General features: G+C 44.8%; 62 protein-coding genes, 2 tRNA genes and 2 pseudogenes. 24 read left to right on the top strand and 42 right to left on the bottom strand.

Annotated features, from left to right (window positions below; translation table 11 throughout):
• Positions 1–159: 159 nt before the first annotated feature.
• Both dgcJ and F4V72_RS04220 read left to right on the top strand, forming a co-directional pair.
• The gene (dgcJ, locus tag F4V72_RS04225; RefSeq protein ID WP_070802411.1) at positions 160–1650 is read left to right on the top strand and encodes a diguanylate cyclase DgcJ; all 1491 of its coding nucleotides are present in this window, start codon (positions 160–162) and stop codon (positions 1648–1650) included.
• Between the two features lie 52 nt (positions 1651–1702).
• On the top strand, positions 1703–2221 hold the full coding sequence (locus F4V72_RS04220; RefSeq protein ID WP_162786051.1) for a YbaK/prolyl-tRNA synthetase associated domain-containing protein: 519 nt from the start codon (positions 1703–1705) through the stop codon (positions 2219–2221).
• Here F4V72_RS04220 and yoaI read toward each other — a convergent pair.
• Complete coding sequence (gene yoaI, locus F4V72_RS04215; RefSeq protein ID WP_023247984.1) at positions 2218–2325, bottom strand: small membrane protein YoaI; 108 nt, start codon at positions 2323–2325, stop codon at positions 2218–2220. The two genes, F4V72_RS04220 and yoaI, sit on opposite strands and share 4 nt — an antisense overlap.
• A gap of 206 nt (positions 2326–2531) precedes the next feature.
• On the opposite strand from yoaI, the gene F4V72_RS04210 reads away from it, so the two are divergent.
• Complete coding sequence (locus F4V72_RS04210) at positions 2532–2978, top strand: DUF441 domain-containing protein (RefSeq protein WP_023247983.1); 447 nt, start codon at positions 2532–2534, stop codon at positions 2976–2978.
• On the opposite strand, the gene F4V72_RS04205 is transcribed toward F4V72_RS04210, so the two are convergent.
• A complete protein-coding gene (locus F4V72_RS04205; protein WP_053529815.1) occupies positions 2958–3752 on the bottom strand; it encodes an AraC family transcriptional regulator in 795 nt (264 codons plus the stop codon). The genes F4V72_RS04210 and F4V72_RS04205 overlap by 21 nt on opposite strands.
• 99 nt (positions 3753–3851) lie before the next feature.
• On the opposite strand from F4V72_RS04205, the gene F4V72_RS04200 reads away from it, so the two are divergent.
• Both F4V72_RS04200 and F4V72_RS04195 read left to right on the top strand, forming a co-directional pair.
• Positions 3852–5036: a CynX/NimT family MFS transporter gene (locus F4V72_RS04200; RefSeq protein WP_070802431.1), complete on the top strand. Its 1185-nt coding sequence runs from the start codon at positions 3852–3854 to the stop codon at positions 5034–5036.
• 156 nt (positions 5037–5192) lie between these two features.
• Positions 5193–5540 (top strand): DUF488 domain-containing protein, encoded by a 348-nt coding sequence (locus tag F4V72_RS04195; RefSeq protein WP_023247980.1) that lies wholly within the window; start codon positions 5193–5195, stop codon positions 5538–5540.
• Here F4V72_RS04195 and F4V72_RS04190 read toward each other — a convergent pair.
• Both F4V72_RS04190 and F4V72_RS04185 read right to left on the bottom strand, forming a co-directional pair.
• Positions 5526–5837: a hypothetical protein gene (locus F4V72_RS04190; RefSeq protein WP_053529816.1), complete on the bottom strand. Its 312-nt coding sequence runs from the start codon at positions 5835–5837 to the stop codon at positions 5526–5528. The genes F4V72_RS04195 and F4V72_RS04190 overlap by 15 nt on opposite strands.
• A 68-nt stretch (positions 5838–5905) precedes the next feature.
• Positions 5906–6157: a putative hemolysin gene (locus F4V72_RS04185; RefSeq protein ID WP_023247978.1), complete on the bottom strand. Its 252-nt coding sequence runs from the start codon at positions 6155–6157 to the stop codon at positions 5906–5908.
• Positions 6158–6352: 195 nt separating this feature from the next.
• Between F4V72_RS04185 and F4V72_RS04180 the strand changes: the two genes are divergently transcribed.
• Positions 6353–6451 (top strand): YoaK family small membrane protein, encoded by a 99-nt coding sequence (locus tag F4V72_RS04180; RefSeq protein WP_001589065.1) that lies wholly within the window; start codon positions 6353–6355, stop codon positions 6449–6451.
• 138 nt (positions 6452–6589) lie between these two features.
• On the opposite strand, the gene F4V72_RS04175 is transcribed toward F4V72_RS04180, so the two are convergent.
• The 7 genes from F4V72_RS04175 to F4V72_RS04140 all read right to left on the bottom strand — a co-directional run bounded on the left by F4V72_RS04175 (position 6590) and on the right by F4V72_RS04140 (position 10831).
• Positions 6590–6838 carry a GlsB/YeaQ/YmgE family stress response membrane protein gene (locus tag F4V72_RS04175; protein ID WP_000512151.1) on the bottom strand — a complete coding sequence of 83 codons (249 nt, stop codon included), beginning with the start codon at positions 6836–6838 and terminating at the stop codon, positions 6590–6592.
• 315 nt (positions 6839–7153) lie between these two features.
• Positions 7154–7795, bottom strand: coding sequence for a hypothetical protein (locus F4V72_RS04165; protein ID WP_053529830.1), 642 nt, complete (start codon positions 7793–7795; stop codon positions 7154–7156).
• Between the two features lie 229 nt (positions 7796–8024).
• A complete protein-coding gene (locus F4V72_RS04160; RefSeq protein ID WP_023247976.1) occupies positions 8025–8207 on the bottom strand; it encodes a DUF1869 domain-containing protein in 183 nt (60 codons plus the stop codon).
• A 2-nt stretch (positions 8208–8209) separates the two neighbouring features.
• On the bottom strand, positions 8210–8572 hold the full coding sequence (yeaR, locus tag F4V72_RS04155; protein WP_023247975.1) for a DUF1971 domain-containing protein YeaR: 363 nt from the start codon (positions 8570–8572) through the stop codon (positions 8210–8212).
• A 172-nt stretch (positions 8573–8744) separates the two neighbouring features.
• The gene (gene leuE / locus F4V72_RS04150) at positions 8745–9383 is read right to left on the bottom strand and encodes a leucine efflux protein LeuE (RefSeq protein ID WP_023247974.1); all 639 of its coding nucleotides are present in this window, start codon (positions 9381–9383) and stop codon (positions 8745–8747) included.
• 97 nt (positions 9384–9480) lie between these two features.
• Positions 9481–10263: a transporter substrate-binding domain-containing protein gene (locus F4V72_RS04145; protein ID WP_024149664.1), complete on the bottom strand. Its 783-nt coding sequence runs from the start codon at positions 10261–10263 to the stop codon at positions 9481–9483.
• Positions 10264–10285: 22 nt separating this feature from the next.
• Positions 10286–10831, bottom strand: a complete 546-nt coding sequence (locus F4V72_RS04140) for a chorismate mutase (protein WP_023247972.1) — start codon at positions 10829–10831, stop codon at positions 10286–10288.
• 315 nt (positions 10832–11146) lie between these two features.
• Here F4V72_RS04140 and F4V72_RS04135 point away from each other — a divergent pair, with 315 nt between their 5' ends.
• Positions 11147–11395: a biofilm/acid-resistance regulator YmgB/AriR gene (locus F4V72_RS04135; protein ID WP_000208086.1), complete on the top strand. Its 249-nt coding sequence runs from the start codon at positions 11147–11149 to the stop codon at positions 11393–11395.
• Positions 11396–11447: 52 nt separating this feature from the next.
• On the opposite strand, the gene F4V72_RS04130 is transcribed toward F4V72_RS04135, so the two are convergent.
• From F4V72_RS04130 to F4V72_RS04105, 6 genes are all read right to left on the bottom strand, one after another.
• On the bottom strand, positions 11448–12296 hold the full coding sequence (locus F4V72_RS04130) for a MerR family transcriptional regulator (RefSeq protein WP_053509455.1): 849 nt from the start codon (positions 12294–12296) through the stop codon (positions 11448–11450).
• A gap of 68 nt (positions 12297–12364) precedes the next feature.
• Positions 12365–12958, bottom strand: a complete 594-nt coding sequence (locus tag F4V72_RS04125; RefSeq protein ID WP_053509456.1) for a helix-turn-helix domain-containing protein — start codon at positions 12956–12958, stop codon at positions 12365–12367.
• Positions 12959–13102: 144 nt separating this feature from the next.
• Complete coding sequence (aadA, locus tag F4V72_RS04120) at positions 13103–13891, bottom strand: cryptic aminoglycoside nucleotidyltransferase ANT(3'')/ANT(9) (RefSeq protein WP_053529818.1); 789 nt, start codon at positions 13889–13891, stop codon at positions 13103–13105.
• Positions 13892–13999: 108 nt separating this feature from the next.
• Positions 14000–14647, bottom strand: coding sequence for a metal-binding protein ZinT (gene zinT / locus F4V72_RS04115; RefSeq protein WP_162786050.1), 648 nt, complete (start codon positions 14645–14647; stop codon positions 14000–14002).
• Between the two features lie 110 nt (positions 14648–14757).
• A tRNA-Arg gene (locus tag F4V72_RS04110) sits at positions 14758–14834 on the bottom strand.
• A gap of 8 nt (positions 14835–14842) precedes the next feature.
• Complete coding sequence (locus F4V72_RS04105) at positions 14843–15169, bottom strand: four-helix bundle copper-binding protein (protein ID WP_136058239.1); 327 nt, start codon at positions 15167–15169, stop codon at positions 14843–14845.
• Positions 15170–15362: 193 nt separating this feature from the next.
• Here F4V72_RS04105 and F4V72_RS04100 point away from each other — a divergent pair, with 193 nt between their 5' ends.
• The gene (locus F4V72_RS04100) at positions 15363–16496 is read left to right on the top strand and encodes a mechanosensitive ion channel family protein (protein WP_053529819.1); all 1134 of its coding nucleotides are present in this window, start codon (positions 15363–15365) and stop codon (positions 16494–16496) included.
• A gap of 81 nt (positions 16497–16577) precedes the next feature.
• Here the strand turns inward: F4V72_RS04100 and F4V72_RS04095 are convergent, their stop codons facing one another.
• Genes F4V72_RS04095 through F4V72_RS04075 form a run of 5 tightly spaced genes read right to left on the bottom strand, consistent with a single transcriptional unit; the run spans position 16578 to position 21369 of the window.
• Complete coding sequence (locus F4V72_RS04095) at positions 16578–17168, bottom strand: ATP-binding cassette domain-containing protein (protein ID WP_023247965.1); 591 nt, start codon at positions 17166–17168, stop codon at positions 16578–16580.
• A complete protein-coding gene (locus F4V72_RS04090) occupies positions 17162–17959 on the bottom strand; it encodes an ATP-binding cassette domain-containing protein (RefSeq protein ID WP_023247964.1) in 798 nt (265 codons plus the stop codon). The genes F4V72_RS04095 and F4V72_RS04090 overlap by 7 nt, the downstream gene beginning before the upstream one ends.
• A complete protein-coding gene (locus F4V72_RS04085) occupies positions 17953–18765 on the bottom strand; it encodes an ABC transporter permease (RefSeq protein ID WP_023247963.1) in 813 nt (270 codons plus the stop codon). Before F4V72_RS04085 ends, F4V72_RS04090 begins: the two co-directional genes overlap by 7 nt.
• Positions 18755–19729, bottom strand: coding sequence for an ABC transporter permease (locus tag F4V72_RS04080; RefSeq protein WP_063390369.1), 975 nt, complete (start codon positions 19727–19729; stop codon positions 18755–18757). Before F4V72_RS04080 ends, F4V72_RS04085 begins: the two co-directional genes overlap by 11 nt.
• Positions 19729–21369: an ABC transporter substrate-binding protein gene (locus F4V72_RS04075; RefSeq protein WP_072158718.1), complete on the bottom strand. Its 1641-nt coding sequence runs from the start codon at positions 21367–21369 to the stop codon at positions 19729–19731. Before F4V72_RS04075 ends, F4V72_RS04080 begins: the two co-directional genes overlap by 1 nt.
• 688 nt (positions 21370–22057) lie before the next feature.
• On the opposite strand from F4V72_RS04075, the gene F4V72_RS04065 reads away from it, so the two are divergent.
• Complete coding sequence (locus tag F4V72_RS04065) at positions 22058–22372, top strand: TRL-like family protein (RefSeq protein WP_023247960.1); 315 nt, start codon at positions 22058–22060, stop codon at positions 22370–22372.
• Positions 22373–22521: 149 nt separating this feature from the next.
• Positions 22522–23052 (top strand): cytochrome b, encoded by a 531-nt coding sequence (locus F4V72_RS04060; protein ID WP_023247959.1) that lies wholly within the window; start codon positions 22522–22524, stop codon positions 23050–23052.
• Between the two features lie 81 nt (positions 23053–23133).
• On the opposite strand, the gene F4V72_RS04055 is transcribed toward F4V72_RS04060, so the two are convergent.
• The 4 genes from F4V72_RS04055 to F4V72_RS04040 all read right to left on the bottom strand — a co-directional run bounded on the left by F4V72_RS04055 (position 23134) and on the right by F4V72_RS04040 (position 25728).
• Positions 23134–24177, bottom strand: a complete 1044-nt coding sequence (locus tag F4V72_RS04055) for a sialidase family protein (RefSeq protein ID WP_053509468.1) — start codon at positions 24175–24177, stop codon at positions 23134–23136.
• 339 nt (positions 24178–24516) lie between these two features.
• Positions 24517–24984, bottom strand: a complete 468-nt coding sequence (locus F4V72_RS04050) for an Hsp20 family protein (protein ID WP_044136293.1) — start codon at positions 24982–24984, stop codon at positions 24517–24519.
• A 195-nt stretch (positions 24985–25179) separates the two neighbouring features.
• Positions 25180–25410, bottom strand: coding sequence for a hypothetical protein (locus F4V72_RS24705; protein WP_044136291.1), 231 nt, complete (start codon positions 25408–25410; stop codon positions 25180–25182).
• Positions 25411–25602: 192 nt separating this feature from the next.
• Positions 25603–25728, bottom strand: coding sequence for a lipoprotein (locus tag F4V72_RS04040; protein ID WP_000758947.1), 126 nt, complete (start codon positions 25726–25728; stop codon positions 25603–25605).
• A gap of 378 nt (positions 25729–26106) precedes the next feature.
• On the opposite strand from F4V72_RS04040, the gene F4V72_RS04035 reads away from it, so the two are divergent.
• A complete protein-coding gene (locus F4V72_RS04035) occupies positions 26107–26451 on the top strand; it encodes a c-type lysozyme inhibitor (RefSeq protein ID WP_023247956.1) in 345 nt (114 codons plus the stop codon).
• Between the two features lie 749 nt (positions 26452–27200).
• Here the strand turns inward: F4V72_RS04035 and F4V72_RS04030 are convergent.
• Positions 27201–27277: transfer RNA gene (locus F4V72_RS04030), tRNA-Arg, on the bottom strand.
• A gap of 390 nt (positions 27278–27667) precedes the next feature.
• The gene (locus F4V72_RS04025; protein ID WP_023247955.1) at positions 27668–28225 is read right to left on the bottom strand and encodes an Ail/Lom family outer membrane beta-barrel protein; all 558 of its coding nucleotides are present in this window, start codon (positions 28223–28225) and stop codon (positions 27668–27670) included.
• Positions 28226–29063: 838 nt separating this feature from the next.
• Here F4V72_RS04025 and pagD point away from each other — a divergent pair.
• The 4 genes from pagD to msgA all read left to right on the top strand — a co-directional run bounded on the left by pagD (position 29064) and on the right by msgA (position 31191).
• Positions 29064–29327 (top strand): virulence protein PagD, encoded by a 264-nt coding sequence (gene pagD / locus F4V72_RS04015; protein WP_136058238.1) that lies wholly within the window; start codon positions 29064–29066, stop codon positions 29325–29327.
• A 130-nt stretch (positions 29328–29457) separates the two neighbouring features.
• A complete protein-coding gene (gene cspH, locus F4V72_RS04010) occupies positions 29458–29670 on the top strand; it encodes a cold shock-like protein CspH (protein ID WP_023247953.1) in 213 nt (70 codons plus the stop codon).
• Between the two features lie 548 nt (positions 29671–30218).
• Complete coding sequence (locus F4V72_RS04005; protein WP_023247952.1) at positions 30219–30740, top strand: ricin-type beta-trefoil lectin domain protein; 522 nt, start codon at positions 30219–30221, stop codon at positions 30738–30740.
• A gap of 211 nt (positions 30741–30951) precedes the next feature.
• Positions 30952–31191 (top strand): virulence protein MsgA, encoded by a 240-nt coding sequence (msgA, locus tag F4V72_RS04000; RefSeq protein ID WP_023247951.1) that lies wholly within the window; start codon positions 30952–30954, stop codon positions 31189–31191.
• Between the two features lie 92 nt (positions 31192–31283).
• Here the strand turns inward: msgA and F4V72_RS03995 are convergent, their stop codons facing one another.
• Both F4V72_RS03995 and F4V72_RS03990 read right to left on the bottom strand, forming a co-directional pair.
• A complete protein-coding gene (locus tag F4V72_RS03995; protein WP_136058237.1) occupies positions 31284–35438 on the bottom strand; it encodes a S6 family peptidase in 4155 nt (1384 codons plus the stop codon).
• Positions 35439–36057: 619 nt separating this feature from the next.
• On the bottom strand, positions 36058–36243 hold the full coding sequence (locus tag F4V72_RS03990; protein ID WP_136058236.1) for a hypothetical protein: 186 nt from the start codon (positions 36241–36243) through the stop codon (positions 36058–36060).
• 818 nt (positions 36244–37061) lie between these two features.
• Here F4V72_RS03990 and F4V72_RS03980 point away from each other — a divergent pair.
• The 7 genes from F4V72_RS03980 to F4V72_RS03945 all read left to right on the top strand — a co-directional run bounded on the left by F4V72_RS03980 (position 37062) and on the right by F4V72_RS03945 (position 45357).
• Positions 37062–37814 carry an SDR family NAD(P)-dependent oxidoreductase gene (locus tag F4V72_RS03980; RefSeq protein ID WP_023247949.1) on the top strand — a complete coding sequence of 251 codons (753 nt, stop codon included), beginning with the start codon at positions 37062–37064 and terminating at the stop codon, positions 37812–37814.
• 362 nt (positions 37815–38176) lie between these two features.
• On the top strand, positions 38177–38578 hold the full coding sequence (pliG, locus tag F4V72_RS03975; RefSeq protein ID WP_023247948.1) for a g-type lysoyme inhibitor PliG: 402 nt from the start codon (positions 38177–38179) through the stop codon (positions 38576–38578).
• 543 nt (positions 38579–39121) lie between these two features.
• Positions 39122–39412, top strand: a complete 291-nt coding sequence (locus F4V72_RS03965; RefSeq protein WP_023247946.1) for a Bor family protein — start codon at positions 39122–39124, stop codon at positions 39410–39412.
• A gap of 493 nt (positions 39413–39905) precedes the next feature.
• The gene (locus F4V72_RS03960) at positions 39906–40853 is read left to right on the top strand and encodes an omptin family outer membrane protease (RefSeq protein ID WP_023247945.1); all 948 of its coding nucleotides are present in this window, start codon (positions 39906–39908) and stop codon (positions 40851–40853) included.
• Between the two features lie 245 nt (positions 40854–41098).
• Positions 41099–44275, top strand: a complete 3177-nt coding sequence (locus F4V72_RS03955; protein WP_150342426.1) for an SET domain-containing protein-lysine N-methyltransferase — start codon at positions 41099–41101, stop codon at positions 44273–44275.
• A gap of 458 nt (positions 44276–44733) precedes the next feature.
• Positions 44734–45030 carry a hypothetical protein gene (locus F4V72_RS03950; RefSeq protein ID WP_023247943.1) on the top strand — a complete coding sequence of 99 codons (297 nt, stop codon included), beginning with the start codon at positions 44734–44736 and terminating at the stop codon, positions 45028–45030.
• A 15-nt stretch (positions 45031–45045) separates the two neighbouring features.
• Positions 45046–45357 carry an E3 ubiquitin--protein ligase gene (locus F4V72_RS03945; RefSeq protein WP_023247942.1) on the top strand — a complete coding sequence of 104 codons (312 nt, stop codon included), beginning with the start codon at positions 45046–45048 and terminating at the stop codon, positions 45355–45357.
• A gap of 78 nt (positions 45358–45435) precedes the next feature.
• On the opposite strand, the pseudogene F4V72_RS03940 reads toward F4V72_RS03945, so the two are convergent.
• Positions 45436–45510 (bottom strand): annotated as a pseudogene (locus F4V72_RS03940) (isocitrate dehydrogenase); the annotation flags it as partial.
• A 62-nt stretch (positions 45511–45572) separates the two neighbouring features.
• On the opposite strand from F4V72_RS03940, the gene F4V72_RS24310 reads away from it, so the two are divergent.
• Positions 45573–45671, top strand: coding sequence for a hypothetical protein (locus tag F4V72_RS24310; RefSeq protein ID WP_219914862.1), 99 nt, complete (start codon positions 45573–45575; stop codon positions 45669–45671).
• Positions 45672–45942: 271 nt separating this feature from the next.
• Here the strand turns inward: F4V72_RS24310 and F4V72_RS03930 are convergent, their stop codons facing one another.
• The 3 genes from F4V72_RS03930 to F4V72_RS03920 all read right to left on the bottom strand — a co-directional run bounded on the left by F4V72_RS03930 (position 45943) and on the right by F4V72_RS03920 (position 49467).
• Positions 45943–47064 carry an acyltransferase family protein gene (locus F4V72_RS03930; protein ID WP_170876552.1) on the bottom strand — a complete coding sequence of 374 codons (1122 nt, stop codon included), beginning with the start codon at positions 47062–47064 and terminating at the stop codon, positions 45943–45945.
• A gap of 293 nt (positions 47065–47357) precedes the next feature.
• Positions 47358–48476 carry a hypothetical protein gene (locus F4V72_RS03925; protein ID WP_053509480.1) on the bottom strand — a complete coding sequence of 373 codons (1119 nt, stop codon included), beginning with the start codon at positions 48474–48476 and terminating at the stop codon, positions 47358–47360.
• 19 nt (positions 48477–48495) lie between these two features.
• Positions 48496–49467, bottom strand: coding sequence for a hypothetical protein (locus tag F4V72_RS03920; RefSeq protein ID WP_136058233.1), 972 nt, complete (start codon positions 49465–49467; stop codon positions 48496–48498).
• Positions 49468–49610: 143 nt separating this feature from the next.
• Here F4V72_RS03920 and F4V72_RS03915 point away from each other — a divergent pair, with 143 nt between their 5' ends.
• Entirely contained in the window at positions 49611–50639 is a 1029-nt protein-coding gene (locus F4V72_RS03915) for a WavE lipopolysaccharide synthesis family protein (protein WP_023247937.1), read from the top strand.
• A gap of 32 nt (positions 50640–50671) precedes the next feature.
• Here the strand turns inward: F4V72_RS03915 and F4V72_RS03910 are convergent, their stop codons facing one another.
• The 8 genes and pseudogenes from F4V72_RS03910 to F4V72_RS03875 all read right to left on the bottom strand — a co-directional run.
• The gene (locus tag F4V72_RS03910; protein ID WP_023247936.1) at positions 50672–51529 is read right to left on the bottom strand and encodes a glycosyltransferase; all 858 of its coding nucleotides are present in this window, start codon (positions 51527–51529) and stop codon (positions 50672–50674) included.
• Positions 51526–52281 carry an ABC transporter ATP-binding protein gene (locus F4V72_RS03905; RefSeq protein ID WP_023247935.1) on the bottom strand — a complete coding sequence of 252 codons (756 nt, stop codon included), beginning with the start codon at positions 52279–52281 and terminating at the stop codon, positions 51526–51528. Before F4V72_RS03905 ends, F4V72_RS03910 begins: the two co-directional genes overlap by 4 nt.
• Positions 52282–52283: 2 nt before the next feature.
• The gene (locus F4V72_RS03900) at positions 52284–53084 is read right to left on the bottom strand and encodes an ABC transporter permease (protein ID WP_079796784.1); all 801 of its coding nucleotides are present in this window, start codon (positions 53082–53084) and stop codon (positions 52284–52286) included.
• Positions 53077–53781, bottom strand: a complete 705-nt coding sequence (locus tag F4V72_RS03895) for a glycosyltransferase family 2 protein (protein ID WP_023247933.1) — start codon at positions 53779–53781, stop codon at positions 53077–53079. Before F4V72_RS03895 ends, F4V72_RS03900 begins: the two co-directional genes overlap by 8 nt.
• Positions 53778–55322 (bottom strand): phosphotransferase, encoded by a 1545-nt coding sequence (locus F4V72_RS03890; protein WP_023247932.1) that lies wholly within the window; start codon positions 55320–55322, stop codon positions 53778–53780. The genes F4V72_RS03895 and F4V72_RS03890 overlap by 4 nt, the downstream gene beginning before the upstream one ends.
• On the bottom strand, positions 55319–55693 hold the full coding sequence (locus F4V72_RS03885) for a capsule biosynthesis phosphatase (RefSeq protein WP_023247931.1): 375 nt from the start codon (positions 55691–55693) through the stop codon (positions 55319–55321). Before F4V72_RS03885 ends, F4V72_RS03890 begins: the two co-directional genes overlap by 4 nt.
• 12 nt (positions 55694–55705) lie before the next feature.
• A complete protein-coding gene (locus tag F4V72_RS03880) occupies positions 55706–56500 on the bottom strand; it encodes a hypothetical protein (protein WP_129382405.1) in 795 nt (264 codons plus the stop codon).
• Between the two features lie 27 nt (positions 56501–56527).
• Positions 56528–56767 (bottom strand): annotated as a pseudogene (locus F4V72_RS03875) (NAD(P)-binding protein); the annotation flags it as partial.

Here is a 56767-nt window from a genome sequence, read left to right as displayed (position 1 = left end):
ACGACTGAAAACATCAACGCCGCGTATTATTGGATTTATTAAATCGAGAATGATTTTTATTCCAGAACATCAACACGTTTTATTTTTAAACAGTCTATTAGAGGAATTCTCATCACTATGGTAAACTAACGCATCCGACTTTCAGGGCTGTAGTTCATCATGAATTTGCATCATAAAGCGCTCAGGCACTTTATCTCGGCAAGCGTCATCGTTTTGACATCGTCCTTCCTGATTTACGAACTTATTGCCAGCGACAGGGCAATGAATGCCTATATGCGTTATATCATGGAGAGAGCCGATTCGTCGTTTCTGTACGATAAGTACCAGAATCAAAGTATCGCCGCACATTTGATGCGAACCTTTGAAGCGCCGGGAGAGCCTGTCACCGCAGAAAAACGCCACGCGTTCTGCGCCGCCTTTGAAACCATTAACGGTACGCACGGCGTCAACCTGACTCGGCATAATTATCCAGCGCTGCATGGCACTCTGCAAACCGCCGCCACACGGTGTACCGATAATCTTGATGACGTCTTTTTGCTGCCTGCGTTTGATCAGGCGGTAAGCATCAACCGTGCGCAGGACGACCACAGTCACGGATTGGGCACACTGGAGCTTAAATTCCGCTATTATGTTGATTTAAATAAACATTATGTCTATTTCTATGATTTAATCAACTCGCGGCGCTTCGCCATGCATCGTTGGACTTTTTTACAAAAAGGTACAATGGGTATTAACAGAAAAGATATAGATAAACTTTTTACAGGCCGCACGGTTATTTCAAGTATTTACATGGATGATATTACCCAGGAAAACGTCATGAGCTTTTTAACGCCTGTCTATCTGGCGGGGACATTAAAAGGTATCGTGATGGTGGACGTTAACCAGGATAATTTAAAAAATATTTTTTATACCCAGGACCGTCCGCTGGTTTGGCGTTATCTTAACGTTACCTTAAAAGATCTGGACTCCGGAAAAGAGATCATTATTAACCAAAGCAAAAATAATCTGTTTCAATATGTGAATTATAACCATGATATCCCTGGCGGACTGCGCGTTTCTTTGTCCCTTGATTTAACCTATTTCCTTGTCTCGTCCTGGAAAGCGCTGGCCTTTTACTTACTGGCAACGGCACTCCTGCTTAATATGGTACGGATGCACTTTCGGCTTTATCGCAACGTCACGCGCGAAAATATTAGCGATGCTATGACCGGGCTTTACAACCGTAAAATATTAACACCGGTACTGGAACAGCGACTACAACGACTGGTCAATGCCGGTACGCCAGTGACATTTGTCGCCATTGATTGCGATAAGTTAAAACTGATCAACGATACCCAGGGACACCAGGAAGGCGACCGGATCATTACCCTATTGGCAAAAGCGATTAAAACATCGATTCGTAAAAGCGATTACGCTATTCGCCTCGGCGGCGATGAGTTCTGTATTATTCTTGTCGATTACGCGGCGGATTTGGCTATCCATCTGCCAGAGCGTATTATTCGTAACCTGCAAATTATCGCACCGGATAAGACAGTCCATTTTTCCGCCGGGATTTATAATATGCAGCCCAATGACACGATTAATGATGCCTACCAGGCTTCCGATGCGCAGCTCTATCTGAACAAACAACAAAAACAGCATCGTTCATAATAGTGTTTCGCAGTAAATTTTCATATTGCACCAGGAGTGAGAAATGACCGAAATGACTGAAGTCGCGAAGGGCGTCGCTACGCACCAGCGTTTAGTGGCCTTATTAACGCAGGAGAACGCGCGCTATCGCGTGGTTAGCCATGATGCGGTAGGAAAATGCGAGGCAGTTTCTGAAATACGTGGTACCGCGCTGGGCCAGGGCGCAAAAGCGCTGGTCTGTAAAGTCAAAGGCAACGGCGTCAACCAGCATGTTCTTGCTATTTTAGCGGCCGATCAGCAAGCAGACCTCTCTCAGCTTGCTTCGCATCTGGGCGGCTTACGCGCCTCCCTTGCCAGCCCGGCGGAAGTCGATACGCTGACCGGCTGCGTTTTTGGCGCAATCCCGCCTTTCAGTTTTCACCCAAACCTGAAACTGGTCGCCGATCCGCTCCTGTTTGAGCGTTTCGATGAAATTGCCTTTAATGCCGGTCTGCTGGAAAAATCAGTCATTATGAATACACAGGACTATCTGCGCATCGCCCGACCGGAACTGGCAATCTTCCGCCGCTCGCAGTCATCGCCAACGGCTTAGCCCCCTCCCCGTTCAAGGAGCAAGACAGACACAACGATAATGATAAAAATGGCGAAAAACGACGCCGTAATCATCAGCGCTTCAAGAAACGGTGGATCGTACATAATTGTATCCTCCGGAAGACAACAATGACGGTTCACCTGTTATCAGTACGCTGCGTTGATGGCAATTTAATGACAAACGCCGTTTTTCGCATAGAGATTATCTTTCAGGCAGTTGCCTGAAAACCGTATCAATCGTTAAAAACGCCTGTGCGCTTTCCCGTTTGGGCGTAAAGTCGTCGGGCTTACTTTTTGGCAAGGAAACCATAATGTTTGATGTCACTCTGCTGATCCTGCTCGGACTGGCAGCTCTGGGATTTATCAGCCACAACACTACTGTCGCCGTCTCAATTCTGGTGCTGATTATTGTCCGCGTAACCCCGTTGAATACCTTTTTTCCCTGGATTGAAAAACAGGGACTCACCGTCGGGATTATCATTCTGACCATCGGTGTGATGGCCCCCATCGCCAGCGGAACCCTGCCGCCCTCCACATTGATCCACTCTTTTGTAAACTGGAAATCGCTGGTCGCGATTGCCGTCGGCGTTTTCGTCTCCTGGCTGGGCGGTCGCGGCGTTACGCTGATGGGAAACCAACCGCAGCTCGTCGCCGGGCTGCTGGTCGGTACGGTTCTTGGCGTTGCGCTGTTTCGCGGCGTGCCGGTCGGCCCACTGATTGCGGCGGGGCTGGTCTCTTTAATTGTGGGAAAACAGTAACTCGCCCGTCAGATACTGGCCTGGAGTTTGTCCCAGGCCTTTTTTAAACATCGTAATGAATGCCGTGGTGGAATCATAACCCAGCATGTGCGCGGTCTGCTGTACATTACATCCCGCTATCAGCGCTTGTAGCGCCAGAATTAATTGCAACTGATGACGCCAGCGACGAAAGCTTAGCCCCGTCTCTTTGACGACCAGCCGGGCAAGGTTACGCTCGCTCATCGCGAATACGCTGGCCCACTGCCCTAACGTATTCCATCGCGCAGGCTCCTGCGCCATTGTCTCCACCATTTGGCGAATTTTCGGATGCGCCGATACCGGTAATTGCAATTGTTCCTGCGGCTGCTGCGGCAGTTCATCAAACAACACCCGAATAAGGCGCTGCGTTGGCATTTGCGTTCTTTCGAGATCGGTTCTACGCGCCAGCGACAAAATCAACTCCCGGCATAAAGGCGAAATTTTTAACGTACAGCAACGCTCCGGCATGACGACCGCCGCAGGTTCAATAAATAAAAAGCACAGCTCCGCTCCTGCGGTCACATGATTACTGTGCGGCAGCGAGCCGGGGAGCCAGACAGCATACTGTGGGGGAACCATCCACATTGCATTTTCCACCTCGCAGGTAATCGCGCCGTGCAGAGCGAGGATCAACTGTCCCTTCCGATGTTGATGGCGAGGACTAAACAGTTCATCGTCCCTGGCGCGAATACAAAAGGCCACTGCGGCGTCGTGGTGAAGGTCGGGATCGTAACCGTCCAGTCTCAGGCCAATCATTATATTGTCCGATTTTAGCGATAAATTGTCATTTTAGCTTGATTCATCACAACAGTAAAAACTGTAAGGTATCGTCTCGCCTGACGAAATGAGAAAATGATGACGACTGCCCTTTCACCACGCGGCAAACAGGGCGCTTTCCTGATTGCCGGTATTTTGATGATAGCCACTACGCTGCGCGTTACATTTACCGGCGCTGCGCCGTTGCTGGAGACAATCCGTGCGGACTATGGTCTTTCCACCGCCCAGACAGGCCTGCTAACAACCTTGCCGCTCCTGGCGTTTGCGCTGGTTTCGCCGCTGGCGGCCGGTATTGCCCGTCGGCTTGGGATGGAACGCAGTCTGTTCGCTGCAATGCTGCTAATTTGCGCGGGTATTGCCCTCCGCTCCCTCCCCTCCGCCGCGCTGTTGTTTACCGGAACCGCGATTATTGGTTGCGGGATCGCGCTGGGTAATGTGCTGCTACCAGGCTTGATTAAGCGCGATTTTTCACAACATGTCGCCAGACTGACGGGCGCGTATTCATTAACGATGGGCGCTGCCGCCGCGTTGGGGTCCGCGCTGGTGGTTCCGCTGGCATTACACGGTTTTGGCTGGCGCGGCGCACTGTTAATGCTGATGCTGTTTCCGCTATTGGCGTTTCTTATCTGGTTGCCGCAGTGGCGCACTACCCGCTCAGCTAACCTGAGTAGTTCCCGGGCATTACATGAACGCGGTATCTGGCGTTCACCTTTAGCCTGGCAAGTTACGCTGTTTCTGGGACTTAACTCACTGATCTATTATGTGATTATCGGCTGGTTACCGACAATACTTATCAGCCACGGTTATAGCGAAGCGCAGGCAGGATCGCTACATGGCCTGCTGCAACTGGCGACCGCCGCGCCTGGGTTAGCCATTCCGCTTATTTTGCATCGCTTTAACGATCAACGCTGGATTGCCGCGCTGGTCTCACTATTGTGCGCGGCTGGCGCGGCGGGACTTTGGTTTGTGCCGGGCCAGGCGGTCATCTGGACGCTACTGTTCGGCTTCGGTTCAGGCGCGACGATGATCCTCGGCCTGACGTTTATCGGTCTGCGCGCCAGTTCGGCGCATCAGGCGGCGGCGCTTTCCGGCATGGCGCAGTCGGTCGGGTATTTACTGGCGGCATGTGGGCCACCAGTCATGGGAAAACTTCATGATGCCAGCGGTAGCTGGTATCTGCCACTATCAGGCGTGACGGTTCTGGCTATCGTCATGGCGATTTTCGGCCTCTACGCCGGGCGCGATCGGGAGATAGCGTCATAAATAAACCTGATGCCAACCCCTGGATGCCTGATGGTCAGGCCTGATCCATTAAAATTATTACCGCTATCCGGCAAAATGCGTCCCTTAAACGCCGGTCAGCGTGGTATATATTTAGCGGCAAAAGTACCGTAAGCGGCACTATCACAGGAGGGAAAAATGCTAATCCAGTGTAAGCGCGTCTATTTCCCGGCGGAAAAAGACGATGGTTATCGGGTGTTGGTTGACAGACTATGGCCGCGAGGCATTAAAAAAGCGGCGCTGGTCTATGATGAATGGAATAAGGCCATTACGCCTTCCACTGAATTGCGCAAAGCCTTTCATAGCGAAGTGATTGATTTTAACCACTTCGCGCAGCAATACCGGGCAGAACTCGCGCAACAACGACAAGAAGGCAAACGGCTGGCGGATATTGCCCGACACCAACCGCTGACGTTGCTATACGCCGCCAAAGATACTCGCCAGAACCATGCCATTGTGCTGGCGGAGTGGCTACGAGAACTGTGATTGTCGGACCGCCGCCAGGCCTGGTTGTCTGTCCGGGGACAACGGCATCAAATGTTCTGCGCGTACCCAGGCCAGGCCGTGCTGACCATCGGCGGAGGCTACGTCGCCCGTCACTAGCCACAGCGCCCGAGGCGCTTCTTTCGGCAGTATGGTGACGTGCCCATTTAGCGGATTAATGAATTCATCGCCGGGTTGACACAGGCAAAATAGCTCAACCGACTTACCAATATTCCGCCGTCCGGCGGGCGTTTTAGCGCCAATAACTATTGCCAGAGCGCCCGGCTTTAACTGAAACATATTTTCTTGCGCCGCATGAAACTCATTATCAGATTATTCTTAATCATATCGCGTCGGACCACAGGTTGTCACTTTTTCGTATCAGGGTGATCTCTGCGCCACAACGTCCACTCATCAATGATCTCGCCATTGGGCAATTTGCAATCGGAACGCACGCCTTGCGGGGTCTGCACCGGCATCAGCGTACCGCCTTGTTGCTCGCAGTAGACGGCTGCCGGATTAGGCATTCCGATACGCGGCGGCCTTGAGACATCGGGTTGCGACGATGAACAAGCGCTCAGCAGCAATACGCCTGGCAACGCAAGCCACGTAAATTTCATAACGGCTCCTTAAAGAGATATTTTGTCCAGGATAACCTGACGGGTACGCTATTTCCATACTTTCTGTCTGCGCTTTAGCGGGTATTTATCCCAGGTTAAGTAAGTCACAGCCCCCTCCTGTCACAAAGCAACCGACCTTTTGTCGCTGAGGGAACCCTGCTATTCTGGCCCCCCCTGAACAGTGAAGGTAATAGCATGAGAGTGGGTATCCTGTTCCCTGTCGTCATTTTCATTACGGCAATACTATTTTTGGCATGGTTTTTTATTGGCGGTTACGCCGCGCCGGGTGCATAACAATGAGGAAAACAACGATGGTGTTGATGGGCATCGCGCTAATTGCGGTGCTGGGTACAGAACTGGGCTGGTGGTAAATCCATTTTAAATAATAAAGGCTACCTGTCGTAGCCTTTATTATCTCTGGAGGTTTTGCGTTTAACTTTTGATTTTTCTGTAGATTAACAGCACGACAATCGCGCCGATCACCGCGACTGCAAAGCTGCCGAAGTTGAAACCATCCACTTTGCCGAAGCCAAAGAGCGTACTGATCCACCCTCCGACTACCGCACCAACGATCCCCAGAATGATCGTCATAAAGAATCCGCCGCCATCTTTACCTGGCATGATCCACTTAGCCAAAATACCCGCAATAAGTCCAAAAATAATCCATGAAAGAATGCCCATTTTTTCCTCACTTATGTCTTAACGTTAGCGGTTTATTTGCCGTTAAAAAGAATAGCACATCGTCAGGAAAATGAAGTTTGTGATGACCATCACCTTTTAGCGTCGTAAATAAAGACACATAAACATCAGGGTTGCATCCTTTAATGATAACGATTATCTTTATCAATACCGAGTGGTTGAGTTTATAACCCACCTGTTCGGTACGACATTGCTCACATTGCTTCCAGTATTGTTTGCCCGCCTCGCCGAGCGCGGGCTTTTTTTTTGCTAACCGCTATGTATCCCATGTTGAATCCGTGGTCTTTGTCAACCGATCTATTTTGCGTGGTACGAGGCCATCTCCAGCGCAGTATATTCATCCTGCTTGTCCTGCTGCATAAACCCAACGGTCACCATAAACAAACCGATCATAAATGGCACTTCGTACAATTCTTCAATTAAATCGGTGTAATGGGCGTTATGTAGGAATACTGGCGACAACAATCGATGATGCTCAACAGTGTCGGAAATCAGGTATGAACACGCCGTCACGGCAAACAGCCACAACGGCAGAGGAACGTCCCGCAACCGACGAACAATCTCTTTACGTAACCCGGCAGAAAACAGGACTGGCAATACCAACGCAGCAATTAATAGCACTGAAATCGTTCTGAACAGTATACGCGGCTCGTCAGGGAAATAGTCACGCCCCCAACTGGTGCTTCTACCCAGCAGTACCACCCACCAGACAACAGCCCATAGCCAAAACTGCTTTGCCCCTTCGGGACGGGAAAATGGCCGTATATACCAGGCGGTAAAGAGTGCCCCAAACAGCAACCATAACGCTTGTCCGTTTTCAATCCATCTGACCACCACGCCATTAAGCAAAGGCAATTGCCAGTCCGCCGTAAACGGAATAACCACAGCGGCAAGCGCAAGAATAAGTGCTGACGAAGTTAATCGGGTATCGAGTTTCATGATCATAAGACTCTTCTGGTTTTTAATACCCAATCATAAATTTTATGAATACGCTCTCATTAGCAAACAATGCGATATTCTTAATGTTTTCTTAATGTTTCTTTTCAACCGATGTCTGGTGTAAATAAACAGCGCTTCCCGATAAGCAAAAACCGCATCACACTGGCCACGTGCGATGCGGTTTTTGTTTTAAAAAATCACTTTATGTCAATGATATATTTCGCTATTCTTACCAACCGCAAACGTCGTGTTCGTTTTCGGTATCGTAAGAGCGCACGGTATTGACCAAATTCTTTACAATGTCTGCAGCAACTTCAGGCACCAGCAATGTCATTGGCGCTTCCGTTTCATAGTCCACGGAGACGCCGTTGCTATTATTCGTGACCGTGACGGTATAAGTGGCTTTTCCCATCATTATTCTCTCCCGGTATGAACGACTTTTCGTGAGTTTGCCCCTTCCATCAGCACTTCCGGCGCGACAAAAAAGTCGATGTTAAAATAGGTGTCGTCTGTCATGACCTCAATATTGTGCCACTTTTCCGGAGGAAAAACGCCAAACTCGCCGGCATTGATTACCATGATTTCTTCCGGCTCAGAGCAGTATTCATCAGCGTATCCGAGATATTTGACCGCCCCCTGCATCACCGAGAGGCGAGGATAAACGCCGGGTCGCGTTCCCTTATCAAGGTGGCGTTCGAAAATTCCGGCAGGCGCCGTCTCTTTGTTCCAGAATGGCGTGGAACGGGTATGGATATGGTTTTGTGGAATTTGCAGCATTTTCTTCCCTCTTCCCGCAGGTCACTCAACGATAGTCTCATCGCTGTCGTAAGAAGGTTACGCCCAAAAAACAGCATCTTAAATACCATTTATTGGTTACTCTTTTGCTGTTTTCCACGCGATAAAACGGAAAGGAGAGCAATGACCCGCCGTTGTCAGCGGGTCGATGGGGTTAAGACTGAAGCGTTGCCAGCCGGGCGGCGAACCCGACAAAAAGAAGACCAATCAAGGAATTGCCCACTTTTGCCAGTTTCTTTTTGGTACCAATATAGTGGGTTACAAAAGCGCCAGAAAGAATTAAAAAACTCAGATAGCAGAAACTGACGATTTCAAGGGTGATCGCCAAAATAAAAAATGACGCCCCGGTATGCGGCGCATTGACATCAATAAATTGCACAAAAAAGGAGACATAAAAAAGTATGGCTTTAGGATTAGTCAGGCTAAGAATTAACGCACGTTTAAAAATAGCGCCAAAAGGAACCACCGTTTCCGCTGCCGCACGCCCTTTCGAGGTCAGAGTGGCGTAAAGAATTTTTGCGCCAAGGTAAAGCAGATAAAACGCGCCGAGATAACGAACAATGTTAAACAGAACCGGCGTTGTTTTGATCAGCGTCGCCACGCCCGCATACGCCAGAAACATTAATACCGCATCGCCGATAAATACGCCGCATGCGGCAAGATATCCTCCTTTAACCCCGCGTCCCACGCTATTTTTAAGCACAAAAAGCGTATTCGGCCCGGGTACCAGAACGATAAAAATCGCCCCGACCAGGTACGTCCAATAATTCAGAACTCCATACTCCGCGAACACATTAACCTCTTCCTGAAAAGATTTACGCTTAACTGCGAAACAATATGCTAACGAATGCACCGGAAGATGGGAAGCGAAACCACGCCTCTCCAGGCCGCTATTCCGCCACGCTTATATCCAAATCACCAAAATAACGTTCTTTTATCGCTAACCAGACGCCGTTACGCTTAATTTGCTCCAGTCCCTGATTGATTAATCGTTGTGTCGCCTCATCCTCTTTACGGATACCGTAAGCCGAACCAATGCTGAATAAATGCGTATCCGTCACTGCTGAACCTTTTACTTCAAACGCCTCGCCTTGCACAGTGTGTAAAAACCCAAATTTCAGCGCAATGGCCGGACACAACGCGCCATCCAGGCGTCCGGCCACTAAGTCCAGATAAATCGACGCCATATCAGGATAGCTTTTTATCACTACCCCGGCAGGCAGCCACCAGGTATTGGCCCACGTTTCCTGAATACTTCCTTGCTCCACCGCGATATTTTTGCCCTGTAACCGCGTAACCTGCGGCAGTAAATTCACCGCTTTTCTGGCAACCAGTACCGTGGGGTCATGGTATACATAGCGGCTAAAAGCAATTGACGCCCTTCTTTTTGGCGTAACGCCAAGCGGCATGATGAAATCGACTTTTCGCGCCAGCAGTTCCGGGATCTGCGCATCAAAGCTGTTCACGACATAATGACATTTTGCATTTATGGCCTGACACAGCGCGTTTGTTATATCAATCACAAATCCCGTCGGATTGCCATGTTGATCTCTGACCTGGAGCGGAGGATTGGTTAAATCCACCCCAACACGCAGAAGTTTTGGTTCCGCGTGTCCTGCGGTTGCCAGCATGAATAAGCCTGACATGATCAGTACACTCGCTTTTCGGGGCATTACCACTTCTCGTTATGTGGGATTAACGCGCGCGTCGCACCAGAGACAATGCTGCCAACATATCACTGATATCGCTCTCATTCAGATTCGGCGCATTAAACTGCGCTCTCAGCCACACCATATCCTCGTGGCTGAAAGCGCCGACCATCAAGCGCTGGCTGATAATGATCAACAGTTGATTATCAATTTGTCGAATTCGTTGCCGGGAGGTCGACAATGTTTGTATCGGAAAGGAGGGTTCCGACCCGCTTTGCCACTGCGCTAAATAGCGGTACTGTATCGCTTTACTGGCATCCATTAGCGAACGAATAAAAGGGGCTATCGAATGCGGGTCCAGCCCGTTATTTTTCGCTTCTTCTTCAGCCTCGGCAAAAACATTTTGTTCACGCGCGAAATCCTCTATCGGTAGATGGTGTTTCATTTTATAAGCAGCCACTTCTTTCATTAATAACATGCGTTCATTGAGCGCCGTAGAGAGCGCGCCGAGCGATACCGACGTTACCGCATCAGCAAAAGTGGAACTACACATCAATAAAGAACAAAGAAAAATGGCGATATAGCGAATCATTAATCAATCTCCTTTTACGGAGACCTGACAGTAATTTACCTATATTAAGATAACATTAAGTAATTATTACATATAGGTATTAATGATTGTTCGTTTAAATTTGGGTTACAAAAAGAGCAGGCCGTTGATTCTGCTAAATCTTTACCTGCATTTAACGTGCATAAAATATACAACAAACCACATATGTGTGATGCAAGTCACATTTTTATGATTTTTTATTACAGTTTTATGATATAGGTCTAACTTTAATAGGTCACTAATTTCTCTCCCCCGCTCAGGGAGATCGGCTTCAATTTACATCGAATATGGTGAAATATGACTACCATTACACTAGTCAATGAACAAAATAGTACTGGCAACCCTTTTTCTGCACATATGTTATGTGAACAGCGAGCTATTCAGGAAATTACTTACGAACTATTGCAATCACAGCAGCATGTCTCAAATAAGGATATTATCGCAAAACTTATTGAAAAGCTGGAAACAGAAAAAGACGTAGTCCAGCTTGATATTTACCGTAACGCCTTAGAAGCCGTTTTGTTTCAGACACCTGACGACATCTAATATAAACAAGGGAGAGTTTACTCCTCCCTTGTTCGTTAATAATATGGATGCTTCAACGTGCTGCGCCTGATTTTACGTAACCGTTTGAATAAGTTTGTGGCGCGACATGCTGCATTTTATCTGGCATGTCGTGCTGCTGGTATACGGCTGACAATAATGTTAAGCCCGGGCCGTTTTTTATCTGAAGACTAAATTTACCCGATTCTTTTAAAGACTGAATAAGGTTTTCCTGAGCGGGTGTTAATGTCTCATCATGCCACAGAACAATATGCTCGAAAGCGGTTGATAAAAGATCGGGCATCGGCGCCTGCCAGGGGATGACTTCAACCCTCATACCTTCACTACAATATTTAATCGTTTCCAGCCATAGCTCAATAGGATCGTTTAGCGAAAACGCGGCAATCAGCATTGTGCCCGCCGGCGCCTTCCGTACGCTACTTAGCTGGAAGGTGGCGTATTCAATAATCGCTGTATCCAGTAATGCCTTTTCAAATCGACGCGCATCATCATCGCCAACTGACAGCCACAGCCGTAAAGGACGCAGTATTGACTCAATCACGATGACCGGCGGGATTTCCCGACCATAACGCCAGAGTAATTTTCGCAGTTTGGCAGGTTCGAATTTTCTACACTGTGCTAAAATCTCCTCCTGGTAGAATAACCATCCAGAGCGGCAATGCGTCTCTTCACCATAGAGGGCGGGCTTGATCTCTTTTAATGAGAAACCTTTGCTTAATGCGTCGATAATATGCTGTATTCTGATAACATCTTCTATGCAATAAAAACGATTGCCAGCTTCATCCTTGACGGGCTCAAGCAGACCATAGCGTTCCCAGGATCTGATATTCGCTGTTGTGACGCCACACTGCGCAGCCATTGCGCTAATACTAAAAGTAGCCATGTCTGTCTGGCCTCATGATGATGTAAGAAAGCATAGTGAACCTAAACGTCATCAGAAGCAAATCATTATTAAGCAATAGCCTTACTATTTACATGAGAAATTAGATTACTGACATTACTTATTGTAATCCAGTGCGTAAAGGCTTTAGATACCGATAGTATTTGATAGTCCAGGACCGTTCTACAACCTAATTTAGCTAAAACATGGTAGCGTACTGAGTAAATAGTTTTTAAATGCACATTTAGCTCACGGCTTATTTGTCGGATATCCATTCCTTTGACTAACATCGCCAGAACATTTTTTTCATTCGCCGTTAATCGGACTTTCTCTGGTCTGGGAAAAAATTGACCAGAACTTGCCTGAATCAGTAATTCGCGCCACTCGGAAATTGATGCATCTATTTTTATTCGATAAATAGTATGGTGTTCATCAATAAAGTTATATTCATTATGGGTAACAATCCCGATGAGCACCGTTTTAAATGCGCTTGTAATATATTGCTGTACGGTGTAGTAATCGTCGATATCAAAGATAATATAATTTACGTTGCCAACTATTATTGCGGCGTCCTTAAATATGGATTCCAGACCATAATTAAGAAACAGGTTTTCGCTCAATAGTCTTGTATCTGTCTTTAAAACAGATGATGCGGAACCAGTCATAACCACCTCAACAAAACGAGAGCCATGTGGGAATGTCCATTCCATGGCTCACATAAGATCATCTGCTTTATTCAGCGATGATAACTTATTAAGTAGTAGTTGAGGAACGCCGTTTGCGCAACCCGGCAGACGTCCTGGGGCATCTTATGTGAACTGCGTGGGGATGTGCGCTTTCGCAAAATCCACAAAGCGTACGACCGCAGGCAGCAAAATACGCCAGTCCTTTTTCTCCAGACCTAAATATTCACGCTGCGCCGCACGCAACGTAGCGGCATAATCTTCTGGCAACTGAGGTAACAGCCAGTCGGCAGCAGCATTCTTAGAGGTAAATCTCCCGGTAGAAAGGGTGTACCAGATGCGCGCCAGGGTTAAAACGATATGGTACTCATCTCCCTGCACATCTGCCGCAGATTGCCAAAGGTCGAGGGGATAACGCAAGGCCTTCACCAACTGCGCCGCGGGAGCCGGCGTGAACAGCCGTTCTGCGTGTTCCCCCTTTAGCGGTATACTGGCTTCCAGAATCTGGGTTATCAGTAGCACAATATCCCAGTCCTGCTGCGCTGGCTCATAAATCCCCTGACAAATGTCCTCTCTTAGCCATTCGCCAAATTGCATTTCCCGGGACGGTGGAAAACGCCAGGGAACCAGTTGCGAATAGAGCACGACAGTGACCTCCAGAGCGCGTTTTTCTGCCGACAGCCCCGACGGCGATGAAAGCGCCAGCAATTCACGCATCAGCGTTGCGCGTTGGGCCTCCGTCAGCGGCTGGCATATTGTCACCAGCAGATCAATATCGCTGTTTGGCTTCAGACCGCCCGCGACAGCGGAACCATATAAATGAATAGCACGCAACGTGTCGCCTGTTACACGAGTAATCAGGCGACACGTTGCATCCGTCTGGCACTGAATAGAGGGCGGTATGGACAGGATCATCGTTACTCCGGATTGCAGATATCTTTTTATTTTGGTTGCCAGAAATATGGCATAACGGCAGAAAAAAAGCTCGCTATTCATGGCGAGCTTTTAACGTTGCAATCAGGCTTAATGATGCAGCATTTCGTCAACTACCTCATTCGCCTTTAACTGATAAGGATAATAGGTAGGCCAGTTTTCCATTTCTTGCAACAATGCCTGCTGTGAAGTATTTCCCATAAAGATATGGAAGTGACCAGATTTGCGCGGCGCAATAATATGATCGCTAAACTGAACATATTTAGGCGCTTTGCTGTTCGCATCTTTACATTCGAACAGATAGCGCACACCTTTTTTACCCGAGACGTAAGTCAGAATTTTATAGCCAGCATAATCATATTTACAGGACGCAACGTTATTGTCGCGATGAAATTCTATAACGCCATTTTCAATGCCGATAGTTTCAACATTCGTCGCGTATCCTTTGCGATAATATGCTTTAATATCCTCAAACGTTTTTCCCGGGTCTTTCTTCGCCTTTTGTCTGAATACAGGCTCCAGTTCGCCGCTGACCAGATAGGGATAGACGGATTGCCACATACCATCCCAGTCTGTGAGTGCGCGATCGCGTACATTAGCGTCATCAAACACACCCGCTGCCGCTTTTTGCTCAACCTCCGTCATCGGCGCGCCATGCTCATGATGGCCATGCGCGAAGGCAGGACTATTCACAAACAGCATTCCCAGAACTATTGTCAGTTTTTTTAAATGAATCACCAAAACGTTACCCTCATCTTTCTTAGAAAGATGTTTGTTATATTATAACATTACCTTTATTTCAACACAAACTAAGCGGCCACCGCGCAGGTGGCCTTTTTGACGTCAACTGGTCCGCCATCGAGGAATTGAACCCCGAACCTTAGAGGTAGAAGCTCTATGCTCTATCCGGTTGAGCTAATGGCGGGAGAAAAATTACGCGGCCATTTTAAGGCAGGCGTCTGCGCACTGGCTGCACGCCCGCGCACAGTTCTGGCAATGATCGTGGTCGTGCCTTGCACACTCTTCGGCGCAGGCTTTGCAGATATCTGCGCAAAGGCGGCATACTTTCTGTGAATACTCGCTTTCCAGCGCCATAAATTGCGCCGCCAGGCGACAAATGGCCACACATTGCATATCTAACTGAATGCAATGCTTCATCATTTCGACGTTATCTTCACGCAGACAAGAAGAAGCGCAGATATCACACGCTGCGGCGCATTCATAACACTGTTCAATACACCCACGATGCTCTTGTTGCATAAGTCACTCCTTATTTTATTAAGAGGAGTAGATAAGTCTGCACAGAAACGCAGGGATAGCCAAACGGCTAACCCTCTTTTTCATACTTTTTGAACAAAATCGCTGAATAAAACAGCAATAATAAAGCTGGAAATCGGCCTCCGTGATGTGACGTCTATACTGTAATGTTCATCTGCTTTTCATCGGAGGTAAAATGGAGTATCTGGCACGACTAAATATCGTTACGATGCTGATGTCGACGACATTCTGGATCAACCTGGCGGTCGTTTTTTTCGTCACCCTCATCACATACTGGCTTATCAACTGGCTACTCAATGTGGTCTATAAAACGCTACAACGCCCGGATAAAAAGGATGATGCTCATGGGCGGCTACGCTCCATTATTTTCGAGATGTTGAAAAAGACCAGTAAAATGCTGATCTTTTTTGCCGCATTTCTCTTTAGCCTGCGTTTTGTCGCCCTGCCCGACCGGTTATTCTCTACCCTTTCACACGCCTGGTTTTTAGTGGTTGCGATTCAAATGGCGATTTGGCTTGATCAGGGCGTACAGTCATGGATGCGTCATCTACTGTATGCCCCAGGCTCCAATAAAAACCCGGTGACGCTGGTCATTCTTGGTATGATTTTGCGCGTGCTCGTCTGGTCTATGATGCTGCTCTCCATCCTGGCGAACGTCGGCGTGGATATTACCGCGCTGGTCGCAAGCCTTGGCGTTGGCGGTATTGCTATTGCCCTGGCGGTGCAGACCGTTCTGAGCGATGTCTTCGCTTCGCTGTCGATTGGTTTCGACAAACCCTTCGAAATCGGCGATTTCGTCGTCTTTAATGATGTAGCCGGTACGATTGAACATATCGGTCTGAAAACCACTCGCATCCGTAGCCTCAGCGGCGAACAGATCGTTTGTGCGAACGCGCAGTTGTTGCAGCAAACCATACACAACTATAAACGGATGCAAACGCGTCGTATCGTATTTACTTTTGGCGTCGCCACTGCGACACCGCCGGAAAAGTTACGCCTCATCGGTGATATGGTGAAAAAGATTATTACCGATGTTGGCGAAACACAATTCGACCGCGCCCATTTGTTGGCCTTTGATCAGGATCGGCTGACCTATGAGGTGGTGCATATCGTCAATACCGCGGATTACAATAAATACATGGATATTCAGCAAGAGATAAATATCCGTATTATTGAAAAATTAATTGAGAATGACATCGAACTGGCGCTGCCAAGTCTGGTCGTCAGAGCCCCCGTACAGGTTGAAGAGACCACGGACTACAGTAATACCGCTGATGCAAAAGACGCAGATAAACGCGTCATCCAGTAAAAATTATGCCAACAATACCGGGAACCAATGGGTTCCCGGTGCCTTAACGGCGACTCTGCTATGCGGGGAAACGACTTGCTACTATTCCACCCGTAAATGGCGGGTACAGACCTGATCAAGCAGCGCGGACTGATGACTAATCACCAACATCCCTAATGAACGGCTGCGGCACACCTCAAGCACGTATGCCCATATTGCTTTTTGAATAGACGGATCGAGTTGCGCCGTCATTTCGTCAGCAATCAGAAAACGCGTACGCGGGTCAAGCGCGCGCAATATCGCAATACGCGCCAACTCCCCGCCTGAGAGCTGCATTGGCCGACGCGTCAGCCACTCGGGTTGCACGCACAGACGCTTCAACGTTTCCGGGTCGGGGCGCCAGGCATCACGTACAGCGTCTCCGGCGCTTCGCCAGGGATTAAACGTTAGTTCAGGATGCTGGGGGACAAGCTGCACCGGACAATACTGATGCAGGGGTAACGGGCTGCCGTCCAGCAGAATGTCGCCTGCCGTCGGCTTCTGCCATCCGGCCAGGACGCGCCCCAACGTCGTTTTCCCCGTTCCGCTTGGCGCATGAATTCCTACCCGTTCACCGGCAGAAATCGCAAACGTCAGGTTCTGCCATAAGACTTTCCCGCCCTGACGAATAACGAGGTCGCGGCAGCTCAGCATTCTACGTTCTCTCCGGTCTGCATAAATAACGAGTTGATTTCAGGCAATGCTTGCCATTGCCGTTTTAACGGCTCACTCATCTCTTCCGGCTGTAATCGTTCGCGGCGAATATTGTCCGTGATATGGCCCTGATGCAGCGCCACAATGCGATCGGCATACCGCGCCGCCAGCAGCAGGTCATGAGTCACCCACAGCACGCCGCATCCCCGCTTGCAGAGACCTCGCAAGTGCTCAAGCAACTGGTTTGCCAGTGCCGTATCAAGCCAGGCGGTGATCTCATCCGCGAGGATATAACGTGCCTGGCTGAGCGAGGCATGGCAGGCCAGAATACGTTTAGCCATCCCGCCGGAGAGCTGGCGGGGAAAGCGTTCCAGGACCGTCGGTTCAAGATCGCTTTGCTGTAATAGCTGTACCATCTGTGCCTCATCCCAGGTACGTCCGGTCAGATGACATGCTCTGCTCAAATGTTTTTTGATATTCAGCATGGGATTAAGCGCCTGTACTCCCTGCGGCACGTAGCTAAAAGTATTCCCCCTAAGCTGCCTGATGGTATGTCTGTCCAGTTGGTTGCCATCAAGCATAATCTCACCACGAAAGCGTAAGTTTTCCGGCAACAGATCGAGCAGGCATTGCAGCAGCAGACTTTTGCCCTCCCCGCTACCGCCAACCAATGCCACCATTTCGCCGGGCGCGATATCAAAAGAGACATTCTGTAACAACGCTGACCAGCGTCTCGCGCCATACCAGCGATAACGCGCGCTCTCCAGCGTGACCTGTCGTAAGCTCAGCATACGTCACTCCTTAGCCACAACCGCTGAACGGCGCGCGCAAACTGATCGAAGAGCATCACCAGCGTGAATAACATTAGCCCCGGAAACAGCACCAGCCACCAGTTACCATGGCTAATAAACCGTAGCGCATCCGCCAGCAACAGCCCCAGTGAAGGTTCATGCGGCGCCAGCCCAAACCCCAGAAAACTTAACGCCGCGCTGTGCAATACCGCATGAGGAAACATCAATAACGTCCCCGTCAGCCATTGCGGCAACAGCGCCGGAAGATAGTGGTATCGCCAGCAATAAAGGTGTCCATGCCCCAGACGATACGTCAATGTCAGGTAGTCACTCTGCGCTACCCGCTCCGCGTCGGCGCGCAGAATCAGCGCCAGACGGGGCCAGTGCGTTAACGCCACGGCCGCAATGACGCCGCTTTTACCACCGCCAAGCGTAAAACAGATAAGGATCAGCAAAAGTAAATGCGGCATGGCGAGCATGGCATCCGTTATCAGCCGCATCAGGAGATCCAGTCGGGTATGAATACGCGCCGCTGCCGCCATCACTAGCGCGATAACGCCGCTGCACAGCGCGGCGCCAATGCCAATTTGTAAACTGGTGAAGGCGCCCTGAAAGCAACGAAGCCATACATCGCGCCCCAGATTATCGGTGCCAAACCAGTGCTGGATATCAGGCGACAGATGCCGGGCAAGCAAATTAACCTCTGGCGGCTGGCTCAATGTGGCATAACCGTATCCGGCAATAAACAGCAGGCAGGCGACGGAGAGAATCAAACGCAGCAACGTCGGGGCAGGATTATAGAGCATCGGGACGCTCCAGCGATCGATTAAGTACCACCACAAGCCAGGCTGAAATCGTATTTCCGGCAAACACTAATAGCGTACTGAATAGGACGATCCCCATGAGCAGCGGAACATCGCCGCGCAGGCCGGCATCGATAGTGGCCTGCCCCAGCCCCGGATACGCAAAGACTTTTTCCGCCAGTAACGCCCCTCCCAGCAGCTCGCCCAGAGAAGCAAACTGTAAACAGATCGCTGGGGTGATCGCATGACGTAACACCTGATGGCGTAATAGCGACCATCCTTTATCTCCCTGAGCACGCGCAAAACGAATAAATTCGCTCTTCATCACACTGGCTATTTTTTCCCGCGTATGCAACGCGATTTGCCCCATGCCCAACAGACTCAACGCACATACCGGCAGCACAAGATGGCGTAAACGTTCCGATAACAGAGCTGTTACTGCATTATTTCCGGGTTCCCAGGCGCAACAGACAGGCAATACCGGCCAGCGGACGGCAAATAGCGCCAGCAACAGCATTGCTATCCAGAAGGTGGGCAACGATGATAATAAATAGCTGATACGGCAAATCATCTTATCCGGCCAGCGGTGGAGAAAACGTCCGGCCAGAAAACCCAGTGCCACGCCCAGGACACCAGACAATAGCCAGGCGCCTGCCAGCAGCGCGAATGACGTCGCAAAACGTTCCCGGATCACGCTGGCGACAGGCGCGTTGAACAGCATAGAATAGCCCATGTCGCCCTGGAGCAGACGCCAAAACCAGTGACCGAAACGCTGCCACAGCGGCTGGTCAAGTCCCCAACGCGCCGCTATTCGCGCATATTGTTCTGGCGGCACATGGAGCAGATCGTTGCCGATATAAGCGCGAATAGGATCAACGGGCGAAAAGCTGAGCAGAATGAAGGTGCCGGCAGCCACCAGCACCAACAGGATAATCAGCCGCAAAAAATGACTGAAGAACAATTTCATTACCGGCAGGTCCAGGTCCAGTCATCAAGATTGTTTAACACCGACCAACTACCGTGGATTTCTGGCGCGCCTTTCCCCAGATCAATACAGGGGTTTGCCAGATAGGTATGCTGAATATTAAGTAGCCATGCCCATGCCGCATCGCCCTGGACGCCCGCGCCCTGCTTCCCGTCCCACTCAACCTGCTGCCAGAAAGGAATCGCCTTTTGCCAGTCAGGCGCATCTATAGCCTGTTTCAGATGTGCTTCTACCGCAGGGTTGCTGTAATAGCCTGGGTTATAATATTCCACCCCAGCGGCTTTCCCGCTGTAGTGATGGAAAAGTTCCATCGGGTCCAGACTTCCCCAGCCAAACAGAGTAGGGTTAGCGTGCATATGGCGCTCTACAGTTTCCCAGCTTCCTGATTGCAACGAGACGACAATGCCTAAAGGCTGCAACATGGCGCGCACCGCCTCGGCCAGATCCCGCCGGGTACTGTCGCCACTGGCATACCATAAGGTCAGACGCGCTTCTTTACCTGCTTTTTCACGCACGCCCGCACTGTTTATCTTCCAGCCAGCCTCATCCAGGATGGCGCGCGCTTTTGCAATATCGCCGTCGCTGAATACCACCGAAGGATTTTGCCACGGCAATCCCTGTACCGCGCTATAGGCGGGTATCGCATGGCCTTCCATCACCTGTTCCGCCAGTTGCTTACGATTAATGGCATAGTTAATTGCGCGCCTGATAGCGACATCAGCAGTCACATCGTTACCGACAGGATAGCCGTTAGCATCCTTTTTACCGGCTGGAACCATCGGGAAGACAATGCCTCGGTTTTCAACGCTATCGCGTACCCAGAGTTTAAGATTATCCTGCTGCGGGGCCACCGCCATAGAAGGGGCAATGCGCACCAGCCCCAACTGTCCGCTACGCGCAGCGGCATAGGCATTATCTTCATCCAGGAAGACAAAAACCAGCCGGTTAAAATCATTCTTTTTACCTGCATACCAGGGGTTGGCTTCAACAATCAGTTGCTGACCAGGCTGGAAACTAACCAGTCGGTACGGGCCGGCGCCTATCGGTTCGCGGGCGAACGTTTTTTCATCATAACGGCTGGCAGGAACAATCCCTAACGACCCTAATACATTCACAAAGGTGCTCTGCGGATGGCTCAGCGTCATCTCAATTCGGCGCGCATCCAGCGCTCGCGCATGACTAAAGTTGCCCATGTCAATTTTACCGCCGCTCTTCGCCGCTTTGTTATATGTAAATACGACATCTTCGGCAGTTAATGGCGAGCCATCGGAGAATTTCAGATCGGGTTTTAAGGTCAGTATCCAGGTTTTACCATCGGGGCTGGTATCCACTTTTTCCGTCAGTAAATTACCCCAACTCATATCGGCGTTTTGCTTGAGCAACGGCGCATGAAGCAATAAGTAACTGCCGTGGCTCCAGCCCAGCATAGGATCAAATCCTTCCGTTGGCTCAGGGCCAATGGCCAGCTTTAAGGTATGGCCATCTGCCGTGTCCGACGCAGCGAAAAGCGGCGAGGTGAATGCCAGAGCCATCGCGCACGTTATGAGCGCCAGTTTGCCTTTAATCATCAGTTTACCCCAGATTATGCGTTGTTTTTGTTCCTCCCGGCGAAGCGTAAACATCGGGAGGCCTCCTGAGGACGGCATTATGGCGAGCTTTTATGATGAAAAAAATGATGCAGAACAGAAAGTATGATGATCTCCTAAAAACATCATACGCAAAATGTTGATACCCACAGGGTATCAATGCAGGAAGCGTCAACGTGGATGAAAGGTCGCTTTTGGCAGGTATAAAACGAAAGAAAAATAGCGCCAGCAACACCGGGTTAATTAACGCTATCTTATTTCATCAATATTCCGTACTAAGCCTTCTCATCCTGTGCTGTACATTTTATCATCATCATTAGTCAGTACTGAAGCGTAAGAACCTATCGTAATTAGCGCCTCCTGGCTTTAAACCTAAACCATTATTAAACGAGCCGGGCATTAATGAAACTTACCATCAGAATGCCGGTCATATGGCAACTCAATGAAATGACATGCTATGGAGTCCAGCCGAAAATGTTAATGCCGACAAGGCTCATAATGATTTTTTTAGCCGTACTATTCTCATTGCTAACAGGATGTGCAAGTTATAAAAACTCTGCGTGGGGAATATATCCGGCCTCTACAGATATTTGTCCATCAGGTACGACATCAACAGGAGGATGCAAAGAGTAATATCGCATATTTAATATACATTATCTTTTAAATGGCTGTCCGGACGATTTCGGACGGTAGGCTTTCTATTAATTTATAATGGACTATTTCCATGAAAAATAAAAAACACATTTTTTCAATTATCTTTATTAGTTCTCTTTTAACTGGTTGTGCTACAGGACCATCACCGACAGGGATTGGATTATATACGGATGTTAAAGGGCCTATTACGGCCACCAGTCTCCCGGCGACCAAAACCGGTAAAGCGTGTGCGCAAACGGTATTGGGTATTGTGAATACCGGGGATGCATCTATTGATTCAGCGAAAAAATCGGGGGATATTTCTTTAGTTTCGAGTGTTGATTATGAAACTACAGGCTCATATCCGTTTTATGGTAAAACCTGTGTTGTCGTAAGAGGACAATAACAACAGTAAGCCGGCGATGCCGCCGGCTTTTTATCCCATTTTACGTGCCGCTATCTATGCCCGTTCCTCGCGATTAAGAGCCCCGTTTTAAGGTTCTGTTAAGATTTTACGCATACCCTACAAGCGGTTGTTAATAAAGGATAATAATAATGGCACATTTCTCAAGACTGCAAATAACGCTCCACTGGTTAACATTGTTCCTGATAGGTATCGCTTATGCCGCCATCGAGTTACGGGGGTGGGCGCCAAAAGGCTCCAGCGTTTACCTGTTTATGAAAGACATGCACTATGATATGGGCGCTCTGGTCTGGGCGCTGATGTTTTTACGGTTATATCTTAAACACAAATACCCAACCCCGGTCATTACGCCTCCCCCTCCTCGCTGGCAGCATGTGGCCGCCCAATTAATGCATATCGCGCTTTATCTCACTTTTCTCGCTTTACCGCTGCTGGGCGTCGCGATGATGACGTTAGGCGGAAAAAACTGGAGCTTTTTTGGTTTTACTGTACCGGTATTTTTGACGCCAGATAGCACGCTAAAATCGGATATAAAGCGCATTCATGAAATGCTGGCCAATATCGGTTATTTCCTGATTGCAATGCATGCAGCAGCGGCATTGTTTCACCATTACATACAAAAAGACGATACATTTTCAAGAATGTTGCCCGGTAAATCGTAATTATTCGGCCATCTCGGCGTGACAGACCACTCCTGGCAAGGCGTTATTATTCCGGCGCTATCGGTCTCGACTTATAGCGCCTTACACAGTTTGTAATCGACAATATACGATATTTTTCCGGTTCCACGTGTAGGTGATATGTATGACTCCCCCCTCGCTAATAATAGCGGGATAAGAATACTCACCACGGTCACTTTCCAGGTCCAGTAACGGTAGCCATGATGTGCCATTATCATGGGAGGCAATAAGTGAAAGCGGATAACGCTTTCCCCAGTTGCCACTGACAGGATTTAAAGCAAGAATCAGCGTACCGTCCTGCATACTAACCAGATCGATACCACTATTATTATTCGGTAAAGATGTGGCGCGGGCAATAGACCAGCTAACGCCATAATCGATTGAATCACTGCGAAAAATTGCCCCACGTGTACTTCGTAACAACATATGAATATGCCCCGGAGAAGATTCCCACAGCGTAGGCTGAATAACGCCATCCCAGCGCAGGAGGTTTTCCAGACAACACTCCCACAGCATGCCCTTTTTTACACCATCCCACAACGCTACGTTTTTCCCGGAAATAGCGCCATAGGGTTCCAACGGCACAAAAGAGATATTCCAATGTTTTCCTTCGTCACAGGAGCGATCCACAAATGCTTCCCAACGTTCAGCATTTTCAATCGACCCTGGCGCAATCCAGGCGCCATTTGATGCCAGCAGGAGTTTATTTTTTACGGGACCTCGCGGCAGAATATCACCGTTGACCAACTCAGCTGGCGTACTCCAGGTAAATCCTCGATCGCTGGAGGTGATAAACCAGGTTTTCCACACGTGTACGTCGCTGCCTACTTTATAAAATAACCACAATTTATCCGACGGGTAAAATAACACCGGATTCCAGTGTGCTTCCCCCTCGCGTGCCGCCACTCGCTGCGGTTTTGTCCAGATATTATGTTCATAGCGAGATAACCAGATGGCTGTATCTTTGCTTCCTTCGCACAGCCCCGCGAACCATGCGGCCACGAGCGTACCGCACGGTAAGCGCGCAAGCGTAGAGGCATGGCACTGGAAAGGCTCGGTTTCGCTTTCAGGTATAATGACCTGCCGATTAACGAGCTCTAATTTCATATCTGCCTCTGATAAATGATGTAGAAAGGCATCAGCTTTTTTCACGTATGACAGCAGTCATAGCAGAAATAGCATCAACAAAATTAAAACGATGCATCGTTATACGAAGTTACGTTCAGACACCGCACCATAACAGGCAGGATATAGAGAATGGACAAAAATTGGACTGACCTCGCGGATAATTCCAACCTACCGCCGTCCAATGGCGACGAGGTCAGTGGCACGGGATAATATAGAGGTCAGGGTTATAATATTTAGCGATCTGTGCCTACAAGCAAGGCGAAACCCTTTTTGCTACAGACAATGAAGACCCGTCTAAACGGGCCTTCATTAACGCGATTATGATTTGTGTTCAATCGCCTTTGGTTTGCTTTCTATGGCAATTTTTTTCGGTTTCTCGCTTTCAGGAATCTCCTGGTAAATCTCTACCAACAAGAGCCCCTGCTCCAGTTTCGCATTATTCACCTTAGCATGTTCAGGCAAAGAAAAACTCAACTGGAAATCCGACTTACGAATACCACGATAAATCCAGTGTGTCTGATCCTCTACAGTATCTTCAGTGTGTTTACCCGTAATATTCAGGTTGCTGCCAACCGTTTCAATTTCAAGCTCTTCCTCCTTCCAGCCAGGAACGCTCACGATAAGTAGATAGTTATTCGCATCGCGCTTTTTCAGATCGTAAGCTGGCGTCGCAGCGACTGGCGTATCTCCTGTTAATTGACTGAAAAGTCTATCAATACGGTTGAAACGGTCCGAGAAAAGAGAATCAGCAAACCCGGGAAGTGCTGACAAGGTACTGAGTGCCATCATTAACCTCCTGAATCACTATTCAAAAGTTCAACATCACGGCAAGCATTGCTTGTCCACTGACTACATAAGGACGGATAAACCATTTTCAAGCCTATAAAAGCATCTTTTTAGTTATGAATTTAAGCGGTTAACGAAAAATGCCCCTCCGTTCATCGTAATTTCTGACATCTTTTCATCTTTACAATTTTTTCATCATCGACACAATTGATAATGATTATCATTTGTATTAGTGTATGGAGGTTGGTTATGGCAGTGACCAACGCCCTTCTCCATTATCAGACCCAGCGCCGCCTTCGGGCGGCCTTTTGGGAGGAAATATGGTCGCCAAAAATAAAATTCACGGTCGGCGCATGTGTCAACCTCTACAACGGTTACACAAACATTGTTTTTTTCAGCAACTGGCGGTAAACCCAACCGGAACAAAATATGTTTCAGTCACTTCTGAAACAAAAACCTGGCTTATACATCTTGTGACTTCAGTGGATACGCGATAGCTACTGTTCACGTGATACTAAGACTTTAATGAAATGGTATTCATGCATCTACCATTTGCGCCCGGCAACTCTTGGGCGCAACACCTGAAGATATGCTACCCGTTACCAACCGACAGGAGATTTAGTTATCGTCTCCGGCGTAAAAAACTTCGATATCTTTGTTAAACCATTTATCAATATTGTGCCACATCAGACAACCTGTCAGAAAACTTGCGATCAAAATCCCTCCTATAAGCCACTTTTTCACATATACTCCTGAATAATCCCTGTTGATTCCATTACCTGATCGATAATAAAAAGACCACCATTTGAAGAAATAGTTTCACTGATAGATTCTGTATGAAGCAAGATAGTGAACAGCACTGCTTTCTTCGGTTTCTATGCCATAGTATTGAGCAGCGGCGAAGATCGTTTTCCATCGTGTCATAATGATTTGCAGCCTATAGTTTATGATTTTAAGATTTATCTGCTCATCGCATATGTCAATGACGGATAAATTATAACTCGCTTTTCTGGCGCTACTTTTCGCCAGTAAACAGGAATACTACAGCATTAATGATATTGATGCTGTCTTATCTCCCGCTCTTCAGGGAATTAACTACAACAATATGAACAAAGGATACTAATGATGAAACGTAAATTGATCCCATTTACCCTCTTTCTTGCGGCGCTTAGCGTCAGTACCGCATCTATGGCAGCTTCGCAGGAAATTTCTAAATCTATATACACCTGTAATGATAACCAGGTGATGGAGGTGATTTACATCAACACCGAGGCTGGAAATGCCTATGCGATTATCAATCAGGTAAACGAGATGATCCCGATGCGGATAATGAAAATGGCCTCAGGAGCAAACTATGAAGCTATGGACAAAAATTATACATATAAGCTTTATACAAAAGGCAAAACGGCTGAACTGGTAGAAGGTGATGATAAACCTGTTCTCAGCAACTGTTCCTTAGCTAACTAATCTTTAGAAATGCCTGAAGTCTTGTCATCAGGCATTTCCTCTTCAACCTTTCCTGGACAGAATACGTGAATCACTACGGTGTTATCATGGCTAATTAATAGCCATTTTTAATCATGGTTAGTCCCATTTTTAAAGAAAAGTTCGAACTATCTGAATTGTCGTTGTTTAGCGTCTAAATGTTTTGCTTTATTAGGTGGCATAGGTAGAATTCGCAGCGGCTGGTAACCATTCATATTCGCACTATCGAACGATCACCAGCCAACCGCGCCAGGGTCTTGCATACGCTCTGGCGCGGTTAAACCTTCAGACCGCGAACGGAACCATTTATTTCTGCTATTGATCATACCTTTCAAGCTAACCAGTATTATTCTGACCTGCCTGATGTAAAAAAGCCCACCCTACTGAACCGTAGAGGGTAAATTTTGTTTTATAAAAATAGCGGTGCCGGGTGCCTCCCGGTGAACCATACCACAGTCAATATGGTTCGCGAGGAACATTAACTATTTCGACTGGACGCCCCGCCGCAAAGGGGGATTCACCGCATAAGAAAAATCTACAACTCACCGGGAATAAAAGACAATAACATTTTTGTGCATTTTTTATAAATGACTATCTTGTCACGTAATAAATGAAATTATTCTGTAACAGAGTTGCAAGACATAACTTATTCAAAACTGAAGTGGTCAGTGGGAATCGAACCCACATCATCAGCCAGACACTGAGGTAATAACATTATACGACAACCACATTGGACCGCCACCGAGGTCTCGAACCTCGCACCATCAACTTAGGAGGTTGATGCTCTATCCAGCTGAGCTAGTGGCGGCTGGAGACTCCTGCCAGGAGCAAAAATGGTACTCTATTGGATATAAAATACATCCCTTGCTACTTTTCAGAAGTCTGTCAACGGCGGGTACAATATGCGAAGGGGATCACAAAATCTTGATGACATTGTGATTAATTCAGAGAAAATTTTTCAGGGTGAATCTTGTTAGATCTGTCGTTATTTACACCAGGCCTTCATGCTTACCACATACCTGAACTACCTTGATTCCTTGCAACAATCACCTACCTGCGCTCATGCTGTGGAATGTTATGTTCAGAGCGATATCACGAAACGAGAAGAGACAAGAAGATACTTGTTTACAGTAAAAAATCCTCTTTATTTTATTAACTGGCTGTGCGGAAGGCGAACCTTCCGCATAGATCATGCTTTTCAGAAACGGTATCCAACCCCAACGTTGAAGCCGTTTATTTTTGTAGAGGAAATATTGCTTCCTTCATACCCAACATCGATAACAATATTCTCCAGCGGATTCATCTGTACACCCGCGCCCCACGCAAAGCCCGTTTTCCTTGAGGATATTTTGGCAGAGTCCGTGTCACCACCCTGAGTGGAATGCTCTTTTAACGTCGCCTTCATTGTACCGACACCTGCCAGCGCGTATAACGAGAAATTGTCGGTCAATCGATAAGCCGGCCCAACCATTAAAGAGCCGTACTTCACCTCAAACTTGTCATGGTAATGAATGCCTTCGGGCTCAATAGAGCCGGAAGCCTGGCTATCTCCATATAAATAACTTAGCGAAGTAATGAAACTTACCGGAGAGTCATCCTCATAGCGGTATTTCATATTTACCCCACGGATATTTTTGAAATCCTGAACTTTACTTTGTGCATATCCCACGGAAAACGCGTTAGTATCGGCCTGTGCAACATTTACAACCAAAACGCTTGTAGTAATAACTAAAGTGGAAAAAATAAGCTTTTTCATAACAACTCCTTAATACTACTTCTTATTTACGGTGCGTTTAAACACCCGCAGTACCGATCCGACATTCAGTTATCGCCACTATGCCGAACCGACAAAACCAGGAATAATTCACCGCTATCGCTCCCGATGCGTTTACTTCTTAAAAGACATTTTTACTAACGAGAACCCGTACCGTCTATTAAGGAAACCCGTTCTCCAAGGTCATCTTTTTTTTATAGATTTACATTCTAATCTTTCTCACACACACTAATTTAAGAGGTTCCATGAAACGTCTGGCCATTACAGAAAAACCAACTACTAACATAACCCACTGATATGCAAAGATAAACGCCCACACCACTCGCATACCGAAATATCTGACGCCGACCAGCTAAAAACATGTCCAGTAAGCAAACTCTCCATATAACCAGAACATATTGCATTGTGCTTCACAGTCCTCACTTGACTCTCCAGACGAAATACAGTTATATGCCATCGCTGGCGCTGCGACCATATTCACTATGATGCCCAGTAACATTGCCAGAAAAAACTTCACGATACGCTTCATTGCCTCTCCGATGTAATTTTTAATATATCTATCAATTACAACATTTCTTGTCATAAGAATAGAATCAACACCACAATTCCAACATAAATATCGCCCGTGTTGAGAGAGAGTTTACATTCTATAAAAATAATAACGGATGCAAATATTGATTGTTCAATAAAATATTCCACCCCTACAATAAAGCACATTAATATTAAAAACGATTAACTCTTCGTTTAATAAAAGATGGTAGTTATGTTCCATAATACAGTATATAAAATACATGAGTCATTGCATATAACAGGAGGTGTTATGAAACATCATGCTTTTATGCTTTGGTCATTGATTATTTTTTCATTGCCTGTTTTGGCCCATTCATACCGTTCCGTCAGTTTACAACAGGCATCATGGGAAATTTTTATCTACGATTTTGGTAGTAAGACCCCGCAACCACCTGCAAATATCGATAAAAAGCAAACCAGGAAAATCAGTTCACCGTCCTGCTCTACTACAAAACCCATGATGCCCACGCCAATTAACGGATCTAAAAAAGAGAATACTTTCTCCAGAACGTAATGCCATTATTTGCGATGGTGTCAATAGACTACTTTTAGCCGTCCAGAAATCTTTATTGCTATTAAATATAGCTGGTATTATTTTTCCTGACGTGTATAGTGCGCCTCGTTATCCCCTTTAAGGAATTTGTTTGTCTCGTAAAATGACAGGAATTGTCAAAACTTTTGATTGTAAGAGCGGTAAAGGTCTCATCACCCCCTCCGATGGCCGTAAAGATGTTCAGGTCCACATTTCAGCATGTAACCAACACGAAGCAGAAGCGCTTATCCCAGGTATACGCGTTGAGTTCTGTCGTATTAATGGCCTCCGTGGACCTACTGCCGCCAACGTTTATCTTTCATAATTCATAATTCTGCATTTTTTCAGAAAAAGTGAATAAGGTCGTTATGGCCCGGGCGTTCGGCTGTTTATTTAAGGTGTCTGGCTGATAGTGCTAATCGTTCATATTATACGTTAGAAATTAATGAACTACCTTTACTTTTGCCTGATCATAAGCACATACATATAGCTCCGTAGTCTGGAATGAAATTTTGCTTAAAAATACCGCAGGATATCGTCATTGACAAAAATCTAAAGGGTTTATTTTATCAGTGATATCCCACCCCCTCTTTTATCGCATATCGGATGTCAGCAAATCCTCTCGCGTTGTTTAACGCAGAGAAATGTACAACCGTTTTCCGCTGTGATAACATTTAATATTACAACAGTATCCAATGCTATATACCTATCGTCGTCTGAGTTGCTTCCTGGTTGACTGCGTGCAATTAACCGAATTATTTATGTAAGTCTATCAGAATTCTCTCTATTGCCACCTCGACACCAGGTGATATCCAGTGGGTATAAACCACTTAATATAGTTATAACGCTATTTATTTTTAGGGTAATAATTGAATGGCATTACTTTCAGGAAAAACCACTCTGGTTCTCTGCCTCTCCTCTATTTTATGTGGGTGTACGACTAACGGCTTACCCGCCCCTTATAGTATTAATTTATCGTTCCCGGTCATTACACAAAACCAGATTAATTCCGGCGGTTATTACATAAATGATGCGGAACAGATTCGGACAACAGATGGTTTGTGCCTTGATGCTGGCTCAGAGCAACAGAATCATTTGACGCTGCAGGAGTGTAAACATGTGCAATCTCAGCTTTTCTCATTTCACCGCGACAAAATCACGCATGGTGAGAAATGCCTGGATGCTGCGGGACAGGGTACGAAAGAAGGCACGCCAGTCATTCTTTATTCATGCACGGGTAATGATAACCAGCGCTGGTTCACAGATGATAACAACATTAAGGGGAAACAGAGCCGAAAATGCCTGGGCACGAATAGCATTATTGTCAGAAAAGGCGACCCGGTTGTATTGGCCGATTGCGATTTCAGCCGCGCCCTGGAATTTACCATCAGGTAGCAGGTACCTACAGGATACCTCCGTGAAAACAGAGCGGCTAACGTCATAGCACAGCAACAGGTTGGCAGCTTTCACTTTTATGTTCTGTTAATTTAATTTGATGTCCGCACCGTTAACCACCATCAGGATGACAAAACGGTGGCCAGACCTTGACACTGGTTATATACCCAGTTTAAATACTGTTTATCTAACCAGTAAAAAGGAAATGGCGATGTTCGTCGAACTCGTTTATGACAAGCGAAACGTTGAAGGCCTGCCGGGGGCACGAGAAATTATCCTTAATGAACTCACAAAGCGCGTACACCGGCTCTTTCCCGCGGCACAAGTGAAAGTTAAACCAATGCAGGCAAACGCATTAAACAGTGACTGTACAAAAACCGAGAAAGAACGGCTGAACCGTATGCTGGAAGAGATGTTTGAAGAGGCCGATATGTGGCTGGTTGCAGAATAACTATTTTTCGCCCCCTGCGAAAGTACAGTATGTCCGGGAAAAAACAGCGCCCTAAGGCGCTGTTTGTGAGGATATAACGCAAACGCCGCCACTCAGAACATATAGCGGAAGTTAGCGTTTATGGCATGATCAACATTATATTTGCCAAATGCCGACTGCTCCAGTTCCAGACCAAAACGGACATTGTCCTTCACCTGCGCATTCAACCCCACGTTGTACAGCATTCTGCTGTCCTTCTTACCGGTAAAACGTTTCTCTCCGGATGCATCGCGTAGCGCCGTCTCGCCATTGGCCACCAGGTCAAACTGATAATCCACGCCAGTACGGGCCGTAACGCTCCAGTCCTTTCCACTGAACGTTTTCCCCAGAGCCACGCCTGTACGCCCTATCAGTGGATTATAGGTCTTGCTACGCATCGACACATCCATGCCGTTATCATTCCATTTCAGCGTCGTTCCGGACACGGTTCCGTATACCAGTTCCGCCTGTGGCTCAATGTACAAACTTTCTGTCAGGTGGTAGCGATATCCGCCCTCCAGACCGGCATACCATGAGTGTGTACCGTAATTCCGTTTGCCCAGACCAGCAAATCCGGCATTATAGTCATTATCATGGTGGATATACTTACCGATAACGTCCATATATATCCCCGAATCAAACATCACAGATGCGTACAACCCACCGCCGAGCGAATGCGTGTCGCCGCTATAGGCCCGACCGCTGGCGCTGCTATCGGTATAACTCATCAGGACACCGGTGAATAAGTCAGCCTCTGACAACCGGTGTTTTTTATCAAACCCCGTTTGCAAATGGGTGTAGCGATCAGAATATCCGGCGTCACCGGTTCCGGCGCCGTTCATGATACGTACCCACATCCCATCCTCGCCCTGAGTATCACGCAGATCCCCCATACGCTTATTCAGATTATTCACTTCGGTCATGAAGTTTTTATATCCCATGCCCATAAAGCTGTTGGCCGACGTGGCTGACCCTTTGTCCGGCGCGGATTTAAACCCGTCCAGTACCCACTGTATTTTGCCATCCTGCTCTGTTGTGTGCAGGGTCGGCGTCACCAGACTAAAACCGGTCACCCGCTCTGCGGCCTTAAACATCGCTGGATTTGTCCCCGCCGGGGCGCTGACCAGTGGAATATTCAGGGATTCTTGTCCGGACGGTTTTTTCAGGAAGTTCACAAACAGGGTGTTGTCCCGACCCTCTGCTTTCTGGTTCACTACAATCTTGTCACTGTCCTTCAGGTCCGTTCTGAGTGCAAAAGCAGACTGGCTGGCCTGTAATGTGTCGGTAGTCAGAGTGTGAAATCCGCGCCCGGTAAAGCCGGCCAGCGACCGGGTCATACTCAGTGCCCCTATACGAGAATCACCAGGCATCTGCCACTGCGTATCCGTCATCGCCATTCGCCCTTGCGGGGCGCTGACATTACCCGAATAAACATTACGAAAGCCATTGAACAGACTGTACATCATCTGCTCTTCCAGGGGCAGATTATCCGCCAGGGCGACATTTTCACTACTGCCAATGGTAATACCTGCATCACCCTCTGCCCGGATATCGCCGGTAACAAAGGTGTAAGGAGAGAACTGTAGTTCACTCGCGGCGCCCAACTGATAACCCGCGCCATAATTGGTGGAATAAAACGCCGGACTCATCTGTCCGGATTGGCTACCTGCAGGCGCGCCTGCCAGACTCAGCGTAGCGGCTGGTCCGACAATAACGTCTGAATCACTCCACCACCCCCCGGTGGCGGTCAATCGAGCCCCCTCCTGAAGAGTCAGTGACGTGTTGCCGAACCGGCTGTAATCATCCAGCTTCGCATGACGCGAGGAAACGGTGACGACGCTATCCTGACTTTGGATACTGCCAGTGAAAATTTCACGTACGTCCAGAGTTGACTGCTTGCTAAGCGTCACTTTCCCGACATAGCGGCTCATGTCCGCTTCCTGTCCGGCAACCGAGGTTCCCTTTTGTGGCGTCACTTTTGTGCCATTCCCGTCATTCAGGTCGATATACAAATTTGGTGTACCCAACGTCACGGACGAATGAACAGCCTCAATATCCCCATTCAGCGACGCGTTTCTGGCCAGGCCGAAATCGGTATTGTTCAGCAACAGCGTTTTCAGACGAAATGTCCGGTTCTCCCAGTCAGGCTGATCAAAAGAGATGGGTTGATTTCTGACAGAATCATCACCAAGGGATTTTAGTTTATCAGTCAACCATTTACCGTTATAAGCATGGATAACTGGATGGCCCTGGAACGTCAGTTGACCACCAGATTGCATCAACTTGCCATCTGGCGTATCTATATTGCCGTCAAAAATAAGGCCGCCGTTACTGTGAGAGGTATCAATATTAAGATGAATATTGCCAGTGATATTACCGTGATAAATTCGATCATCGACAGGACGCCGTGATTTTACCCGCTCAACGGCCTGCGTCTCATTGTGTCCAACATACTCCCAACTGTCGTTGTCTGACTGATTGACAGGATAATATCCATATCCTTTTTTCTTCTGGATAAAATAATCCACTGTATGGGCGTAAGGGTTATTATATTTATACAATAACCCGGCAGCACCGCCGGAAGATTTATTTTTATCCCAGTCATTAATAGTCACCGTCATGTCCGTGAGGGGCTTAATTGAAACTGTGGCAAAGGTATCGCTGGTATTAATGATGTCCGCACCATTATCCGCGGCGTTAACTTTATGAAAAGTGACGTCATTGCCATTGACATCAAGCCGGCCTCCCCTGAAGCCCCAGCTAATGTTATCAGGATTCACCTGTCGGCTGTCGGTAAGAACCACCGTGGGTCGGCCACTGGCGATATTCACCGAACTGAAGGCCTGAACATTTCCGTCCTCATCCGGACGCTGAGCCAGAATAACTGTACCATCCCCAACCTTCAATCCGCCCGGGTTAATACCAGTACCATTGACCTTTAGCACGCCCTCGCCGACCTTATGCAAGTTGTCGCCCTGAACCCCGTTCACCTGCCAGTTCACCTCTGCATCCCGGGTAATATCCAGACCTGCGCCCTTCCAGGTGGAACCGTTAGTGGTGAATACCGTATAATTATGGTTAAAGGACAGCGCCCCCGCGCCCTGGTTAACCGTGTCTTCCAGTACAATCTGACCGTCAACACCATTGAATACCAGATTTTTACCCGCATTCAGGTTGGCGCCTTTCTGGCCATGCATCTGATAGACAGTCTCTTGCTGGGTAAGCGTTCCTGTACCATCTGTCGAGTCAAACGCCCAGCGCAAGGGGCCTTGTCCGGCCATAAAAGTTACTGGCGCATCGGTATCGTCCTGAATGGCCTGATTTACAAAATTCGCATCAACCACTGCCCAGTTAGTGCCGCCGCCGCCGCCGGAACTATCCACCCCGACAATGACCCACTTTTGTAAAACAGAATCATAGGCGAATAAAGGTGAACCACTATCACCACTGCGTGGGTGTGTTCCCATCGGCCCCTGCGCCAGGCTATACAACTGGTTATTGGTATTGGTACTGATCATCTTGCCCTGATCATAAGACCCCAGTGAGCCCGCCGTTCCGCCGGTCAGATAACTGTATGCGCCGGAAATTGAGGTGATATGGCCATTTGTATCTCTAATTTCCTGGGTTCCGGACCCTACCCGGTAAAATGCGGGATAACGATTTTTATCACTATAAGCGCCAGACACCATCCCCGACTGTGTCATCAAAGAAGGCTCGACTTCTGTGACTAATTTATTTAAACGTGGGGCATGAAAATCTCGTCCAGGCTGATTATTCCTGTCAACAAGACGATACCCATTCTCGCCATCACCAAAACTGACACTCTGATAGCCGCCATTATGTTTTACGCTCACGATATACTGTGGCGAAACAAGTGTGGCAACCGCTGACTGATGATTGGCACTGCTGAAATCGGGCATTGGAACATTATTCAAATAGCCAATAACCGCGCCTGTTTTGCTGTAAATAGGGATATTCATACTGCCTGGCGTAAATTGCCCTTTATTCTCCGCAAAATCTCTTATTGTCTGGTAGGGGATATCATACCTGACGACTGAGGCCAGCGATGTAATTGAATATCCTAAAAGAAGGGTGTTAATAATAACTGATGGAATAAGTTTTTTTATCAGACCTGTGCGAGAAGATTTTTTTACATGAGTTGCCAGTTCTGAAACAGGCACAAGAGCACCTTGTCTGACACTATACTTCAGAGCGTATATTTTATTCATGGATAATCCCTGTATATTTTATTATACAATACGAGTTGGATGTCAGTCCTGACATTAGAAAACGTACCAGCTATAAAAATGATTGGCAATAGAATACCATAAATGAAAAATATTTTTTTACATTCGTAAGTTTTTACTTTCGAAAATATATCACACACTACCAAAAATGGTAGTAAATAGAGTTTGCATTAAAGCGCTCGATTTACCACATCGCCACAGACAAAAAAATCTCATAAAATAAAATCACCGAAATACTGTTTCATCAAAAAACACATACCTGGAAGATAATATAGTTCTGGTTTTCCGATCCCAGTACATATTTCATAAATCGCCACAGTACCAGCCCCAATAACGACCTGATGCTCTTCGTTTTTGGCAAGCCACTCGGCCAGGACACGCGAGTGCCGATGGACATAATGTAAAAGAAGAGAATAATAAACGGTGGCAGACTTCCTCAGCAGGAGGCGCTATGCGAAGTATCGGGGCCGCCATTCATTTGCGCTCACCGGCAAGCAATAGCGTCTCCCCGACTTCAGCCGAATGAAGAAACGTCGCCGTCGGACAGGCAAGTACTTTTTGAGGCTGAAAACACTGGCATCTCCGGGACAGCAGGATAACCTCACCGCAGACGAATGCCCGGAACCGGTGAAACCATCTGCACGATTGCCTCCGGTAAAAGCAGCGCCCCTTCCCCTGTCACACTTTCATTGAGCGACCAGGAATAGTATTCGACACAACCTCCGGAAAGTGCTGGCGTGACCCGACGAGTTTGATTACGGGCCAGATTATCGGTATTTTGAGTCAAGTGAAGTGCTACGCTCAGTGCAGGTTAAGGAACCACCACCTTCTCCGAAGGCCGGCTCGCGTTGTCTTTACCCAGCCTGGAGTGAACTTACACTCCAGACCAGTGTTGAGCACAACTTAATGTTTATAAACAAAATATAAATCCGAATGGATCAAGACCACTACATATCTCTGTGCATAAATCTACCGAGTGATATTCATTCAAACACGTCATCGCCTGTGCTGGTACGGAAAAAACAGACCCCATGAAGACTGAAAATATCAGACACATAAATTTAATTGTATACATAATCCCTCCGAACGACATTCTACTTTGTTCACCCCCACCCCAGAATAAGAGTAAAAGAGATATTTCCTTGCCATAGCGATATAATGACTCCGTTGATAAAGAATTTACTTCTCATTATAAACAATGGCCCACATTAGTTTATCAAGCAGCAATTTCTCATACAACGCACACCAATAGCACAAATATATAAAAACGTTGTTCTGAATAAATTTTATGGCTTGTATATTTGATAACGCTAACCTTTAGCTATCACATAATATTACTTTTAAATATTTTCAATCAATTTCTCGAAACTATTCTTAGCGTTACTAAAACTTATCATCTTGTTGCAATATAATTTACATATAAATATAGAAAACATTAAAGCCATCCGGTATTTTCATCTATTTTTTCACAAAAAAAGCTTTTATCACGATATATAACCCCACGCCTACACATTAATAACAATAAATCAACCACTTATAATTCCTTGATATCTGGTTAGATAGGTTTACGTTGTATTTTTCATTATTGTTCATGAGGTATTCGGTATGTCTGCAAAAACAATTGTGATCACTGGAGCACTTTCTGGTATTGGCGAGGAATGTAGCTACCAGTTTGCATATGAAAAATATAACCTTATTTTTTCAGGACTAGATATTAAGCAAGGTGAGGCATTGCAAACAAAACTGCGGAAAGTCCACCCTCAGTGCCATTTTATCATGGCGGATGTAACTGACGAAAAGCAGGTTATAAATCTGATAAAGTTCACCATAAAAATATATGGAAGAGTTGATGTAGTGATCAACAGCGCAGGAACAGAAGGCCATCCCTCAACGCACGAAAACACCACTGTTGATGATTTTCATCATGTATTTAATACTAATGTACTTGGAACTCAGCTTGTAATGAAACATGCCTTACCCATTATGTGTAAACAGTGCTTTGGTAGTCTGATAAATATCTCCTCACGAGCCGGGCAAGCAGGTGTTTCCGGAGGGGGTATTTATGCTGCCAGTAAACATGCTGTTAACGGACTAACCCGCTCTGCGGCATTAGAGGTTGCAGCTAAAGGCGTTAGAGTAAATGCTATTGCACCGGGCCCTGTAGATACAGATTTATTCGATCGCTTTGTTGGGCGCGACAAGGTGAAAAAGGCAGCCTTTCTCAACAGGATGCCTTCCGGAGAAATCATAACTACAAAAGAAATTGCTGGTATAGCGTTATTTTTGGCTTCTGATACTGCCCGCTCTATCATAGGTCAGATAATTACTGTAGATGGCGGCTATTCAGTTGGAATATAAAAAATTTCCGCTTCTCACTAAGGATTAAAAATTAGTTTTTATACAACCTGCACATCTGATCATTTTTAGTTTAAAATTCGCATAACCCATGAAATATACAGATTACAACTCAGTACTATAAAACGATTCAGATAAAACAAAGCCAAAACAAAACGCATTCAGATGAAATTATATATCAAGGCATCCATATCATCAGGGATGCATCTATCCTTATCATCACCTTCAAAAGTCCTTAATTCTCCTGACGATGGGAATAAGTTACTCACTTAATGCTCCGAAACGACGGCAAGGCTCTGGATCACTACGACATATTGTTATAGTATAACAAAGCTTCATGCTAATCCTGATGGAGAAACTGACATATGAAAAGCAAGCGCATCGGTAAAGCCGTTTTTCTTTTAGCTCTCCTAACCTCAACGTGTTTTGCTGCTGGTAAGAACGTAAATGTCGAGTTCAATAAAGGACATTACAGTGCCCAATACTCAGGAATAATAAAGGGATACGATTACGATACCTATAAGTTTCAGGCCAAAAAAGGACAACAGCTCCATGTCAGTATTTCGAATGAAGGCGCAGATACTTACCTGTTCGGGCCCGGGATAAGCGACTCAGTTGATCTTTCCAGATACTCACCAGCACTTAGTGATAGCGGACAGTACACGCTCCCCGCATCCGGTCACTATGAACTGAGAATACTTCAAACGCGCAATGATGCCCGTAAAAACAAAGCTAAAAAATACAGGGTCAGTATTCAGATAAAGTAGACATGAATCCAGCGGCGTCACTCCCGTCATAACCTGGCTCCGACCGGGTATACCGATGACAATTGTGCAAAATTAAGCGGAGAAGATCATCAAATGAAAATCAGAAAAATATTCGCCATATCATTGGCTGCCTCATCGTTTAGTTGCCTGGCGTTCAAAGCGCCGCCCAACGTGACATCCACGACTCCTGATAAAGTTAACGCTCTCGAAAGTAAGATTCTGGGCAGCTTTTACAGTCAGCATGGCACTCTACCGCAGGTAACTATCCTTGGGACGTGTGACGCCTCCCCCGTTCCTGGTTGCTCATGCCCATTCTGCACAATGCTCCGTAGCCATATACGATAATGAGCTATGTGCCTGAACTGACATTCCCGGTAATACAGGAATACCCAGCCCCTTGAGCCGGGCCCCTCGTATGCTGGCCTCAATCAAATGATAAAAATTATCATTTCCAATCATAAAAGAATTGTATATAATCCCCTTCCGTTACAAACGGACAGACTAAAAATGACTCGATTGACATTATTACCATGGAGGTAATTTATGATTAAGACTGTATCCGCTTTTGCGCTGGTACTTCTCCTCTCAGGTTGCGCTCAACAAACATTTAAAATGAGTTCTGAACCCGTTGCCTCACCCAAAAAGGTTATCACCCATCATTTCTTTATTTCAGGACTGGGGCAGAAAAAAACCGTTGATGCCGCTGCAATCTGCGGTGGCGCAGATAAAGTGATGCGTACGGAAACCCAGCAAACCTTTGTGAACGGCCTATTAGGTTTTGTCACTCTTGGAATTTACACGCCCCTTGAAGCCCGAGTGTATTGTTCAAATTAACCTTGTAGCCCGTGCTGGCGGGCTACTGAAGAAAAAACAAAAGCCATAAGTTAAAACAAAGGAATTAATTGAATGAAATATATTATTCTAATTTCTGTGCTTTTATTATCCGCGTGTTCCGGCCCTCGAGGAGTGACATGGGGAGTCACGCCAGCAAACTCTGATATATGTCCGTCAGGAAAATCATCCTCAGGAGAGTGCCGTTAGACACTCATTGCACACACTCGAACGCTACTAAGAAGTTCGATTTCCGCCTCGCTCATCATGTATATACGAGCCGACGAAGGAATAATGCACCATGGCAAAAGACACGCCGTATGACATCCCATGGTCATTTTGTCCATTGTTATACCTGACACATAATAGTCCATCAGTAAATCAACCCCCAATATTAAACAAAAGGTAAACAAAGCAGTGAGCCATTATTGACTAATTGATCTGGATAAAAAGAATATCTACCTGATAATTAACTATGACGAATGGAGTCATCTTTATGCGTTTAAAACTTCTGGGAATCGCTCTCACCGCCCCTGTGGCATTCAACTCTTTAGCCTCAACCGAATTCAATTTCCTTACCCCTGAAAAGGTAAGCACGGATATCAGTTTAGGAACGCTAAGTGGAAAAACAAAAGAACGCGTTTACGACCCAGCAGAAGGCGGGCGGAAAGTTAGCCAACTTGACTGGAAATACAATAACGCTGCAATTATTAAAGGTGCAATCAACTGGGATCTGATGCCATGGTTATCTGTCGGCGCTGCCGGATGGAGTACAATCGACAGCCGTGGAGCCAATATGGTTGATAAGGACTGGCAGGATGCCAATCACGCCGGAACATGGACAGATGAAAGTAGACATCCTAATACACGTCTTAATTACGCCAATGAATTCGATCTGAATGTTAAAGGCTGGTTTTTAAATGAGCCAGACTATCGACTTGGTCTTATGGCTGGCTACCAGGAAAGCCGTTACAGCTTCAATGCCACCGGGGGTACCTATATTTACAGCGAGAATGGCGGTTTCCGGAATGAAACTGGGGCATTCTCTGATGGAGAAAGAGGGATAGGCTATAAACAACAATTTAAAATGCCTTATATCGGTCTTACGGGTAACTACCGTTACGATAACTTTGAGTTTAGCGGCGCATTTAAATACAGCGGTTGGGTAAAGGCATCTGATAACGATGAGCACTATGCCAGGGCGCTCACTTTCCGTAGTAAAGTTAAAAACCAGAACTACTACTCTATTGCAGCAAACGCGGGTTATTATGTTACTCCTAACGCGAAAGTGTATGTTGAAGGAACATGGAATCGCATCACCAACAAAAAAGGGGATACTACGGTTTATGACCGCAGCGATAATACCTCTGAACACAGTAAAAACACCGCAGGTATTGAAAATTATAACTTTATGACCACTGTCGGTCTTAAATATACCTTCTAAACACGTTCGTCGGGCCACTCAGCCCGACGGCTTAAACGATTGATTATTCATTACGAATAAATCTACTTTTAAATCATTAGCGTCTGCGAATATCAAATAGCGACCTGAGGCTCCCCTTTTTGGCATAACCGACCAGGCTGGAGTACATGAGATCTGATGGTCATAATCTAAAAGCAAAAAATAATGAGCGATGGTAGCGTCCCCTTGTTAACCTTAAAACCAGATAAGCACCACCAGGAGGCGCTATGCGGGGTATCGGGGCCGTCACTCATCTTTCCTCACCGACAGGTAGCAGCGCCCCTTGCCCTGACTTCAGCGGGATGTGGAATAGCATCAGGGACTGGTTCTCACTGCCCGTTCAGGATGAGGCCGCACTGTGCTTTCACGTTTTTTATCAGCCGGATGAAGGAACGTCGCTGCCGGACAGGCTGAAGCACTTTTTAAGACTGAAGGCGCTGGCGTCTCCGGGACGGCAGGATAACTTCACCGCAGAGCGAATACTCGGTACCGGTGAAACCATCTGCATGATAGCCTCCGGTAAAAGCAGCGACCTTCCCTCCGTCACACTTCACCTGAGCGACCAGGAATGGCACACGGCGCAGCCTCAGGAAGCAGTAGCCCCGTTAGCAGAGGCAACAGAAAGCCCCGGAAGAGGCCCAACAGGCCCCCCCATTACACGTACGCAGATACAGACATGGCTGGACCTGCCGCAGGAGGCAAAAAGCGACGCTGGCGGCTGGAGAAAATGGGCCCAGGCGCAGGGGGTTACTCTCGGAAGTGCCGCACTCTATCTGACCAACACTGGGCTGACCCCCTATGGCAGGGAGCGATTACACCCTCCCAAAGAGAGAGGCCGCCCTATCACTGTCGGCCAGATCCAGACGTGGCGTGACCTCTCTGAGGAGGCGCGCAGTGCGGCGGGCGGCTGGGTAACATGGGCACAAGCCCAGGGGATCTCTATCACCAGCGCCAGAAAACATCTGACAAACATGGGACTGACATTCTATGGCATGGAACGGCTACAGCATCCTAAGGAGAGGGGGGCCCCCATCACTAAGGCGCAACTCCTGACGTGGTTTAACATGTCACAGGAAGAGCACAACAAAGCAGGCGGCTGGATAACATGGGCACAGACGCAGGGAATAGCAACCAGCAGCGCCAGGAGCTGTCTGACAAACACAGGGCTGACTACCCGCGGCATGGAACGACTGCAACTTCCCGAAAAGAGAGGGCTCCCCATCACGGACCGCCAAATTCAGGCATGGAAGGACCTGCCGCAGGAGAAGAAGCACGAGGCAGGCGGCTGGACTAAATGGGCACAGGCGCTGGAAATCTCTATCACCAGCGCCAAAAAATATCTAACAAATACCGGGCTGACCCCTCGTGGCATGGAGCTGTTACGGTCCTCCGGAGATAAAGTCGCTCCCATCACTGAGTCGCAGCTCCTGACGTGGCTTAACATGTCAGCGCAAGAACACAGCGAGGCAGGCGGCTGGATAACGTGGGCGCAGGCGCAGGGGATAACAACCAGCAGTGCCAGAAAATATCTGACAAACACCGGACTGACCCCCCGCGGCATGGAACGATTGCAGCACGCCGAAGAAAGGGGCCGCGCCATTACGGACAGACAAATTCAGGCATGGCGAGACCTACCGCAGGAGACAAAACTTGAGTCAGGTGGCTGGAAAGCATGGGCGCAGACACAGGGGATACCTCTCAGCAGTGCCGGAAACTTTCTGACAAACACCGGACTGACTCCCTTTGGTATAGTTCGTCTGCTGCCGCCCGAGGAAAGGGGGACTCCTATTACAAATGCACAAATTCAGGCCTGGCGGGATCTGCCGCAGGAAGCGAAAAAGGAGGCTGGCGGCCGAATAAAGTGGGCTCAGACGCAGGGGATAGCTATCAGAAGTGCCGAAAACTTTCTGACCAACACCGGGCTGACTCTTTTTGGTATAGAGCGCCTGCTACCGCCAGAAAAAAGAGGAACGCCTATTACAAATGCACAGATTCTGGCGTGGCAGGAGCTGTCGCAGGAAGCAAAAAACGAGGCAGGCGGTTGCATAAAGTGGGCACAGGCTCAGGGGATAACCATCAGTAGTGCCTGCAGCTATCTGACAAACACAGGACTGACCCACCATGGCAGGAAACGGCTGCAGCCACCCGAAGAGAGGGGCTCGACCATCAGCCAGGCGCAACTCCTGGAGTGGTTTAATATGTCACAGGAAGAGCGCACAAAGACAGGCGGCTGGAGAAGATGGGCGGAGGCACGGGGAATAACCTTCAGAAGTGCCGAAACCTTTCTGACCAACAGCGGGCTGACCCTCTTTGGTATAGAGCGACTGAAACCGCCCGGAGAAAGAGGCGCTCCTATTACAAATGCACAGATTCGGACATGGCGGGACATGTCGCAGGAGGCGAAACGCGAGGCGGGAGGCTGGATAAAGTGGGCGCTGGCTCAGGGGATAGCCATCGGCAGCGCCAGTGGTTATCTGACAAACACAGGACTGAAGTATAATGGCATATTGCGACTGCAGCAGTCGCTGTCTGCTACCGTCACGAGTGACAGTCAACAAACATCGATGTCCGCAGGCGCAAGCGATGAGATAACCGCCAGCGTGGGTATCCTCCCGGAGCGCAGCGGGGAAAAACGGTCGCTTCCCTCGACCAAAGAGGATATCTCAGCCCCGCCGGCAAAACAGATCAAGAAAGAGGAAGACGCCGTGACCTGGCAAACACACCAGATAAACAATAACCTGCCCATTCTGCAGCACTGGCGTGACCCGACGATATCGGTGATGGCGCAAGCGGAAGGCAGGATTGAAACCTTACAGGTTACACGGTGGGGGCCTCTTTTTAACCCATTACCCCGGCAGATAAAAGCCAGAATTAATCAGGATATTCGCTGGTTTCTGCAAAATGAAGGAAGTCATGATGCGCGAATGAATGCCATGATGTCCGTCGCTATTCCCCTTGATGACAGCGACGGTTACAGAGGGCGTACAGTCTACGCGCGAACCGATCTGACGGCATTTACCGTACTGGGCCCCTACTCCGGCCGCCTGCTGGACAGTGAAAAGGTACGGTGTGAATACGAAAAAGAATATGGGAAGGAAGCCGGTAATTATTATTTTGCCACGCGAAGCCAGGAACGCATTGTATCCGGCTTCCCGCAGGGAAATCTCCTCAGCCTGCTTAACAGTCCGGTATTTACCCATCGGACGGCGGAAGCAGAAGTAAGACAGAACGTCAGCGCGGTGCTTGTCGGGAAGAATATCAACTTTTTCCTCACCACACGCGACGTCCACGCCGGGGATGAACTGTGGTTTGATTACGGGCCGGACTACCAGCATTTTGAGCCAGGTGAAACGCTACGCCCAACGCAGGTAAAGGAGGAGCCGCCTTCTTCGGAAGGAGAATAAAATATCCTTTTGCCACTCTTTGATTATCAAAACCCGGTGTTTGGTTTTGGGGAAGAGTATGCGGCACGCTGCAAGTGATTTTAAATGCCGTGTGTTATCTAGGGTTATTAGACACATTGTTGGCTTTTTTACGCCTGTTTTCTGTACGGGGAAAATGTGGGGAGTTATCCAGGAAAAAACCGCTACCCCGTTATTAACTACAATACATAAATTCAGCAATCACATCGCCGTACTAATGATCCAGAAAAAGGTCTTTTTTTGAGAGACAAAGGCCGTAAGTATAAGACATAGTATGTTTTTTATACTTAATGCAGACGAAATTATGTTTAACATAAACAACTTACGTTCTACTATCAGAACTGGGCTCCCCCTCCCCTCCAGCACAGAAACGCCGTCGCCGGAGGAAAGTTAGCACGTTTTTTTCTGAGGAAAACCAGACGGAAGCGTGGAATTGCCTGATGGAACTTTGTCCCCCTCAAGCAATAGTACCAGAAAATATCAGCAGTACGTTTAACCGCCTGAGAGAATTGGCTTTTCCGGCGCTGATGGACAACATTCAGAGCCACACAGAGGGATTAAATCAGGTTTGTATCCTGGATACAGACAGCCGAGAAGCGTTAGTACTCATCATTGAACCTAACCATTATACCATTACATGGGACGGGGTCACGATGATGTATAGCTATGATATCGCTCATCCACAGGCGGGTAGCGCTATTTCCGACACGGTGCTGTTGTCCTCGTTGGATAAGTGAAACTATCTGGTCCGAATGGCTGAAGACAAACAGTTTCGGGAATGGTTTACACTATGGGAACCATGGCATAAAGTCATTGAGCGGATAGCACCAGAAATCTGTACTGAAATTAGCACTGAGAAAAACCGAATTGTGGAGACAGGGGAATTCATCGCCCGCGTCAGCGATGAACTGAGGTTACCAGACAGAAGTGATGATATCGCGGTCGATGCAACGGCTGGCGTAAAAGTGATGAGGGAGCTCAACCTGCGCCTGTTCAACTCCGCGACTGAACGCGTGCTGGCTAAAACAGACCAGGAACATCTTTTGAAGCCACAATGGGCATAGTGAGTTCTCAGCCAGGTAAGAAGACCATAAAAAACGGGAGCCCACCGGCTCCCGTTCTTGTTTAACCCAGGTTCTGAATTACATGTTTTTGATGATTGCGTCGCCAGACTCACTACATTTCAGCAGCTTAGCGCCTTCCAACAGGCGTTTAAAAACATGTCGCGAAGCAACTATGTCCGCCACTACTACGTGGATTATGGGAATTAAAACAAAAAATACCGCCATTACCTTTTGCTACGCTCCGGCAAATCACAGTAATGATGGGGTTAGAATTTAGCTCTTTATGGTGGCTTATCATGGGTTTTTCCACATAGTAATTTACGGAAGTTCAACTTTCTAAGGTGATATTCAGGAGTATCTTCTGTAGGATTATATTTGGCGTAATAATTATTCATCTTCTTCCGTTGATAGAATTATTTCTTCTCTCCAGATCCGCAAAGGTGCTGAGCTGAAAATAACTTAAATTGAACGCTCTATATAAAAATGCAGGAGGGAGGGATAACCTACTCAAGCTGATTAGTCAGGTCATGATGCTGATGATCGCTAAATGTGAATGACTCAATTATACGGGATATTTACAATTTATTATGAAACAAATTTATTTTCCACTTTCGCATGAATAAAATACGCCAAAATCAGCACAAAGGGCAATGGCATAAAAACAACCAGAGATCTAGGGAGAATATTTAAATTTATCATCATTCCAATTATAAAATACCCAGCATACGAGTGACACAGATAAAGCGGATAACTGATATCACCTAAGAGTTTCAGACTTTTATTATATGATATTTTATCATTGATAGCATATAAAAATGCAAATACCACAATCGCTAAACCAAACCAACTAAATGTAGTTACTGTTGATATATAAAATGCAGGTCCTGCAAGATGCATCGTTATATATACAAACATATAAAACTGAAGTATAACTGCAAACACTAACCTTTTAATATCGATCCGCCCTCTCGCATAAAGAGAAAATGTCGTCCCAACCAACATAAAAGTGGTTAAATAAATAGCTTTTATTAAAAATCCGACATTTATAACCTTCAAGAAAACTGAAACTTTATCAATATGATGAGATAACCAGACTACTGATACGCTTAAAATAAGTGATAACAAAAGCACATCACTCAATGATATCTTTTCTTTCCTTCTAAAGAGGAAGGATATCCTGAAAAAAAATAACGTAGATAAATAAAATAATACTTCAATCGCAAGAGTCCAGGCTACTGGATCCATTGATATAGTATCTTTAACATACTGAGAAAGGCCCATACTAAAAATACTTAATATTTTGTCTAAACCGTAGTGATAGTCTTTCCCTGAATAATGAAAAATGCAGAACCCCAAGAATACAAAAAACAAATTAATGATACAAACAATAAAATATGTTGGGTATAGCCTAAAGAATCTTTTTTTAAGGAAAGTCGTTACAGTATACTTTTCAATTGAAATTGGAATTAAAAAACCACTAATTAAAAAGAATGTAGCGACACCAAAAATTGAAAGGAAGCCAGGAAACTCGACAGGAATAAAATCAAGTATAATTCTTGGAAAGCTTAAATTTTTCGCCTTAGGTATATTTAGTACAGATGAAATAAAGTCATTAGAAATAAAGAATGATGCTGTGTAATGTGAAAATAGCACACACAATGCGGCTCCTCCCCTCAAATAGTGAGCGAACAGAAACTTGTTATTCATAATTAATAAAATAATTCCCCATAAAAGTAATAGCGACAGCATTAAAATCCTATTCTAATAGGATTTTGGCCCAGATGATTTATGCATAGCATATAAGATATTAGCATTCGCAATTTCAGTATTTCTCCTTGATACCGAAGTTACAAATAATAGTTTTTATACTCAGCGATAATGGCTGGCGCTGGAGCAATTCCCGGCCCCTCAGATGCAGAAGACTGGTGCACAAACTGTATTCATTGAAGGCGGTAAAATTATCAACAAAAAGAAACCCAGTATAATTATTAAATACATTATTATCTGAATTTATTTAGGATGAAATTAACAGGTATCTTAACAATCACTCGGCATAGGCGATAAGCTAAAGACACTATATGTTTAATTTTCAAAACATCGAGATGATGATTTATAATATGTACCTCCCATCTGGTATCAGTCGCATCCAGTAAGCGATTTTTAATCGTTGCATTTATTCCGAAAGAGTGTTCTTGCGAGGAACAAAGAAAAACTGGCTGAATCAATTCAATTAATTTATTGTGATACTTCATGCGTCCATGATATTCAGAGCGCATCATCGTAATATGAAGCTTATCGAATAATTCTGCAATTCTCTGATAATTATCACGAGTTACAATTGCGCCAGCCATTTCCAAAACACCAAAATTCCCTTTAAATGTTTTATAGTATTTATCAAGATACCCTTCGTCTATGTTTTTCACAGCATCCAAAACATTGATAATATCATAACCATACTTTTCATTATTCAAGAAAATAAAAGCAAGATATGTCTGTATTTCAAATAGATTTTCTCCACAATTCAATTTCGCTTTTTTTACCAATGAAAAGATCCCGTCAAATGAATGAAACATATCATTCAGGATACTTTTGTCATAAACCCATACAAAGTGTTCTAAAAAATACTCATTAGGTTCAGTATCAAGCAATCGTGCTGTATTTTCTACAACTCCAGTCAGAAAAGGAGATGTAACTTTACGCTCAGATAAACGTGAATATGCCAGAAAAGGATTTGCAATAAAAGTCTCAATAATGTCAGAAACTCTTCCCGGCCTAATCATCATACTTTCTGAGTCTATAACTATAGAATACTGTTCTGGTATATGTGCAACAGTAAGAAGTTTTTTCAAAGTCTGATAAGAAAATTTACCATAATCATTTAATAACTCGATCGATGTTAAATCAATTCCATTCTTTTTTAGTAATGTATCAAATGAAAATATTGTAATATTGAGATTACTATACTTTGATGTTATATCATATAACTGATCTACGTTTTTTTCTTCTGTCGTGAAATATATATTTATCTCTTTATCTAAAAGATATACATCGAGACTTCTCAAATACTTTTCAATAAAAAAAAGATGTCCGTCAAATGTTGGTGTAATCAAAGCATACATGTGGAACCTTTTACTCCCTTTAGTTTTGATTTAAAATAGTTTTAGCAACGCGCTTCAAATAACGGATAAAAAGAGACCTAACAGGCAGATTTACTTGCTTAGTATTGCTATGTATATCAAGGCTGCCCTTCTGAGGTGGGAATGCCAAGAGTAATTCATTACTTACTTTTACAGTAGTAGAACGTAAAATTTCATATACAATATCTATTGTATTTACGGGAATTTTATTAGAAAGAGATAGATGATAATATAGTACTGTTTCCGGGTGACATACTGGCACACCAATTTTATTATAGAATGATAAATTCTCATACAGAGTTAATAATTTAATAATATTATCAAAGCTTGAGTATATAAATTGATCAGAAAAGACCACTGTATTCCATGGTATCAACTCACCTCGCTCAACATTCTTATAATAGCAAGCAAAGTATGGTTTAGGCTTTTCCCCAAACAAAAAGTTTCCGCCATGAGTCGGAACTGATATTTTTTTTCTATCACATACAGAGAGATCGACTATATCGTAAAAAATTAGATCGGGACGAGTAATTAAAACTGATTCGTATTCGATATTGTTTTTTTCACAATAGCGATTAAGCATTTTTACTGAATTACTCATGTTCCAGTAAAGTGAATAAAATCTTTCAATAGGTAGAACCGGGCTAAATATATTTTTTGACTCTTCCATAAAGAAATTACGGTTATACTTATTGATGCTAAACTCAACAAGGAAATCCTCGTAAATACTTCTTAACAAAGTTTCTGTTATTAAACCACCTTCTGAATCCCATTTTACAGCATTTTTATTTTTTTCATTGTTTACATTTTCCATATTAATGATATTCGATGTGCCTTCATTTTCATAGCAAAAAATAAACAAATCAGCATTATTAACCATAAGTATATTCTTAATTAAATGTGGCGCAGTATCCTTAAATGTCCTCATGTAACCATATAATATAACTGCTGTTTTTTTCTTTATCGGATCCATTAACTAATCCCACCCTATTCCAAGTATTATAAAAATGCCGCACGCAAAGATATTTTTATTTTAACCTCAGCGATTCAGACTATAACTTGATTATTCCACAATGTTCACTTATATTGTTTTACAAATTACCCATGGAGTATAGCATGAATAAAATCAGTATAGTTATCGCTGGGCCAGCATATAGAGAATTTGATATTTATTACTCTATCAAGTTACTTCGAACTCATTTCCCCGAATCAGAGATTATTCTTAGCTCAAATGACCATTTACTATTAACACATGCTAACCGATTAGGCGTTTTTGATAAAATTGTTACTGTTGAAAATTCTGGGGAATTACCAAGCCTAAAATTTGAATCAGTGTCTGATAGAGGTCAACCTATTGTTTGCAATAACATAAACAAGCAAATAAAGACATCTCTCCACGGAATACTTGAAGCAAGCCATGATCTTGTATTAAAAATAAGAACCGATCAGATTTTGATGCAGAATCATATCATATCACTATGGAATTTAATAAAAGATATTCCTAACGATAATAAAAAAACAAAAGGTCGAATAATTACATCCAGCATTTTCTCAATAAACCCAAGATTTAGTGAGCGGATGCCTTATCATATAAGTGATATGCTTCAGTTCGGGTTTAAAGAAGACCTAATTCGGTACTATTCAGCGCCAGAATATCCTTTCGATTATTCTGTATGGTATGAAACTCACATATATGCTTCTCACAGCAATCGTAACGAAAATATTTTTCGTTCCAGGTATGCAGTAGAACAGTGGCTTACAATGAATTATATTTTTGGTGTTAATACGCCCTTTCCAATTAAATACCACAATGATATATCGCATAAAATCATCAAAGATTTTGAATATATCTTTCCTGATTTTTTTATTATCGCCCATCCAAAAGATATTTCACTTCGCGCATCTAAATTCAATTCAGCAATGAATTATGTCAATAATCAGTGCTATTCGACTTATGACTCATTGATGTTTTTGAAAGAAAAATACAAATTAAGCGAGCACATTCTAAGTAATTATAAAGCCATGGGGTTGAATAAAAAAATATATAAGCACTTAAATGCAATTCTTAATTCATATTTAATACATATAGTTATACGTCATTTACCAGTCAGTATACGGAAGTTTTTAAAGCGAATTTTACGTTGAGATCCATCTGGTCAATAAGCGTAAAAAATATATTACCGGAGTATAGAGTATAATTTTTTTACTATAAGTACGGGCATAAGTCTTATGATGAAATGCCCTAAGATATAGAGTACATTCTTGAGGAATCGTTCACGTCTGATTAAAATAAAACGGACTCTTTCATAAAACTCAGAGCATGCTTTTGTCAATCCTACTCGGCGCTTTAATGTTGACTCTGTGATTCTATAATCAAGCAGCACCATTTTAAGATTATGGAATCGATATCCTTGTAGGCATAATAAAAGCCAAAAAGATAAATCCTCTGATAGAACTGTATTTACAGGATACCTTAATCCTTTTTTAAAAATTGAAATATTAAACATAACAGTTGGGTGAATAAATGGAGTCATCCTGATTATATTTTTTTTAATATCATGATCACATTCATATTTATATATTATTTTATTATAAATACCAAATTCTCTACACCCGCCACCTAAAACATCAATATTTTTATTAGAATCCAAAAAATATTTTTGCAATTCAATTCTATTCAGCTTCGATACATCGTCAGAGTCCATCCTGGCAATGTATTCAAGATTAGGGTATGTTACTAATGCAAAATCTATTAGAGTGTTCATTGCCGAAGCCAGCCCTTCATTTTTTTCTCTTTTTAAGATAATAATTCTACGATCTGATTTCCCTAGTAAATTTATCAAATTTGAGATGTTGGTGCTAACAAATCCATCTATAAGTATCAACATCGCTAACTCACGATAAGACTGATTAAGAATACTTTTAATAGACAGGTACAATGGCAACTCTTTATCATTCTGATAAACCGAAAGCAAGACTGCAACTTTCGCTACAGTCTTATCAGCGATAGCGAAATCCACGCTAACCTCTATCATCCAAATTTTCTTGAGTTCACATAAAAGGTGTAAGCATCATCCACTGCCCCCACAAAGGCAATCTCACCTGCATTCAAAACAACACCCTTGTTACAAAAAGATCTCACATCATTTTCTGAATGAGATGACAATACCAATATGCCAACTGACTCAATTAACTCTTGTATTCTTTTTCTGGCTTTATCCATAAAATTAGCGTCCCCAGCACCAATTACCTCATCTAATAGAAGGATATCTGGTTTGACTGCTGTTGAAATTGCGAAAGCTAGCCGCACGGTCATACCTGATGAGTAAGTTCTGACTGGAAGATCTATAAAATCTGCTAACTCTGTAAAATCTATTATTTCTTCGCTAATAGTATTAATATATTTTTTGGGAAGCCCTAATAACATTCCTCGGGAGTAGATATTCTCTCTCCCTGAAGACTCGGGATTCATTCCTAAATTCATATCAAGCAAACTAGCAATACTGCCTTGGCTGCTAGCTTTTCCTGATGTGGGCTCATAAATCCCTGCCATAGTCTTTAACAAAGTAGACTTTCCAGCTCCATTATGCCCAATTAAAGCCAGACGATCTCCGTGCTTCAACTCGATATTTATGTCCTTCAGTGCATTAACGCTGATAGACTTAGCATTTGAAGAAATTTTCCCACCCGTTGTCAAACGAACAAAGTTAGCTTTCAGTGAGCGTGATTTTACATCAAAGATGGGATAACTCACTGAAACATTTTTGAGATTCAGATAAGCAGTCATTATTACACCCAGTACGAAATATTTTTTCTAGATTTAGCGAAGATTAAAAATCCAGCACATATATTGATAATTGAAAAAACTGTTATATAGACAATACTAGGATGCATAAAAGCAGTTGGAAAATCTACGGGCAGCAGAGGAGAACGGATGAAATCAATGAAATGGAAAAGCGGATTCCACTCAAGTAAAAATGCTTTTGAATGCATCGATTCCGTTGGAATCCACATAATTGGCGTAACCAGAAAACCTATTTGTAATACAGACATGACTATCTGGCGTAAATCCATGAAGCGAGTACAGAGACATGCCAATGTCAGTGATAAGAAGAACAGATTTATAGTTAAAATACTGAAACCAAATAAAGCCTTACTAATAGCATAAAAAGTACAAGTGCTATCAGAAAAAATCAGACAAACAACAAGAATCAACGCGTTATGTAAGAAAAAATATACATTTCTTATAATCGATTGGTAGATAAAAACACTTCTTTCTATTCTTATTTGCTTTATAAAGCTTGCACAAGCGATGAAAGAATCCGCTGATTCAATTACGGTCTGATTTATATAGTTCCATATTAAAAAACCTAGTGACAGATATAGAAGGTAATGTTTTATATCCTGGCTGAACAATGTCGAAAATACTATTGAAATAGATACTACATAGATGGCCGTACTAGCTGTTATCCAAAATGGTCCAAGCACACTGCGACGATAACGAATAATAATCTCTTGCCAGGCCATATAATTCCAGAACTGAATTTTTTTCAGTCCCCCATAAATATCTAATAGAGCCAATTTAAACATTCGTTGCACCTAAAAAATCAATATATTCGGTTGGTGTCCCCATAAAGATATGATCATCGTGCTTAACTAACTTATACCGTACACGCATTCCTTTAGCGATCATAAAATTAAACATAGGTGCAATATAAAGTTCACGTGGATCACTCCGAATCAGCTCAATGTAAGCGTTAATAAATATTTCTTTATCTTTAAACCCGTACATACCATTTGAGCATAGATCAGATATTCGCTCTTTTTCAGTTGTACGCTCTACCAAAGTGGTATTACTTTTAGGCAGCGCAAAAGACCAGTGCTCTCCTTCCCCTTTAAACACTTCCAGGTAAGCATCATTCTCTTCAGTTGCAAACTCAAAATGTTTCTTATGGGTATCTATATTAAAGATAACGATAGGTTCATTATTAGGCACCTTATCCAAGGCCAGGAAAACCGTTTCTGCCTGACCGCGGGTTTCAGCAGTCAGAACAACGACTTCGTAGTCTTTAATTCCCATATGTTGCAGTTCAGCTTTAACAAACAGTGGTGTATCGTACACATCACGGCAGATAAAAATAAATTTTTCTGACTGATAGTACTGTTCAAAAGTTTTGACTGCCCACTCAAATAAGGTTTTATCGTGTGCTTTTAATTCATATTTGGGTTTAGTGTACCCTGCTTTAAAAAAACGGCTGCTGAGCCCAGCCATTGGGATAATAATCACTTAGTTAATTCCTTGTATAAATTAATCGCTGTTGCAACAAATGCCTGTTGTCTATTTGGGTGGTCATAATGCAAAGGCAGCATAGATAAAAATAGCGTTGCGGTTAAAGCCAAAATTTCCGTATAAGAAAAACTGGACGTTTCAAATTGTTTCTTAATTAGCTTAGTTAAATCTATGCTACTTTCCGGAAGCTCCAGAATCAACGTTTCACCGTCGTCCTGTATATGGAAGCGATCAGAAACAATATAGTCATATTTACCAATCGCGGAATGCAGAATTTTAGCCAGATCGTAGCGAATATCGCCATAAATGCTTAAATTGCCGTCAAAGTCGATACCGCGCGGGTCAATGACTTTGATATCATTTTTCTTGAAGTCATAAAGAATATTACTGAAGCAGAAATCCCCATGGACAAAGGATGAACGGGATTCAGGATTGATGGCTTTATGAATTTCTGCCAAAATCTCTTTCAGCATAAAATGGTTCCCTTCGGCATCCTTAACAACGTTGCCAAAACGGGGATTAGCCGCAATAAACTCATCCAGGCGAGTTTCATTTTTACTGATAAGAGATTTATAAAAATCTACTGAAGGTCCTGGGTTACGAATTTCATAGCTGCGCTCAATAAAATGGAAGCACGAATTAATTATTTGTCCCCAGATAGCCTGCGGATGATTGCCATAAACAAATAACTCAGTCAGTGTTGGGCTATAAAGATACTCCAGCTTGTAACAATAGCCGTTATCTTCTTCACCATGACTAATCAACATTGCTGCATAATATGCCATCTCTTCCGGCACGTTACTGAACCAGTTCGCTTCCGCATGTAATTTCTTTTTTTTCTGTGAGCGTTTCTTTACAAAATATTTGTTAATTATAAGTTCGTTAAATGCCCGCTCAGTGGTCACTATTGTTTTAGAGTCATAGAAGGTGTTCAAGTGACCAAAATCCAGCCAATCGCTCCTGTGCTCTTGTACAAACTGGTTTGTTTCATTGTACTTAAAAAGGCTTTTCGTAAAGTCAAAATTGGTACTGATGAGGCTACGAATCAATAACTGCGGGTTGCCGATGCTGAGCACACCACAGAAAACGGCATCGCTGCTTTCGAAACCATCGTTTATCTTCATCCAGACATAGTTAAAATCTGAGCGAGCAGTATAGATCACATTTTTACCCATATTCTGCAAATTTACTGGGTTTCTTAATAATGTATCTCCGTAATAAATAATAACGCCATCATCGTCTTCCGCCGTACAGGCTGATGCCAGGCAAAACGCAATGGACTGACCAAGAGAAAAATTTTCATCAATCTGAATAATATTGATATTAGCTTCCGTCAGCGCCTGTTTATCCCAAGAGCCAATTGGGAAGTTTTTGGGTAGCGTCATGCAGATTTTTTCATCAGGATTTTCATTACGGATATTTTTAATTTGATAACTGTATAACCGCTTATTCCCAACAGGCAGAAAAGTAGGCGGAATTTCACCAAATTCAGCACGTAAATCTTGGTCGACATACTGTGCAGACAAAATTATAATCATTTTTCTTTCCTTAAAATCTCAACAATCTCATCATAGGAATAATTAATAAATTCACTGGGACGGATTGCTTTATCATCCACATAGAAGCCTTCATGACCACACCAAGGTTTACCCACATAAATTTCGTCGTAAGGAATGCTATTCACTTCAAGCCACTTAATAAGTATTGGCAGGGTGTTTTTATTAATCAACCCGATATTATTATTATAGGAATTCATATTACGGCTAGTATTCAATACAATCATGAAACCTTGTTCTTTATATTCTTTTAATTTAACAACAAGGTCTTTATTTACCAACGCATCTTCATAACCTCCAGGTCCTTTTCCCTTAGTTAAGGTCATGTCAATATCAATAATAATTTTTTTCATAGCTGATAGTTCTTAATTAGTTCTGTAAAAAATATGCTTTGCTATTGTGCGTAGCATAATCATGGGGACCCCAGCGAAGCAGCGTAATTTAATATAGAGGTAAATTTGCTGCTTAAGCATATCTATAAGGCTTATACAATTTGAAAATGCTCTAGCCTTTTTATTAAGCTTATAAAAAGGCTGCTTAATAAACTTTGCTTTTGCCCCATCGTTAATTAAATGATAGATCATCAACTGATCACTGACATAAGAATGCTGGCTATCAAAAAAGATAGAACCTGCCATTGTCCGGCTAAAGATAATTTTTTGCAATGGAGCCAGCATGGGCTTACCAAAAAGAAAGTTTTTCTTTAGCACATATGTAAATGATTTACTAGCCAACTGCTTCGCGGAAGCATTCTCTTTAACGTTTCCCCAGTTATCGATGTAATAATCGTTAATATATATATCATTCCGACATGTTATATTTGGAAATTTATCAAGATTAATTTCATCACCAAAAAAATAGTATGAAAAAGTATCGAATTTTATATTTCCTTTGGCATATTGGATAATATAGCCCCAGTGATGAGTTCTGTTATAGCTTTGCTCAGGATTAATAACATAAATATTGTGATTTGAGTGAAAGAATGCCAGGCATTGCTTATAACTATCCACGTCCTGTATACTGACTAAAAAACCAAATTGCTGTGTTTTATAGCGCGACAACTCTTTTATTTTATTCAATAAATCATAATTCACTTCTTTTAAAGGCACTAAAAAAATATGTTTGTAATAATCAGGCATGTGATTTTCCGGCTGGGGCACAGCCCTCGCCGGCACCGTACTCTAAATCTGATTAATTGTATGAGAATTAATAAGCAATGAAAATATATTTCCGAGTGGTGTTGTTTTAAGCTTATTCACGTAAGATTTATTTACGTATGTTACTCATATAACTCCATTCAGTTTCATTATCAGTATGAAAAATATGAGGACCATAAACGTGCACCATGATACCCGTTTGCTCATCGCGGGCATCATAAGCGTTACCACCGATGTGTGAACGTTGATCAATAATATTGACTATATGTC

The organism is Salmonella enterica subsp. diarizonae (assembly GCF_008692785.1).
Taxonomy (GTDB): Bacteria; Pseudomonadota; Gammaproteobacteria; order Enterobacterales; family Enterobacteriaceae; genus Salmonella; species Salmonella diarizonae.
This window is presented reverse-complemented; position numbering and strand designations above follow the sequence as displayed.

What these genes read in the sequence shown, in the direction of transcription:
- dgcJ (WP_070802411.1), top strand. Translation starts at nt 160, where the DNA reads ATGAATTTGCATCATAAAGCGCTCAGGCACTTTATCTCGGCAAGCGTC.
- F4V72_RS04220 (WP_162786051.1), top strand. Translation starts at nt 1,703, where the DNA reads ATGACTGAAGTCGCGAAGGGCGTCGCTACGCACCAGCGTTTAGTGGCC.
- yoaI (WP_023247984.1), bottom strand. Translation starts at nt 2,325, where the DNA reads ATGTACGATCCACCGTTTCTTGAAGCGCTGATGATTACGGCGTCGTTT.
- F4V72_RS04210 (WP_023247983.1), top strand. Translation starts at nt 2,532, where the DNA reads ATGTTTGATGTCACTCTGCTGATCCTGCTCGGACTGGCAGCTCTGGGA.
- F4V72_RS04205 (WP_053529815.1), bottom strand. Translation starts at nt 3,752, where the DNA reads ATGATTGGCCTGAGACTGGACGGTTACGATCCCGACCTTCACCACGAC.
- F4V72_RS04200 (WP_070802431.1), top strand. Translation starts at nt 3,852, where the DNA reads ATGACGACTGCCCTTTCACCACGCGGCAAACAGGGCGCTTTCCTGATT.
- F4V72_RS04195 (WP_023247980.1), top strand. Translation starts at nt 5,193, where the DNA reads ATGCTAATCCAGTGTAAGCGCGTCTATTTCCCGGCGGAAAAAGACGAT.
- F4V72_RS04190 (WP_053529816.1), bottom strand. Translation starts at nt 5,837, where the DNA reads ATGTTTCAGTTAAAGCCGGGCGCTCTGGCAATAGTTATTGGCGCTAAA.
- F4V72_RS04185 (WP_023247978.1), bottom strand. Translation starts at nt 6,157, where the DNA reads ATGAAATTTACGTGGCTTGCGTTGCCAGGCGTATTGCTGCTGAGCGCT.
- F4V72_RS04180 (WP_001589065.1), top strand. Translation starts at nt 6,353, where the DNA reads ATGAGAGTGGGTATCCTGTTCCCTGTCGTCATTTTCATTACGGCAATA.
- F4V72_RS04175 (WP_000512151.1), bottom strand. Translation starts at nt 6,838, where the DNA reads ATGGGCATTCTTTCATGGATTATTTTTGGACTTATTGCGGGTATTTTG.
- F4V72_RS04165 (WP_053529830.1), bottom strand. Translation starts at nt 7,795, where the DNA reads ATGAAACTCGATACCCGATTAACTTCGTCAGCACTTATTCTTGCGCTT.
- F4V72_RS04160 (WP_023247976.1), bottom strand. Translation starts at nt 8,207, where the DNA reads ATGGGAAAAGCCACTTATACCGTCACGGTCACGAATAATAGCAACGGC.
- yeaR (WP_023247975.1), bottom strand. Translation starts at nt 8,572, where the DNA reads ATGCTGCAAATTCCACAAAACCATATCCATACCCGTTCCACGCCATTC.
- F4V72_RS04145 (WP_024149664.1), bottom strand. Translation starts at nt 10,263, where the DNA reads ATGCCCCGAAAAGCGAGTGTACTGATCATGTCAGGCTTATTCATGCTG.
- F4V72_RS04140 (WP_023247972.1), bottom strand. Translation starts at nt 10,831, where the DNA reads ATGATTCGCTATATCGCCATTTTTCTTTGTTCTTTATTGATGTGTAGT.
- F4V72_RS04135 (WP_000208086.1), top strand. Translation starts at nt 11,147, where the DNA reads ATGACTACCATTACACTAGTCAATGAACAAAATAGTACTGGCAACCCT.
- F4V72_RS04130 (WP_053509455.1), bottom strand. Translation starts at nt 12,296, where the DNA reads ATGGCTACTTTTAGTATTAGCGCAATGGCTGCGCAGTGTGGCGTCACA.
- F4V72_RS04125 (WP_053509456.1), bottom strand. Translation starts at nt 12,958, where the DNA reads ATGACTGGTTCCGCATCATCTGTTTTAAAGACAGATACAAGACTATTG.
- aadA (WP_053529818.1), bottom strand. Translation starts at nt 13,891, where the DNA reads ATGATCCTGTCCATACCGCCCTCTATTCAGTGCCAGACGGATGCAACG.
- F4V72_RS04105 (WP_136058239.1), bottom strand. Translation starts at nt 15,169, where the DNA reads ATGCAACAAGAGCATCGTGGGTGTATTGAACAGTGTTATGAATGCGCC.
- F4V72_RS04100 (WP_053529819.1), top strand. Translation starts at nt 15,363, where the DNA reads ATGGAGTATCTGGCACGACTAAATATCGTTACGATGCTGATGTCGACG.
- F4V72_RS04095 (WP_023247965.1), bottom strand. Translation starts at nt 17,168, where the DNA reads ATGCTGAGCTGCCGCGACCTCGTTATTCGTCAGGGCGGGAAAGTCTTA.
- F4V72_RS04090 (WP_023247964.1), bottom strand. Translation starts at nt 17,959, where the DNA reads ATGCTGAGCTTACGACAGGTCACGCTGGAGAGCGCGCGTTATCGCTGG.
- F4V72_RS04085 (WP_023247963.1), bottom strand. Translation starts at nt 18,765, where the DNA reads ATGCTCTATAATCCTGCCCCGACGTTGCTGCGTTTGATTCTCTCCGTC.
- F4V72_RS04080 (WP_063390369.1), bottom strand. Translation starts at nt 19,729, where the DNA reads ATGAAATTGTTCTTCAGTCATTTTTTGCGGCTGATTATCCTGTTGGTG.
- F4V72_RS04075 (WP_072158718.1), bottom strand. Translation starts at nt 21,369, where the DNA reads ATGTTTACGCTTCGCCGGGAGGAACAAAAACAACGCATAATCTGGGGT.
- F4V72_RS04065 (WP_023247960.1), top strand. Translation starts at nt 22,058, where the DNA reads ATGAAAAATAAAAAACACATTTTTTCAATTATCTTTATTAGTTCTCTT.
- F4V72_RS04060 (WP_023247959.1), top strand. Translation starts at nt 22,522, where the DNA reads ATGGCACATTTCTCAAGACTGCAAATAACGCTCCACTGGTTAACATTG.
- F4V72_RS04055 (WP_053509468.1), bottom strand. Translation starts at nt 24,177, where the DNA reads ATGAAATTAGAGCTCGTTAATCGGCAGGTCATTATACCTGAAAGCGAA.
- F4V72_RS04050 (WP_044136293.1), bottom strand. Translation starts at nt 24,984, where the DNA reads ATGGCACTCAGTACCTTGTCAGCACTTCCCGGGTTTGCTGATTCTCTT.
- F4V72_RS04035 (WP_023247956.1), top strand. Translation starts at nt 26,107, where the DNA reads ATGATGAAACGTAAATTGATCCCATTTACCCTCTTTCTTGCGGCGCTT.
- F4V72_RS04025 (WP_023247955.1), bottom strand. Translation starts at nt 28,225, where the DNA reads ATGAAAAAGCTTATTTTTTCCACTTTAGTTATTACTACAAGCGTTTTG.
- pagD (WP_136058238.1), top strand. Translation starts at nt 29,064, where the DNA reads ATGAAACATCATGCTTTTATGCTTTGGTCATTGATTATTTTTTCATTG.
- F4V72_RS04005 (WP_023247952.1), top strand. Translation starts at nt 30,219, where the DNA reads ATGGCATTACTTTCAGGAAAAACCACTCTGGTTCTCTGCCTCTCCTCT.
- msgA (WP_023247951.1), top strand. Translation starts at nt 30,952, where the DNA reads ATGTTCGTCGAACTCGTTTATGACAAGCGAAACGTTGAAGGCCTGCCG.
- F4V72_RS03995 (WP_136058237.1), bottom strand. Translation starts at nt 35,438, where the DNA reads ATGAATAAAATATACGCTCTGAAGTATAGTGTCAGACAAGGTGCTCTT.
- F4V72_RS03980 (WP_023247949.1), top strand. Translation starts at nt 37,062, where the DNA reads ATGTCTGCAAAAACAATTGTGATCACTGGAGCACTTTCTGGTATTGGC.
- pliG (WP_023247948.1), top strand. Translation starts at nt 38,177, where the DNA reads ATGAAAAGCAAGCGCATCGGTAAAGCCGTTTTTCTTTTAGCTCTCCTA.
- F4V72_RS03965 (WP_023247946.1), top strand. Translation starts at nt 39,122, where the DNA reads ATGATTAAGACTGTATCCGCTTTTGCGCTGGTACTTCTCCTCTCAGGT.
- F4V72_RS03960 (WP_023247945.1), top strand. Translation starts at nt 39,906, where the DNA reads ATGCGTTTAAAACTTCTGGGAATCGCTCTCACCGCCCCTGTGGCATTC.
- F4V72_RS03955 (WP_150342426.1), top strand. Translation starts at nt 41,099, where the DNA reads ATGCGGGGTATCGGGGCCGTCACTCATCTTTCCTCACCGACAGGTAGC.
- F4V72_RS03950 (WP_023247943.1), top strand. Translation starts at nt 44,734, where the DNA reads ATGGAACTTTGTCCCCCTCAAGCAATAGTACCAGAAAATATCAGCAGT.
- F4V72_RS03945 (WP_023247942.1), top strand. Translation starts at nt 45,046, where the DNA reads ATGGCTGAAGACAAACAGTTTCGGGAATGGTTTACACTATGGGAACCA.
- F4V72_RS03930 (WP_170876552.1), bottom strand. Translation starts at nt 47,064, where the DNA reads ATGAATAACAAGTTTCTGTTCGCTCACTATTTGAGGGGAGGAGCCGCA.
- F4V72_RS03925 (WP_053509480.1), bottom strand. Translation starts at nt 48,476, where the DNA reads ATGTATGCTTTGATTACACCAACATTTGACGGACATCTTTTTTTTATT.
- F4V72_RS03920 (WP_136058233.1), bottom strand. Translation starts at nt 49,467, where the DNA reads ATGGATCCGATAAAGAAAAAAACAGCAGTTATATTATATGGTTACATG.
- F4V72_RS03915 (WP_023247937.1), top strand. Translation starts at nt 49,611, where the DNA reads ATGAATAAAATCAGTATAGTTATCGCTGGGCCAGCATATAGAGAATTT.
- F4V72_RS03910 (WP_023247936.1), bottom strand. Translation starts at nt 51,529, where the DNA reads ATGATAGAGGTTAGCGTGGATTTCGCTATCGCTGATAAGACTGTAGCG.
- F4V72_RS03905 (WP_023247935.1), bottom strand. Translation starts at nt 52,281, where the DNA reads ATGACTGCTTATCTGAATCTCAAAAATGTTTCAGTGAGTTATCCCATC.
- F4V72_RS03900 (WP_079796784.1), bottom strand. Translation starts at nt 53,084, where the DNA reads ATGTTTAAATTGGCTCTATTAGATATTTATGGGGGACTGAAAAAAATT.
- F4V72_RS03890 (WP_023247932.1), bottom strand. Translation starts at nt 55,322, where the DNA reads ATGATTATAATTTTGTCTGCACAGTATGTCGACCAAGATTTACGTGCT.
- F4V72_RS03885 (WP_023247931.1), bottom strand. Translation starts at nt 55,693, where the DNA reads ATGAAAAAAATTATTATTGATATTGACATGACCTTAACTAAGGGAAAA.